Below are 55,305 nucleotides of genomic sequence, written 5' to 3'. Positions count from 1 at the left end.
GAAGCGAGGACTTCGGCGCTCATCCCGGAGAAGTGATGGCCTGGCCCTGGCTTAACCGGAACGGCTTTCCGGCGGGTGGTGTTTTTGGCGGCGCTTCGGTCCGCGCTTCTCCGAGGACGGAAGCGGCGTACAAGGAAGGATCCCGTCGATGGACAAGACAGTCGCTGGCCTGATCGGGGCCGTCACCCTGCTCTCCGCCGCCGACCCGGCGCAGGCCGCCATGCCCGCTCCGACAGGGCTGACCGCCGCCATGCAGGCCGAGAGCTACGCCGACCTGCTCAAGCCAATCCCCGATGCGGTGGCGCTCCTCAGGGAGGCCGACGAGGCCGAAGCGAAGGCCGAACCGCTACCGGCCGCCTCCGAGGGCGAGGCGACGGTCCAGCAGGCGCAGTATTACTACTACCATCACCACCACCACCATCATCACGGTTTCTACGAGCCGTACTATCATCATCACCATCATCACCACCGGTACTACCGGCGGTACCATCATCATCACCACCATCACCATCACGGCTACTTCGTGCCCTACGGGTATTGAGCCCGACGCGGCGGGGCGAACGTCCCCGCCCCGTCCGACCTCACCGTTGGCTCTTGGCGGCGCCCAGTATGCGCCGATAGGTGCCGTCGAAGACGGTGTTTGTTGCCGACGTCCATTGGGAATCGGCCGCCAACGTCTCGCGGCTGGCGTAGATGCGGCGCGATTGGAGTTCGCGCTCGGCGGCCTCCTCCTCGGACATGGCCACCAGTTCGAAGTCGTCGTCGGCCGGGACGACGGTGACCTGCATGAAGGGCTCGTCCTTCCGGAACACGTGGGTGCGGCCCTCGTCCGGGGACTTGAAGACCATGAAGTACATCATCGGCCACCAGTGCCGGATGAGGGCCGGCACGGCGACCGGTACGGTCCCGGTCCGGTCGGTGTAGAAGCGCGGGTGGGTCTCGGTCTTGATCGCCCAGCCTTCCTCCACCTTCAGGTCGATGAGGATCTGATAGGTGTAGTAGGCGTCGCCGAAGCTCCGGAACGGCGGCCGTTGCGGCCCCGGGCCGCCGGGCTCGGCGAAATCGCCTTCGAAGACCAGCTTTCCGTCCCGGGTACTCACGCGCAACTCGGCGTCGTAGGGGTAGAACAGCTCGATCCCGCCTTTGGCCGCCTCCGAGAAGGGGATGCAATGCCAAGCATATTCCTGCGAGCCGTCCGTGCGGGGCTCGGGATCGCCCGCCCAACCGGGGATTTCCAAACGCGTCCGCCGGGGGCGCAGACCCGGCTCCATCAGCCTGACCTTCACCTGTCGCATTCTCGACCGTCCCTTCGATGTCGCGATGAAGATAGGGGAGCGGAAGGACGGTTCGGAGCGAAGCACCACCATGTGATCGCTCGATGGCGTCCCGCGAGGCAGTTGTCCGGTGAAGCCCCGGGTGCGACCGATTTGTGGAAACGGTGCATTCAGCCGCGTCGGCAAAACCCGTCTTGCGTCGCCGGTCTGCTCTTGAAGTCGAAGCGATTATTGTCGTTCACCGCAGCCATTCCGCTCATGAACGGGCACTGGTGGACGGCCGGGACTGCGGCGCGCCGGATCGAACCGCGCCCGGTTGACGTTCCTGGCCGCCTACAATGGCCAAACCGGAGGAACGCCCATGCGTATTCGCTACCTGCTGCCGCTCGTCGGCATGCTCGCGCTCGCGGCCTGCAAGGACGAGAAGAAGGCCGAGAACACCGTGCCTCCGCCTCCCCCGCCCCCTGCCGCCACGGCGCCGGCGAACCCCGCGCCTCCTCCGGCGACGACCAACCCCGCGCCGGCCACCAAGCCGTAGTGATCACGCACTGAAGTCGGCGGGTCGTGTTCGTATCCCGAGCTACCAGGACCCGCCGGCCTCCACCGATGCCGATGCCGTCGCCACGGTCAGGGATCTTATTCCCGGACGGAGCAACGGCGACCGCAGTCATAGGCAGCCAGCGGTTCGTCGCACGGTCAAACCGTCTTGCCATCATCTACGACCCCGCGAAGCCGAGCGAAGCAGCATCGCGCGTGAGGGGCTCATCGAGGAAGTTCCGGGCCCGCCTCAGCCGGCTTTTGCGGACGTCCTTGCGATGGCCGTCACTGCCGGCATCGGGAGGCTGGTCGGCAGTGCCGTCCGATCACCGCTTCGGGTCGTGGCAGTGCATCTTCGGGGGCGCGCTGCCGCAATCGAGCGAGCAGGATTGGTCGGGGCGGCAGAACCATTGCAGGGCGCCGGTCTTCAAGCACGAGCCGGAGCAGTGCCGATGCGCCGCGTCCGTCGGTTCGACGAAGGATGCGGGCGCGTCGGGCGACGTGGCGGGTTGCTGGCCCAGGGCGGCGGAAAGCCCGGCCACGGTGGCGAGCATCGCGAACATGGTACGGATCATGTGCAACCCATCTCCGGGGTTTTCGTCGGTTTGAAGATTAGTCGGCCGGCCGGCCGAACGAGGTTCGGGGATCGGGCGGCAGGCGTCGACCCGTTGCGGCAGGCTGGTCGGACGTTGAGAGACGCGGCGTCCGGCGGTCACGGACGTACGACCGTCGGAAACTTGGTTGAGAGCCCCGCGCATACGGCATCCAGGTTCCGATAGGCGGCCAGCCGGTCGAACTTCGCCGCGCCGGAGTAGATTTCCGTCGCGCCGATGCTGGATCCGACCTCCTCGAAACATTCGCGCGCCTGCTCGACGATGGCGGGATTGAACGCCGAGAACCGGCAGGCCGCCGTCGCTTGCCTGAGGAAGCCGTGCATGCGCAGGAAGTCCGGGCAGGCGAATGTTCGCGACGCCGCGGGCGCGACCATGCCGCAGACCAGGATCAGCCCCGCCACGAATGGAAGTCTTCGGTCACGCATCGACGCTGACCCGACCTGCGGGAAGCGGTGACCGTTCTTCCTTCGCGACCGCCTTGGCGCCCGGCCAACGCAGTTTGGAAACGAAGGGGTAGACCGCAGGCAGCACCACGAGCGTCAGCAGCGTCGCGGTGAGCAGGCCGCCGATCACGACCGTCGCCAGGGGACGTTGCACCTCGGCGCCCGCGCTGGTCGACAGCGCCATCGGCAGGAACCCGAGCGTCGCGACCAGGGCGGTGGTCATGACCGGGCGGAGCCGCATCCTCGCGGCTTGCATCGCAGCCGCCTCCGGCGAGAGGCCCGAGCGTTCCAGGTCGCGGATGTAGCTCGCCAGGACCACGCCGTTCAGCACCGCGATGCCGAAGGTGGCGATGAACCCGACGGCGGCCGAGACCGAGAAGGGCAGTCCGCGGAGGTAGAGCGCGACGATGCCCCCGTCGCCGCCACCGGCACGTTGAGGAAGATCAAGCCCGCGATCCGCAGGTCGCCGAACATGACGACCAGCAGCAGCAGGATCGCCGCCATCGCGGCGGGAACCACCACCGAGAGACGTGAGGTGGCCTCCTGCAGGTTCTGGAATTGCCCGCTCCATCGGAGGGCGTAGCGCGGCGGCAGGGACACCTGGCTCCTGACGGCTTCCCGCGCCTCCGCGACGAAGCCCTGGACGTCGCGGCCCCGGACGTTGGCCTGGACGGAGATGCGGCGCTGGAGGCGCTCGCGGCTGATCTGCGCCGGCCCGGTCCCGGCCTCGACGGTCGCGACCTCGGACAGCGGAACGAGCGGCCGGCCCGCGCGACCGACGGGCAGGGAGCGTATCCGCCCGACGTCGCCGCGGTCGCCGGCGTCGAGCCTCACCACGATGTCGGTGATGGCGTTGTCCTCGCGGTAGACCATCCCGGACGAGCGTCCTCCGACCGCTTCGACCACGTCGAGGATGTCGCTCGCGCTGACGCCGTAGCGAGCCGCCGCGGCGCGGTCGACCTGGATGGTCACGGCCGGCATCCCGGCCTGCGCCTCGGCCTTCACGTCGGCGGCCCCGCGGACGCCGGAGACGGCGCGCACGATGGCGTCGGCCCTGTCCTTGAGGACTTCGAGATCGTCGCCGTAGAGGCTGATGGCCACGTCGCCGCGCACGCCCTCCAACAGGTCGTCCATCCGCATCTGGATCGGCTGCGAGAACGAATACGCCACCCCCGGCACCTTCGCCCGCAGGCGCGCTTCGAAGGCCGCCACGAGCCCCTCCTGCGTCTCCGCCGTGGTCCACGTCGAGGGGTCGGTCAACGCGATGAAGCTATCCGTCGATTCCACGCCCATCGGGTCGGTGGGGATCTCGGCGCTGCCGGTGAGCGACACGACGCGCTTCACTTCCGGAAAGGACTTCAGCACCGACTCGATCCGGTTGACCGCCATGAGGGACGCGTCGAGGTTGATGCCCGGCAGCTTCTCCGAGGTGACGACGATGGAGCCCTCGGAGAGCTTAGGCAGGAACTCCCCGCCTAGCCGGGTCGCCAGCAGGCAGCTTCCTGCGAAGAGGAAAAGGGTTACGAGCACCGTGACGCCCGACCGCCGCTCGGCGACCCGGAGTACCGGCTCGTAGGTCGCGCGCATCGCTCGGACCAACCGGGTCTCCCGCTCGCCGACGCCGCTGCCCGAGAGCATGATCGCCGCAAGCGCGGGCATCAGCGTCATGGTGAGGACGAGCGAGCCGGCGAGCGCCAGGATCACGGTCACCGCCATCGGGCGGAACATCTTCCCGGCCACACCTTCGAGGACGAGCACCGGCACGTACACGAGCATGATGATGGCCACAGCGAAGAGGATGGGCTTCGCCACCTCGGCGGCGGCGTCGCGGATCACCTCGAAGGGCGGCCGGTCCGGATGCTCGCCGCGGGCGCGCAACACGTTCTCGACCATCACCACGGCGCCGTCGACGATCAGGCCGAAGTCGATGGCGCCGAGGCTCATCAGGTTACCCGACAGTCCGAGGAAACGCATGCCCGCGAACGCCATCAGCATGGAGAGCGGTATGGCGGCCGCGACGACCAGCCCTGCTCGCAGGTTGCCGAGCAGGAGGAGCAGGACCGCAACGACGAGCGCGGCGCCCTCGACGAGGTTGTGCTCGACCGTGCGGATCGTCCGCTCCACGAGGGTCGACCGGTCGTAATAGGGCTTGATCTCGACGCCCGGCGGAAGTTGGGGCCGCAGTTCCTCAACGGTGGCCTTCACCCTCTCCACCACGGCGCTGGCGTTCTCTCCCTGCTGCATCATGGCGATGCCGACCACCGTCTCGCCGCCGGCGTCGTGGCTGACCGCCCCCAGGCGGACCTTGGGCGCCTCGACGACCTCGCCCAGATCCGCGACGGTGACCGGCAGGCCGCCCGCGTTGGTGGCCACCACGATGCCGGCGATGTCCGAGGGGCCCTTGGCGAGGCCGAGGCCGCGGATCGTCTGCTGCTGGTCGTTGTGCTCGATGTAGGCACCGCCGCGCGCCAGGTTGTTCTCGGACAACGCGGCGTAGACCTGCCCCAGCGTGATGCCGTAGCGGCGGAGCGCGTCGGAGGAGACGCGCGCCTCGTAGGTCGGCAACTGTCCGCCGTAGATGTTCACGTCGGCGATGCCGGGCGTCAGCTTCAACCGGGGCGCGACGGTCCATTGCAGGATGCGCTTAAGCTCCATCGGCGAGTATGCGGGACCGCGCAGCTCGAACTGGTAGATCTCCCCAAGCCCCGTCGCCATCGGACCCATCTGCGGGTCGCCGACGCCTGCCGGCATCATGGCCTTGGCCGCGGGCAGCCGCTGGAACACCTGCGCGCGAGCTTCCGTGACGGGAACGCCGTCGTCGAAGGTGACGTAGACGGCGGAGACGCCGGCCCTCGACGTCGAGCGGATGCCGGTGAGCCCCGGCGCGCCCGCCATCGCGTTTTCCACGGGGAAGCTGACCAGGCGCTCGACCTCAAGCGGCCCGAGGCCCGGCGACAGCGTGAGGATCATCACCTGCTTGGGCGAGATGTCGGGCACCGCGTCGACGGACAGGCCCCGCAGGTTGGCGAGGCCGCCGGCCGCGCCGGCCAACGCGACCGCGAGGACGAGCCAGCGGCGGCGGATCAGGAGGGAAAACCAAGCCGACATTGGATCAATCCGTCGAGCCCAGGAGGCTGCGCATGAGGATGGCCTTGAGGCCGAAGCTGCCGTCGGTCACCACGGTCTCGCCCTCGGTGACGCCATCGACCACCTCGACCCAGTCGGGCCTCTGCAGGCCGAGGGTCAGCGTCCGCCTCTCGAAACGCTCCTCCCTCGTGCGCACGAAGGCGATGGGACCGTCCTGCGTCTGCTGGACGGCGGAGGCCGGTATGGTTACCCCCTCCCGATTGAGGTCGGCGGCGATCTCGACCGAGACGAACATGTTGGCGCGCAGCAGGCCCGCCGAGTTGTCGATCTCGATCCGCGCGGGTGCCGTGTTGCTGGCGGGGTCGACCGCGGCGTTCACGGATCGGACCCGGCCGTCGAGGCGGGGACGGCCGGGAGCCGCCCTCACGGACGCGGCGTCGCCGGCTTTCACCGCGGTCATGTCGCTGCCGTAGAGGCTCGCCAGCACCTGCACCCGTGACGGATCCGCCACCGTGAAGGCATCCCGGCCGGTATCGACCACCTCGCCCAGGGTGATGCCCGCGGTCGTCACGACGCCGTCGAGGGGCGCGACGATGGCGCTGGTGCCCGGGGCGGCCCCGGCTTCCGGGGCGAGGCGCTCGTACTGGGCGGTGAACAACTCGACCTTCGACTGGGCCGAAAGCGTCGCCGCATGGGCCTTGGCGAGATCGACCCTGCGGCGGTCCGCCTCCGACTGCGCGACGCCGCCGACCTTCAGGAGATCGAGCCCGCGCTTCAGGTTCGTCTCGGCGACCGCCTCGGTCGCCTGCGCCTCGGCGAGGCTCGCCTTCGCCTCGGAAAGGCCGTTGCGCGCGTCGAGGACGCCCGCCGCGTCGAGGGTCGCAAGCGTCTGTCCGGCCCGGACGGCGTCGCCGGGTTGAACCGCGAGGCTCGTCACCCGGCCCGGCGTGCGCGGCTTCACGTGCGCGACGCGACGCTCGTCGAAGGCGACCGTCCCCGGCGCCCGCACCGGCTGAAGGAGCCGGCGGGTCGTCGCCTGCCCCGAAGCGAGCCGGAGACTTGCCTGGCCGGCGGCATCGAGGATCACCACGTTCGGATCGACCTGGGTCGCGCCTTCGGCCTGGTCGCTCGACCGCGTCGACGCCTCAGGGGCGGCCTCCGCCGCGAACCCCATCCGAACGAGGTAGTGGCGAATGACCACTTCCGTCGAGGGGAGCAGCGTGTCGCGCATCGACCAGACGCCCCCGCCCATCAAGCAGACGACGCCCAAGACAACCGCCGGCAGTCGTATTGCGCGCGATATGGATGTCCGGTAGCGGACGTCGGCCGTCGCGCTTTTGGGAGCGACACCACCGTGATCGCGGGAGCCCCGGTCGCCGTCTGCGGCCGCGGACCGCGGTTCCATCGTTAAAAGCAAGGCCGCCCCCGGCAACTCAGTCTAGAATTATTCTAGAGTAGGGTGTCGCGGGCATCGACGTCCACTAAATTTGCGTTCACTGCCCCGACCGCCCGGACTGGCGGCCATGCCGGACCCTCGTGGGTAATAATTCGACGTTGAGCCTCGATGGCGGTTCGTACCCGGGAGACGAGGGGTCCTGCCGGTCGGCCGATGCGCAAGTGGTTGCTGCGGCGTCACGGTCTGGGGCTTCAGCCGAGATGTCCGCACACTCGCGTGAACGCACCGCGGCGAGGCATGTCGGTGCTTGACTGCGCGAGGGTCCGGTGCCAACGCGTCAGGGCCCGGCAAAGCCCTGATCGGCTCCGCGCATCTCACATTCAGGAATCCTGAACCCCCATGCCAAGCGACAGTCACAGTCGATTGTCCGCGCCGTTCGCGCCGACCGTTTCCCGCTTGGACGCCTGACCCGGCGCACCTCCGGGAACCGGCCGCTCGGACGGCCGGACTACAAGAGGTGCACCATGAACATGATCGTTTCGATCCGCGCTCTCGCCCGTGCGCGCGCCGTCGCCGCGGACCTGCGGAACGGCTTCGTCGCCCCGCGATCCATCACCCCGTCCACGCTGGCTCCGGCCCGGCGCGGCACCCTGGGCGCCCGGTGGTCCATCGACCCGGTGAGCGGCCGCCTGGAATGCCGGTGGACGTCCGACGATGACGTGCCGGACAGTTGCCGCACCGCCCACGGTGAGACGGCCGGCAAGCTTCGCGGCACCTTCGTCGAGCGCTTGGCAGCCTGAGGCCATAGCCTGGACACGGCCCGACGCTGCTGCCGCCCGGCCTTGCCGCACAGGCGACGACGCACGCACCGACCCGGTGACGCGCGTCGTCGCCTGCGTTACCGGGATCAAACCCTTCGAGCCGCCGGCGACGTCGACCCTTCGCGGTCGCCGTTCAGGCCTGTTGTCCCTGTTCCCCCATGCCGAGCTGCTCGACGAGCAGTGCCCGGGCACGGCTCACGCGGCTTTTGACGGTGCCGACCTGGCAGCCCAGCAGGGTCGCGGCCTCCTCGTAGGTTCGGCCCTCCGCCCCGACGAGCAGCAGGGCTTGCCGCTGCCCCTCCGGCAGTCTGCCGATCTTCTCCCAGACGACCTTGAGGGTGCTGGCGTCCTCCTGGTCGGCCCTGGTTTCCAGCTTGCCGGCCAGCGTGCCCTCGGCATCCTCGACCTCGCGCTTCCTCTTCCTCGTCTCCGAGTAGAATTGGTTGCGCAGGATCGTGAAAAGCCAGGCGGTGAAGTTCGTGCCGGGCGTGAAGTAGTGCCACTTCGCCCAGGCGCGGGCGAAGGTCTCCTGCACGAGGTCGTCGGCCCGGGTCACGTCTCCGGCCAGCGACAATGCGAAGGTGCGCAGCGCCGGCAAGGCCCTGATCAGGTCGTCGCGGAACTCGTTGGCGACGGTCCGCCCCTGTCGCGCGAATGATGCCTCGAACCGCGCGACGAGTTCGGCCAGCGCGAAGGGCAATGGTTCGCGCTCGATATGACCGAAATAGTCGCGCAGCGGAGCAGCGAGGTGACCTGCCAGGTCACTCCTAAGTAATTCTCCCCCTGGCGCACTGCCATCCATGTCGACGGCCCCTTGCAATTGGTCGCTCATGCTGAAACGTACCGAAACCGATCAAGCTGCGCCGTTTGTAACTCTTCCAATTTCGATAGCAATCGAAACACGAACCCATGCTAAACGACAAGGCGGCCTTAACCGTACTGCTCGCCCTCGCTCAGGACACCCGGCTGCGTGCCATGCGCGCGTTGCTCCGTAGCCATCCCGAGGGACTCGCCGCGGGGCTCATCGCCAAGGAGGTCGGCGGCACGCCCTCCACGATGTCGTTCCACCTGGCACAGTTGGAGCAGGCGGGTTTGGCCAGGTCGCGGCGGCAGTCGAATTGCGTGATCTATACGGCGGTACCGGAAGCCCTCGGCGGCTTGGTGAGATACCTTCTGGAAGACTGCTGCGGGGGCCGGCCCGATTTGTGCGCGGACGTAGTCGGGGCGGCGGCGCCGGGCGAGCTGGTCGCCGACGCTCGCTGCGTGCCCGCGCGATCCGCCCGGTAGGGCGCCCGCGCCCCCTTTTCGCGACGTCGGCGGACTTCCTCACACGTCTCGCTTTCGCGACACACGTGGTCCTACGCACGACGCTTGAGGCCGAGGACCGGGCGGGCATGCCTTGGGCGTGCTGGGGGACGGCGACGGCAGCTACCTTAGAGGTTGAAGTCGCGAAGCGGACATTCCACCAAATTCTGCCGGTCAACTCGCATGATTGAGACGACGTGGTAGATGCCGGCCACGCGCAGGGCGTCGTTGGCTGCCGGGCCGATGAGGCCGCGCTTGCCGGTGACGAGGGCTGCGGCGATGGCGCCGGGCTGGCCGCCATAACCGTCTGCGATCCGCCGGGTCAGGACATTGCGGGCATCGTCCAGGGTTGCGGCGAGGCGCAGGGACAGGGAGAGGTCCTGCACCGGCCGCACGGTGATCGTTCCCACCAGGGATCCCACTGCGCCGATCCCCTGGAAGTAGGCATCCCGCGCGAAGTCGTAGCCGCCCGGCCGGGCCGCTTCCGGCGGCGGCATCAGCCGGGCGGTCGCGCTCAAGGCCAGGCCGGGCTTGAGCGGCGGCGCCTTTCGGAACGAGACCCGGACGCGGCGGGGCATCGCCTCGGATGACAGCGCGCCGAAACTCTCGACGCGCAGGATCAGGCGTGCGCCCTCCTCTCGCTCGTCCAGCGCCTCGATGATCCCGGTGAGCGGCGCGACCATAGTGCGCGCGAGGATGGGGGCCGCCACGCTTTGCACCCGCCACGCGGCGGCGAAGAAGCCGAGGCTCGTGAAACCTAGGCCGAGCGCCAGAGCCATCAGAGCCGGTCGGCCGCCGAGGCGGGTGGCCAGCCCGAGACAGAGCGCGGCGCCGATGAGCGGTGCGGGGAGCCAAGGGGCGCCATCCGCTGCCGCGAAGAAGAGGAGGATGCCCGCTCCGAAGGCGACTGCGAGCCAGGGGAAAAGCCGCCTCTGCCCGGCCTCGATCGCCAGGGCCTCGCGGACGTGTCCGCTTAAGGAAGGCAGTGCCCGGCCGGGGACGCGGAGGCGGGCGAGCGCGCCCCCTACCGTCCCCGCGCCGATTCCCCGCATCTCACGCCGTCCACGATCCCGGCCCACGATGCCGCAGGCCCCTCCGATCCTTAGCGCGCGTATGCGGCGGGGCGACAGTCCGGGGCGCGGTATGAGACTTACTCGCCCCCAGGCACTTGACCCGGGGGGCCGAGCAATGCCCTGTCGCCGATAGCGAACCGCGCCGGAGCGACGACGCGCGGGATCGATCTCGTGCCGCCGCGCTTTCCACCGCAATCCGGGTCCCGGCCTCAGTCGGCCCCTCCTCCGCCAGTCCGAAATCAAGAGATGTCGTCAGCCGTCGTCACGCGCTTTGCCCCCTCGCCCACCGGCTTCCTGCATATCGGCGGGGCCCGTACCGCCTTGTTCAATTGGCTGTACGCGCGCCACCATGGCGGGCGGATGCTGCTACGCATCGAGGATACCGACCGTGAGCGGTCGACCAAGGGCGCCATCGACGCGATCCTCGAAGGTCTGACCTGGCTCGGCCTCGATTGGGACGGCGACGTGGTGTTCCAGTTCGCCCGCGCCGAGCGCCACCGCCAGGTGGTGGAGGAGTTGCTGGCCGCGGGCCGCGCCTATCGTTGCTACGCCAGCCAGGATGAGCTGACGCAGATGCGCGAGCTGGCCCGCGCCGAGGGGCGGCCCCTGCGCTACGACGGGCGCTGGCGCGACCGCGATCCGTCCGAGGCTCCGGCGGGCGTGAAGCCGGTGATCCGCCTACGGGCGCCGACCGAGGGCGAGACGGTGGTGGACGACGCGGTGCAGGGCCGCGTTACCTGGGCGAATCGCGATCTGGACGATCTCGTCCTGCTCCGCTCGGACGGTACGCCGACCTACATGCTCGCGGTCGTGGTGGACGACCACGACATGGGCGTCACGCAGATCATCCGCGGCGATGACCACCTCACCAACGCTGCCCGCCAGAGCCAGATCTTCTCGGCCCTGGGCTGGGAGGTGCCGAAGATGGCGCATATTCCGCTCATCCACGGCGCGGACGGAGCCAAGCTGTCGAAGCGCCACGGAGCACTCGGGGTCGAGGCCTATCGCGACCTCGGCTACCTGCCGTCGGCTTTGCGCAACTACCTCGTGCGGCTCGGCTGGAGCCACGGCGATCAGGAGGTGTTCTCGACGCAGGAGATGATCGACGCCTTCGACCTCGGCTCGGTCGGGCGCTCGGCCGCGCGGTTCGACTTCGTGAAGCTCGCCAATCTCAACGGCCTCTACATCCGCAACAGCGGCGATGCCGAACTGGTGGCCGATATCGAGGCGATTCTTCCACAGGTCGGCCCTGAGCGCGGCATCCCCGTGCCGCTCCCCGACGATCTCCGGGACAAGCTGACTCTCGCCATGCCCGGCCTGAAGGAGCGGGCCAAGACGCTGATCGAACTGCTCGACAGCGCCTATTATCTCTACGCCGCCCGGCCGCTCGCCCCCGACGACAAGGCCCGCGCCCTGCTCTCCGACGAGGGCCGCGCGCGAATCGCGGCGGTGCTGCCGGCTCTGGAGGCGCTTCCTGATTGGAGTACGGCGGCGACGGAAGGCGCGGTGCGTCAGTACGCCGAGAGCGCCGGGTGCAAGCTCGGGCAGGTGGCGCAACCGCTGCGCGCGGCACTGACCGGCCGCACCACCTCCCCGCCCCTTTTCGACGTGATGGCGGTGCTGGGCCGGACCGAGTGCCTCGCGCGACTCGCCGATCAGGTGTCGTAGGCGGTTTCACGCGAACCGGCTCCCTTCAGCCGCGTTCCCGATGAAGGGCTCGTGATCGCATTCACCGGTCACCGGCCCGTTTTTCGCATTGCGGCTGACGGGCTTTGTCACCCGCCCCGTTGCCGCTGCACTGCCGTTCGGCTAACCGGAGGTTCTGTGAGCAACCGCAAAAATATTGCGGTGCGCTCGCGAGACCGGGGTTGCCTCCGGGGAGCAGGTCCGGCCTCGTCACGTCCCATCAGAAGGGTCCACGTCCCATGAGCGGCACCAGCACCATCACCGTGGACGGGAAGCAGATCGACTTGCCGGTCAAATCCGGCACGATCGGCCCGGACGTCGTCGATATCGGCAAGCTTTACGCGCAGACCGGCGCGTTCACCTTCGATCCAGGCTTTACCTCGACCGCGTCCTGCGAGTCGAAGATCACCTATATCGACGGTGACGAAGGCGTGCTGCTCTACCGCGGCTACCCGATCGAGCAGCTCGCCGAGCAGGGCGACTTCCTCGAGACCTGCTACCTCATGCTGTTCGGCACTTTGCCGACCGAGGCCCAGAAGGCCGATTTCGATTACCGCGTCACGCGCCACACGATGGTGCATGATCAGATGAACCGGTTCTTCACCGGCTTCCGCCGCGACGCGCACCCGATGGCGGTGATGGTTGCGTCGGTGGGCGCCCTCTCGGCCTTCTACCACGACTCGACCGATATCACCGACGAGAACCAGCGGTTGATCGCGTCGATCCGCATGATCGCGAAGATGCCGACGCTGGCGGCGATGGCCTACAAGTACTCGATCGGTCAGCCCTTCGTCTATCCGAAGAACGATCTCGATTACACTTCGAACTTTCTGCGGATGTGTTACGCGGTTCCGTGCGAGGAGTACGAGGTCAACCCGATCTTCGCCAAGGCGCTGGACAAGATCTTCATCCTCCACGCCGATCACGAGCAGAACGCTTCGACGTCGACGGTGCGTCTGGCCGGCTCCTCGGGCGCTAACCCGTTCGCCTGCATCGCGGCGGGCATCGCCTGCCTGTGGGGACCCGCTCATGGCGGCGCCAACGAGGCCGCGCTGAAGATGCTGATGGAGATCGGCAAGCCCGAGAACGTCGGAAAGTACGTCGCCAAGGCCAAGGATAAGAACGACCCGTTCCGCCTGATGGGCTTCGGCCACCGCGTTTACAAGAACTACGATCCGCGCGCCCGCCTAATGCAGAAGGTGACGCACGAGGTGCTGAAGGAGCTCGGCCACCAGGACGATCCGCTGCTCGAAGTCGCCGTGCAGCTGGAGCAGATCGCCCTCAAGGACGAGTACTTCATCGAGAAGAAGCTCTACCCGAACATCGATTTCTACTCGGGCATCACCCTGAAGGCGATGGGCTTCCCGACCGACATGTTCACGGTGCTCTTCGCCGTGGCCCGCACCGTCGGCTGGATCGCCCAGTGGGCCGAGATGATCGAGGACCCGATGCAGAAGATCGGCCGTCCGCGTCAGCTCTATGTCGGCCCGGCCCAGCGCGACTACGTGCCGATCAACTCCCGCGGCTGAGCGGGACGGAAGGCGAGACAGTCGAGAGGGCGGCCTTCGGGCCGCCCTTTCTCATTCCTGCGCAATAATCCGTCCGAATAATCTTTCCAGTCTTCACAAGCGGATTTTGAAACGGGCCTGCTTCCCTTCGGGGATGCCCAAATTTCGTGTGAAGCGCCTGCTTTCTCAGACTTTCGGCCCACTTGGAGGCTCTTCGCAACGCAGCTATAGCCAGAACCAGAAGAACCGCGGCAGTTCATAAGACCGCGTGTCAGTGAGGAGATGGGACATGGCGGCGAGCGCTGCGCTCCAATCGGCCGGGACCGAGGTCAAGGACCTCTACGAAATGGGGGAAATTCCCCCTCTCGGTCATGTGCCGGCGAAGATGTATGCCTGGGCGATCCGGCGCGAGCGCCATGGTCCGCCGGAGGAGTCTCACCAGCTCGAAGTGCTGCCGGTTTGGGATATCGGCGACGACGAGGTGCTGGTCTACGTCATGGCCGCGGGCGTCAACTACAACGGTGTCTGGGCCGGTCTCGGCGAGCCGATCTCACCCTTCGACGTGCATAAGGGCGAGTACCACATTGCCGGTTCCGACGCGTCCGGCATCGTCTGGAAGGTCGGCCCCAAGGTGAAGCGGTGGAAGGTCGGTGACGAGGTCATCGTCCACTGCAACCGCGACGACGGCGACGACGAGGAGTGCAACGGCGGCGACCCGATGTTCTCGCCCTCCCAGCGGATCTGGGGTTACGAGACCGGTGATGGCTCCTTCGCCCAGTTCTGCCGGGTGCAGTCGCGCCAGCTGATGAAGCGTCCGCAGCACCTCACCTGGGAAGAGGCTGCCTGCTACACGCTGACCCTCGCCACCGCCTACCGGATGCTGTTCGGCCACGCCCCGCATACGGTGAAGCCTGGCCAGAACGTGTTGATCTGGGGTGCCTCCGGCGGCCTCGGCGTGTTCGGCGTGCAGCTCTGCGCGGCTTCCGGTGCCAACGCCATCGCCGTGATCTCGGACGAGTCGAAGCGCGACTACGTGATGAGCCTCGGCGCCAAGGGCGTCATCAACCGCAAGGACTTCGATTGCTGGGGCCAGCTGCCGAAGGTGAACTCGCCTGAGTTCCATGCCTGGACCAAGGAAGCCCGCAAGTTCGGCAAGGCGATCTGGGACATCACCGGCAAGGGCAACGATGTCGACATCGTGTTCGAGCACCCCGGCGAGGCGACCTTCCCGGTCTCGGCCCTGGTGGTGAAGCGCGGCGGCATGGTCGTGTTCTGCGCCGGCACGACCGGCTTCAACATCACCTTCGACGCCCGCTACGTTTGGATGCGCCAGAAGCGCATCCAGGGCTCGCACTTCGCCCACCTCAAGCAGGCCTCGGCCGCGAACCAGTTCGTGCTGGACCGCCGGATCGACCCGTGCATGAGCGAGGTCTTCCCCTGGGACAAGATCCCCCAGGCGCACACCAAGATGTGGAAGAACCAGCACCCGCCGGGCAACATGGCCTGCCTCGTGAACTCCCCCCGCGCCGGTCTGCGGACCGTCGAGGACGTGATCGAGGCGGGTCCGCTCAAGCGGTAAGCCACAGGCAAGGCAGCGCCGCCGGAAGCGGTGCTGCCCTGCACGTCTCACCCTTGCCCACACCCGAGTGGGGCGCGACAACGGCGACGCTTGACAGGCCCTCCTGCTCCTTGGGGTGGCCACGGCGGGAGCCCTGAGACGTGAACGGCGACGACGAATCCTACGTGTACGATGAGGCCACCGGCGAGTGGCTTCCGCCCGGCGCGGCCGCCGCGGCCCCCGCAGCGATCGTGGTCCGCGATGCGGCCGGCAACGCCCTGACGGACGGCGATTCGGTGACGCTGATCAAGGACCTGAAGGTCAAGGGCACGAGCACGACCCTGAAGCAGGGCACCGTGATCCGCTCGATCCGCCTGACCGAGGATCCCGAAGAGATCGATTGCCGCCACGACACGATCAAGGGTCTGGTCCTGCGCACCGAGTTCGTGCGCAAGCGGTAAGGCCGCCTCTCGTCATTGCGAGCGCAGCGAAGCAATCCAGGGAGACGGGCCGCCCTAACACGTGGTGCTACCCTGGGTTGCTTCGCTGCGCTCGCAATGACGGCGGTGACATTCAAAAACTCGGCGGCGTGCAGGCGCTTACCACCTCGCAGGGCTGCGGGCCGACACAGCGGAAGCGGTGCGGGCGGCGGCTGTCGAAGCTGTAGGCGTCACCGGGACCGAGGATGCGGCGCTCTTCGCCGACCGTGACCTCCAATCGCCCGGTGAGCACGATCCCGCCCTCCTCCCCGTCATGGCTGAGGAGCACCCGGCCGGTATCGGCACCGGGCTCGTAGCGCTCCTTCAGCAATTGCAGCTTCCGGCCGAACAGGTTGTCGCCGACTTGGCCGTAGGAGATGCCGCCCTTGGCCGAGCGTCGGCCGATCTCGGTCAATTCCTCTGCGGCGAAGAACGCCTTGCGTTCCGGTTCGGGTTCGAGGGCGAAGAACTCGGCCATGCCGATCGGGATGCCGTCGAGGATGCGCTTCAGCGCGCCGACGGAGGGGTTCACCCGGTTAGCCTCGATCAGCGAAATGGCGGAGTTGGTGACCCCCGCCCGCTTGGCCAGGGTGCGTTGCGACAGGCCGTGACGCACCCGCACGAAGCGTAGGCGCTGTCCGACATCGACGCTCATGGGCGGGCTCCGTTGTGGGTGTTGCGAATCCCGCAACATTGGCGCCTGCGCCTCAGTCTCGGCAAGGGCTTGGCGTCAGACAGAAAAGGACTTGTTGCACCGCGCGATTGGGTATCCCTTGCAGGCGACAGAGCCGGAGCCCGCCCATGACCGATCATCCGTTGCGCAACACGCCCTCGCTCGATGCCTTCTGGATGCCGTTCACCGCGAACCGGCAGTTCAAGGCGGCGCCGCGCCTCCTCGTGTCCGCGCAGGGCATGCACTACACGGCCGATGACGGGCGGACGGTCCTCGACGGAACCGCCGGGCTCTGGTGTGTGAATGCCGGTCACGGACGTCGGCAGATTGCGTCGGCTGTGGAGCGCCAGCTCTCCACCCTCGATTTCGCGCCAACCTTCCAGATGGGCCACCCCATCGCCTTCGAATTCGCCGAGCGCCTCGCCGAGGTCGCGCCCGGTGGGCTCGACCGGGTTTTCTTTACCAATTCCGGGTCGGAATCGGTCGATACCGCCCTCAAGATCGCGCTGGCCTATCAGCGCGCCATCGGCCAGGGCACCCGCACCCGTCTGATCGGGCGCGAACGCGGCTATCATGGCGTCGGCTTCGGCGGCATCTCGGTCGGCGGCATCGTCTCGAACCGCCGGGTTTTCCCGCAGCTGGCGGGCGCCGACCACCTGCGCCACACCCATGATCCGGCGCGCAACGCCTTCGTGAAGGGTCAGCCCGAGCACGGGGCGGACCTTGCCGACGATCTGGAGCGCCTCGTTGCCCTGCACGGGGCCGAGACCATCGCCGCCTGCATCGTGGAGCCGCTCTCGGGCTCGACCGGCGTGCTGGTGCCGCCGAAGGGCTATCTGGAGCGCCTGCGCGAGATCTGCACGAAGCATGGCATCCTGCTGATCTTCGATGAGGTCATCACCGGCTTCGGCCGCCTCGGCGCCCCATTCGCCACCGACTTCTTCGGCGTGACGCCCGACCTCGTGACCGCCGCCAAGGGGTTGACCAACGGCACCGTGCCGATGGGCGTGGTCTTCGCGAGCCGTCAGGTCCACGACGCCCTGATGCAGGGGCCGGACGGGATCGAGCTGTTCCACGGCTACACCTATTCGGGTCACCCCGTGGCCTGCGCCGCCGGCCTCGCGACCCTCGACATCTACCGCGAGGAAGGGCTCCTCACCCGCGCCGCAGACCTGTCGGAAGATTGGGCCTCCGCCATCCACGATCTGCTCGGGCGCCGGAACGTCATCGACATCCGCTCCCTTGGCCTCGTGGCGGGCATCGAACTCGAAGCGCGCCCCGATGCGCCGGGCAAGCGCGCCTACGACGTGTTCGTGGATTGCTTCCAGCGCGGGCTGCTGATCCGCGTCACCGGCGACATCATCGCCCTGTCGCCGCCGCTCATCGTCGAGCGGGAGCAGATCGGCGAGATGGTCGAGGTGCTGGGCGCTGCGATCGATCGGGTCGCATAAGGCCGACGCTCGCAAAGACGAGGGCGGCGAGGACACATCGTTGTTGCAGTGCGTTGAAGGCAGATAGTGTTCTGCGGCAGCACAAGGCACACGAATGACCAACACCGTCCTGATCGTCGGCGCGAGCGGCATCGTCGGCAGCGCGACGGCTGAGCGTTTTGCCGCCGAGGGCTGGCGCGTGGCGGGCCTTGCCCGGCGGCCAGTGGAGCAGCAAGGCGTCATCCCCGTCGCTGCCGACCTGCAGGACCGCGGCTCGCTGGAGGCCGCGCTGAAGGATCTCGCCCCGACCCATCTGGTTCTGGCGACGTGGCAGCGCCGGAACACGGAAGCGGAGATGATCCGCATCAACGGCGGCATGGTCGAGACCCTGCTCGATGTGTTGCGCCCGCAGGCCAGCCTGCGCCATGCCGCCCTCGTCACCGGGCTGAAGCACTATCTCGGGCCGTTCGAGGCCTACGGGAAGGGAACCCTTCCGCAGACCCCGTTCCGCGAGGACCAGGGGCGCCTGCCGGTCGAGAATTTCTACTACGCTCAGGAAGATGCACTGTTCGCCGCCGCTGAGCGGGACGGCTTCTCGTGGAGCGTCCACCGCCCGCACACCATCATCGGCAAGGCGGTGGGCAATGCCATGAACATGGGCACCACGCTCGCCTGCTACGCGACGCTCTGCCGGGAGAAGGGCGAGCCCTTCGTGTTCCCCGGCTCGGCCATGCAGTGGAACGGGCTCACGGACATGACCGATGCCGCCCTTCTCGCACGGCAACTGCTCTGGGCCTGCACCGAACAGAGCGCGCAGAACCTCGCCTTCAACGTCGTGAACGGCGATGTCTTCCGCTGGAGTTGGATGTGGGGCCGAATCGCGGACTGGTTCGGCATCGAGGCCGCGCCCTTCGACGGCACCCATCGCCCCCTCGAACCGCGCATGGCCGGGGATGGCCCTCTCTGGGCCGAGATCGCCGCACGGCATGGCCTTGCGGAGCCGGACCTGACCAAGCTCGCCTCGCCCTGGCACACGGATGCCGATCTGGGTCGGCCCATCGAGGTGGTGACGGATATGAGCCGCAGCCGCCGTCTCGGCTTCACCGCCTACCAGCCCACGGACGACGCCTTCTTCACCCTGTTCGAGCGCCTTCGCGCCGACAGGCTCATCCCTTGAGCGCGCTCTTCCGCTCCACCCCGCACCATTCGGCCACGAACAGGGCCATGGCCGTGGTTGAGCGTTTCACGGAGGCGAGGCTCACCCGCTCATCGAAGCCGTGGATGTTCTCGGCACGGGGGCCGTAGCACAGGGCCGGGATGCCCTCGTAAAGGGCGTGGACGCGGGTATCGAGGTAGCTCGGCGACATGAAGCTGGTGAGCGCGCGCCCGGTCGCCCGCTCGTGGGCGCGGCCGAGCACGGCTTCGGCTTCCGAGCCCTCTTCGAGGACATATCCCTCAGCCATGAAGCCGTTGAAGGTTACGACGGGGGGCTTTGCGCCAGGAACGGATCGCCCGCCGCGAAATCCGCGACCGCGCGCTCGATCTCGGCGGCGGCATCTGCCGCCCGCGTGCCGGGGTAAAGGGCGATGCGGCACTCGACCCGCGCCCAGGCGGGCACGGAGGACGCCCAGTCCCCTCCGCTGATCCGTCCGATATTGAGGTTGATCGGGTGCGCCTCGGTCTCGAAATGGCGGTGGTGGGTGCGCTCGGCGTTCCAGCGCGCCTCGACCTCGCGGAGCGCCCCGACGACCCGCCAGATCGCATCAATGGCGTTTGCCCCCGCCCCCATCTCGCGGACATGGACCGGCTTGCCGCGTACCTCGACGGTGAACCAGACGACGCCGGTATTGGCCCTCACCAGGGCCTCGTCCTCCGGCTCGGGGATCAGCACGGCATCCGCCCGGTAGCCCCGCAGATGCGCCGCCATCGCGCCGTTGCCCGTGGATTCCTCCTCGACCACCGACTGGATCGTGACGCTCGAGGCCGGTTGCAGGCCGAGCCGGGACAAGGCGTCGAGGGCGAAGAGGTTGGCGGCGTGGCCCGCCTTCATGTCGCCCGCGCCCCGTCCGTAGAGCCAGTCCCCCTCGATCACCGGATCGAAGGGCGGGTGACGCCAGAGGTCAAGCGGACCTGTCGGCACCACGTCGACATGGGCCTGGAGGATCAGTGTACGCCCCGTCTGACCCGTAGGACGGTGATGTCCGACGACGATCGGTGCCTCGGAATGGCGCTCGTCGATCCGCCCACTGCCGGGATGGGCGGCGAGCGCCGCCCGGTCCATGGCGAAGCGCTCGGTGGCATAGCCCCGCGCGCGGAACGCCTCGAACACGTAATCCTGGCAGCCATGCTCGGCGCCCCGGAGCGTCGCGAACCGCACGAGGTTCTGCGTGTGCGCGACCTGCTCCGCGAAGCCCTCCGCGACGGCGGATTCGATCTCGGTGGCGAGGGTCGGGTCGAGGGGCATGGCGGCTCCGGCAATCAGGGCGATGGGACGCGCGCCAGACGCGGCTGTCAACGGTGCGGGCCATCATCCCCGATTGTCGCAGTGCCATCCCCTTGCCGAATCACGCCTTTGCTGCGTTGGCTTCGGGCCTCGCAGGCCGGGGGCCGCTTCCCTCGCCTGATCCGGAAGAGGGCATCGCATGAGCGAGACGGGGGATACCTTCAAGAAGGCGCCGAAGCGCAAGCCGAGCAAGGGCAAGAGCATCGCCGTCTCGCCGGAGATGCGTGAGGCCTATGCCGCGTTGATCCGCGAGCGGGCGGAGAAGGAGGAGGCCTATGGCCGCCACCTGCCCCAGGACGAGACCCGGCGGCGCTAGAAACCGTAGAGCCGCTTCGGGTTGTCCACGAACAGCATCCGGCGGCGTTCCTCGTCCGGCACCCAGTCGGCCATCAGGTCGAGGAGCCCCGTGATCTTCGGCGGCCCGTCCCAGGCGGCGACATGCGGCCAGTCCGAGCCCCAGAGGCAGCGTTCCGGCGCGGCCTCGTTGAGGGCGCGGGCGAAGGGGATCGTGTCCGTGTAGGGTGGCCCCTCGGTCGAGACGCGGAAGGCGCCCGAGAGCTTCACGTAGGCGCCATCCCTCACCAGCCCGAGCAAGGTCTGGAAGCCTCGATGCGCCACGCTGGCCGAGGCCGGCATGTGGCCCATATGGTCGAAGACCAGGGGCACCGGCAGCCGCGCCATCGCGCCCGCCATCTCCGGCAGGTGGCGGGCATCGAGCAGGAATTGCAGGTGCCAGCCCATCTCGCGGGCGAGCGCGCCGTAATTCTCCAACTGGTCGAGCCCGACACCGCCGCCGAACAGCACGTTGAGCCTCAGCCCCATGACGCCCGCTTCCTTCAGGGCGATGAGGTCGCGCTCGGGCAAGCCCAGCGGGATGACCGCGATGCCGCGCAGGCGCTGCCGGTTCGCCCGCAGCGTCTCGACCATCAGGCGGTTGTCGGTGCCATGGACGCTCACCTGCACGAGGACGCCGTGGGCCATGCCCGTGGCGTCGAGCATGGCGAGATAGCGCTCGGCGGGGGCCTCGGGCGGGGTGTAGCTCCGCTCCGAGACGATGGGATAGGCGGGTGGAAGGCCGATGACGTGGGCGTGGGTATCGACCGCGCCCGGCGGCACCGCGTAGCGCGTCGGGCCGCCGGGATGCGGATCGGGAGCGGGGCAGTCGCGGATCTGGCTCATGCTCAGGTATCCGCGTGCAGGACGCGGCCCCGCGTCTCGGGCAGGGCGAAGGCCGCGATGAAGAACAGCCCGTAGGCGATGACCGCGAACAGGGCGATGGCGCTGGCGAGCCCGACCCGCTCGGACAGGTAGCCGACGAGGGCGGGGAACAGGGCGCCGATGCCGCGTCCGAAATTGTAGCAGAAGCCCTGCCCCGAGCCGCGCAGACGGGTGGGGTAGAGTTCGGTGAGGAAGGCGCCCATGCCTGAGAAATAGCCCGAGGCGAAGAAGCCGAGGGGGAAGCCGAGCACCCAGAGCACGCCGTTCGAAAGCGGCAATTGCGTGTAGGCGATGATGACCGCGATGGCGCCGACGGAAAAGATCAAGAAGAGCGGACGCCGCCCGAGCTTGTCGGCCAGCCACGCGCCGACGAGGTAGCCCGTGAACGAGCCGATGATCAGCGCGGCAAGGTAACCCGTCGAGGAGACGATGGAGAGGTGACGCTCGGTGGTCAGGAAGCGCGGCACCCAGGTCGTGATGGCGTAGTAGCCGCCCTGGCAACCCGCCGCCGCCAGCGAGGCGAGGATGGTTGTGCCGAGGATCGGGCCAGAAAAGATCTCCCACAGCTTCGGCCGGTCGCCGGTCGCGGCGGCGGCAGCGCGGGTGCGGGCGGCGACCTCGGGCTCCTTCACGTGGCGGCGCAGATAGAAGACGAGGAGCGCGGGCAGCGCGCCCACGGCGAACATCCATCGCCACGCAGTCTCGGGGGGCAGCGCTGAGAACAGGATCGCCTGCGACAGCACGGCGAGCCCCCAGCCGATGGCCCAGCCGGATTGCACCGAGCCCACCGCCCGGCCCCGGTACTCGGCGCGGATCGTCTCGCCGATCAGCACGGCGCCCGCCGCCCATTCGCCGCCGAAGCCGAGGCCGAGCAGCGCGCGGGCCACGAGCAATTGCTCGAAGTTCTGCACGAAGGCGCAGACGAGAGAGAAGAACGAGAACCACAGGATGGTGATTTGCAGGGTCAGAACCCGGCCGATGCGGTCGGCCATGAAGCCCGCGATCCAGCCGCCCAGCGCCGAGGCCAGCAGGGTCACGGTGGCAGCGAGGCCCGCCGTGCCGGGGTCGACCTTCCACAGCGCGATGATCGTGCCGATCACCAGCGGGTAGATCATGAAGTCCATGCCATCGAGGCACCAGCCCGCCGCGCAGGCCCAGAAGGTGTGCCGCTCCGGCGTCGTCATGGACCGGTAGAAGGCCGTCAGACTCGCATCGCGAATCTCGACCGCATCGGGCGTCGCTGCACCCCGTCCGCCGGTTGTATCCATGATTCACTCCCCTTTTTGGGGAGTATCGGCCCGGTCGTGCGCCCTGTGCAACGCTTGCTTGCGCACTTCCGCAACAAAAGGGCCGCCCTCGCGGGCAGCCCCTTGTCGTCGCGACCGGAAACCCGGCCTCAGTAGCAGCGCTCGACCAGTACGCGGCGATAGCCGTAGGGGGTCCAACGCACGCGCGGAACGGTCACGCACTCGCCGCCGTAGCCGTAGCCACCGCCGTAATAGCCGACCGGGGCGTAGCCGTAGCCGCCATAGCCGCCGTAGCCGTAACCGGGATAGCCATAGCCGTAGCCGCCATAGAGGCTGCCCGCCGCGAGGCCGACGCCGAAGCCGGCGAGACCCAGGCCGATGCCGCGGCCATAGCCGCCGCGATAGCCGTAGCCGCCGCCGCGCCAACCGCCGTAACCGCCGCGCCAGCCGCCACCGAAGCCTGCGCCCCGGAAGCCCGCGCCGCGGAAGCCGCCACCGTGGAATCCGCCGAAGCCACCACCGTGGAAGCCGCCGCCATGAAACCCGCCGAAGCCGCGGGCCTCGGCGCTGACTGGCGCGAGCGCCAGGGCGCCAGCCGCAAGAAGCGCAGAACCGAGCACTGCACCCTTCATCTCACGTCTCCAAACTGAACGATGCCCCATCACAGGCGAAACGTATGAGCCGGGAAAGGGTTCGTGCTGGCTGCGCGTCAGGCGGTCACGGTCTCGTGCAGCGTGAGACCAAGCTGGGAGCATCTTGCGCCATTCCCGCCATTTTTCGAAAGCACAGGGCGCGACCAGAACGGCAGAAAGACGATGGTGCCGAGGTGATGATGCGTTCGATCCTCTCCCGCTGGGCCGGTGCGGCCGCCTTCGTCATCGCCATCTCTCCGGCGGCCCGGGCCGCCCCGGATTCCGCCGAGCCCTGCAGGGCCGTCGAGGCGCAGGGGGAAAGCTTCACGGTCTGCACCATCGATCTGCGGCGGCGCAGCCTGAAGCTGTTCTGGCGCCGCCCGGACGGGCAGGCCTACGCGTCCCTTTCGGCTCTCGCCGAGGCGCAGGGGCCGAAACTCTCCTTCGCCATGAATGGCGGCATGTACGACAAGGATCAGGCGCCGGTCGGGCTCTATGTCGAGGACGGGCGCGAGTTGCATTCGCTCTCGACAGCGGATGGGCCGGGTAACTTCCACCTGAAGCCGAACGGCGTCTTCTATGTGAAGGGGGATCGCGCCGGGGTGCTCGATACCGGGCATTACGCCAAGGCCCGGCTCAAGCCGGATTTCGCGACGCAATCGGGGCCGATGCTGGTGATCGACGGGCACATCCACCCGAAGATTTCCGCCGATGGGCCGTCGCAGAAGATCCGCAACGGCGTCGGCACCCGCGATGGCGGGCATGTGGCGGTCTTCGCCATTTCCGAGCGACCGGTGAGCTTCGGCGCCTTCGCCCGCCTGTTCCGGGACGATCTGGGCTGCCGCAACGCCCTGTTCCTCGATGGCTCGGTGTCGAGCCTCTACGCGCCGAACCTCAACCGCTCCGATATCGGACGCCCCCTCGGGCCGCTGATCGGAGCGGTGGCGAAGTAGGCTACCGCTGGCCGAAGGACGTGTCCTTGAACAGGTCCTTCAGGTGGTGCGGCTGCGAGCGCCAGTATTGCTTGGGGGCATGCACCCGCGCGCCGAGTTCCGCCGCCGCGTGCCAGGGCCAGCGTGGGTTGTAGAGCATGGCGCGGGCGAGCGAGATCGCATCCGCCTTGCCCTCGGCAAGGATGTCCTCCGCTTGGCGCGGCTCGGTGATCAGCCCGACGGCGATGGTAACAAGGCCGGTCTCGGCCTTGATCCGCTCGGCATAGGGCACCTGATAGCCCGGCCCGAGCTTGATCGATTGCTTGGGCGAGACGCCGCCCGTGGAGACGTGGATCGCTGGCGAGCCCGCCTGCTTGAGCATCCGCGCGAGTTCGACCGTCTCCTCGATGTCCCAGCCCTCCTCGACCCAGTCCGTGGCCGAGACGCGCAGCCAGACCGGCGAGCCGGACGGGACGACCTGCCGGACCGCGTCGTAGACTTCCATGGGGAAGCGCATGCGGTTGGCGAGGCTGCCGCCGTAGGAATCGGTACGCTTATTGGCGATGGGTGAGAGGAACTGATGGAGCAGGTAGCCGTGCGCGGCATGCAACTCCACCGCCTCGATGCCGAGGCGCACCGCGCGCTTGGCCGTGGTGACGAACTCCTCGCGCACCCGCTTCAGATCGGCGTCGCCGAGGGCGTGTGGCGGCACCTCTCCCTCGCCATGGGCCACGGCCGACGGCGCTTCCGTGCGCCAGCCATAGGGGTGCTCCGGCGGGATCTGTTTGCCGCCCGCCCAGGGGGCATCGCTCGACGCCTTGCGCCCGGCATGGGCGATCTGGATGCAGACCGGGATCGGCGCGTATTCCCGCACCGCGCCGAGCACGCGGGCCAGGGCTCGCTCGCAACCGTCATTGTAGAGGCCGAGATCCCAGGCGGTGATGCGGGCCTCCGGTGAGATGGCGGTGGCCTCCAGCGTCAGCAGGCCCGCGCCCGACATGGCGAGCTGCCCGAGATGCATCATGTGCCAGTCGGTCGCTTCCCCATCGCGCGCCGAGTATTGGCACATCGGCGCAATGAGGATCCGGTTCTCCAGCGTGAGGGAATCCAGGGTCAGTGTCTCGAACAGGCGTGCGGTCATCGGGGCCTCCGGTACGGGGACAATCTGGGGCGGGTATGGGGTGCGGCCAAGCGGAACCCGCCCCATCCGGTGGGGAACCCCACCCCACGACCTTCCGTTTTGCCCTCGTCGCCGCAATGCGGCGGCCGAAGCGAGCCGCCTGAGGGGGCGAGATCGCCCGAGGTCCCGACCATGATTCTCACCAGACTTGCCGCCCCGATCATCTTCGTCGCCGGTTGCGCCGCCTTCGCCGGTGCGTCCCAGGCGCAGCCCGCCGCCTTCGGTGGCCCGAAGATGCTGATCCACGGAAACTATTGCGGGCCGGGCAACAACGCTCCGCTGCCGCCGATCGACGCCCTCGACGCGGCCTGCGCCCGGCACGATGCCTGCACCCCCCAGGGCGGGTTGCCGTCGCGCGCATGCAATCTGCGCCTGCAACGCGAGGCCGAGATGATCTCTCGCGATCCGCGCATTCCTGAAAAGGAGCGCGCCATGGCCGGGATGATCGCCATCGGCGCGGGCGCCATCCCGACGAGCCCCGACGTCGCCCCGGTGTCGACAGGCTCGATCGGACGCGCGGCCACGCCCGACGTCACCATCACCCTGCCGGGCGACGACGACGGCGACGAGTAGGGCTCAGGCCCCTCCGATCCCGCGGTCCTTGAGGCTGCTGCCGATCTCATCGAGGACGCTCGCGTCATCGATGGTCGCCGGCATCGTCCAGGGCTCATCATCGGCGATGCGCTTCATCGTGGCGCGCAGGATCTTGCCCGAGCGGGTCTTGGGCAGGCGCGGCACGGTGAGCGCCAGCTTGAATGCCGCCACCGGTCCGATCTCCTCACGGACCTTGGCGACGAGTTCGCGCTCGATCTCCGCAGGATCGCGGGACACACGGGCCTTGAGTACGACGAAACCGCAGGGCACCTCGCCCTTCAGGGTGTCGCGGATGCCGATCACCGCGCATTCCGCGACGTCCGGATGGGCAGACAACACCGCCTCCATCCCGCCCGTCGAGAGCCGATGCCCGGCGACGTTGATGATGTCGTCGGTGCGTCCGAGCACGGTGATGTAGCCGTCATCATCAATGATGCCCGCATCCGACGTGTCGTAATAGCCGGGGAAGGTGGAGAGGTAGCTCTCCCGCATCCGCTGGTCCGAGCCCCACAGCGTCGGCAGGCAGGCGGGCGGCAGGGGCAGCCGGATGGCGATGGTGCCCATCGTGCCGCGCGGCACCTCCTTGCCTCCCTCGTCGAGGATGCGCACGTCGTAGCCCGGCATCGGCACGCAGGTGCTGCCATGCTTCACCGGCAGGAGACCGAGCCCGATCGGGTTGCCCGCGATCGGCCAGCCCGTTTCCGTCTGCCACCAATGGTCGATGACCGGCCGGTCCAGAACCCGCTCGGCCCAGGCCACGGAATCGGGGTCCGCCCGCTCGCCTGCCAGGAACAGGGAGCGGAAGGACGAAAGATCGTAATCGCCGACCAGCTCGCCCTGCGGATCCTCCTTCTTGATCGCGCGCAGAGCGGTCGGGGCCGTGAACAGGCACACCACTTTGTGCTCGGCCAGCACGCGCCAGAAGGCGCCCGCATCCGGCGTGCCCACCGGCTTGCCCTCGTAGAGAACCGAGGTGCAGCCGTGCAGGAGCGGCGCGTAGACGATGTAGCAGTGGCCGACGACCCAGCCGATGTCGGAGGCGCAGAAATAGGTCTCGCCCGGCGCGACGCCGTAGAGATTCGGCATCGACCATGCGAGCGCCACGAGATAGCCGCCCGTGTCGCGCACGACGCCCTTCGGCTTGCCCGTCGTGCCCGAAGTGTACAGGACGTAGAGCGGATCGGTGGCGTCGACGCTCACGCATTCCGCCGTGGCGCCCTTCGCCTTCGCGGCGGCGATGGTCTCGGCCCAGTCCCGGTCCCGCTCCGGCGTCAGCGCCGCCGCACATTGCGGGCGCTGGAGGATCAGGCAGGCACCGGGCTTGTGCGCCGAGGCGGCGATGGCCGCGTCGAGCAGTGGCTTATAGGCCACCACGCGGTTCGGCTCGATGCCGCAGGAGGCGGCGAGGACGACCTTCGGCTGCGCGTCTTCGATGCGTTTGGCGAGTTCGTTGGCCGCGAAGCCTCCGAACACCACCGAGTGCACCGCCCCGAGCCGGGCGCAGGCAAGCATCCCGAACAGCGCCTCGGGCACCATCGGCATGTAGAGCACCACGCGGTCGCCCTTGCCGACGCCGAGATCCCTCAGCACGGCGGCGAGCGTCGCGACCTCGTCGCGCAAGTCGCCATAGGTGATGGCGCGCTTCGTGCCGCTGACGGGCGAATCGTAGACGATGGCGTTCTGGTCGCGGCGGTCGCTGTCGGCGTGCCGGTCCACGGCGTTGTAGCAGGCGTTGAGCCGTCCATCCGGAAACCAGCGGCCGTAGGGACCCTGGCCCGGGTCGAAGGCACGCTTTGGCGCACGGTCCCAGTGGAGTGCCCCGGCCGCACCGAGCCAGAACGTCTCGGGATCGCGCATGGAGGCCGCATGGGTCTCAGCGTAGCGGCTGGCTGTCGTCATCGATTCGGCGCTTCCTCGCGGCCCGCTCTCCGGCGGTGGCGTGAAGGTAGCTGATTCGGCCGCTCGGGGGAGTCAAGCGAGGCTCGTCCCTTTGGGCAGTCAGGCTGTCGCCGCCGTCATTGGCTTGCCGGTCGCCCGAAACGAAAAACCGCGCCGCCCGTGAGGACGACGCGGCCTTTCGCGATGTCTGGGAAATGTCAGTGCAGGGTGCCGTTGGCCTGCAGCCGGTTCATCTCGTCCTTGAGATGAAGTTTTCGGCGTTTGAGTTCGGCAATATGCTGGTCGCTAGACGAGGGCTTGTGGATGGCCTCCTGAATCTCACGCTCGAGGGCTTCGTGCTTCCGGGCGAGTTGGCTCAGATGCGTCTGCAGCGACATGAGGCGAATCTCCTGTCATCGTTCTGACACCGTCAGACTGGCACAGGTTCGCGCACCTGTCGAAGCGTTTTCGCTGGGCATCCTTTCACAAGGGTTGTACCCATCGCTTGCTCCCCGCTGAGGCGTGACGCATGCTTCTGACCTTCGAAGGGTGTACGGTTTCCCAGGGCGTGATGGCGGCTGAGTCGGGTGACAACGGACAGGCTGACCTCGAGTCCGAGCTGGCCCGCCTCCGCGAGGAACATCGCGATCTCGACAGCGCCATCGACGCGCTGGAGCGGAGCGTGGCCGGAGACCAACTCCAGATCCAGCGCCTGAAGAAGCGCAAGCTCACCCTGCGCGACCGCATTTCCTACATCGAGGACATGCTGACGCCGGATATCATCGCCTGAAGGCGGTGGGTTCGCGTATCCCACGCCTTGCGATCCGCGATCCGCGCGGTTAAGCGCCCTCTTTTGCTGGAACCACGCATGTCGGCGCCTCCCGTCGCGATCATCATGGGCAGCCAGTCGGACTGGGCGACCATGATCCATGCCGCGCAGACCCTCGATGCGCTGGCCGTGCCCTACGATGCCCGCATCGTCTCGGCGCACCGCACGCCGGACCGGCTCGTAGCCTTCGCCAAGGGCGCCCGTGACGCGGGCTTCAAGGTGGTGATTGCGGGCGCGGGCGGGGCGGCGCACCTGCCGGGCATGGCCGCGTCCATGACGAGCCTGCCGGTTTTCGGCGTGCCGGTGGAATCGAAGGCCCTTTCGGGTCAGGACAGCCTTCTTTCCATCGTGCAGATGCCTGCGGGCGTGCCGGTGGGCACCCTGGCCATCGGCCGGGCGGGTGCGGTCAATGCGGCGTTGCTGGCCGCGGCGGTGCTCGCTCTTTCGGACGAGGCCCTGGCGGGCCGCCTCGACGCGTGGCGCGCCGCGCAAACTTCCTCGGTGGCCGAACGGCCGGAGACTCAAGGACCGTGACGACACGTGCGATCGCCCCCGGCTCGGTGCTCGGGATCGTCGGTGGAGGCCAACTCGGCCGGATGATCGCCCTGGCGGCGGCGAACCACGGGCTCAAGGTCCATGTGTACGCGCCCGACGCGGACAGCCCGGCCTTCGACGTCGCCGCGCGCACGACCTGCGCCGCCTATGACGACGAAGCGGCGCTCGCCGCCTTCGCGGCTTCCGTCGATGTCGTGACCTACGAGTTCGAGAACATCCCCCGCGCGACCGCGGAGGTGCTGGCGCGCCACGCGCCGCTGCACCCCAACGCCGACGCCCTGGCCACCACGCAGGACCGGCTGTCGGAGAAGGAATTCATCAACCGCCTCGGCATCCCGACGGCGCCGTTCCAGGCGGTCGACACCCCCGACGACCTCGCGCGCGCGCTGGACGTCATCGGTCTGCCCGCCGTGCTCAAGACGCGGCGCTTCGGCTACGACGGCAAGGGCCAGCGGATGATCCGCGAACCCTTCGAGGGCGACCGGAACGCGATCTTCGCCGAGTTCGGCGGTGCGCCGCTGATTCTCGAGGGCTTCGTGCCGTTCGAGCGTGAGGTCTCCGTCGTGGCCGCGCGGGCGGCGGACGGGAGCTTCGCCGCCTTCGACCTTTGCGAGAACGAGCACCGCAACCACACCCTCGCCTTCACCCGCGTGCCCGCCCAGGGCGTTTCGCCGGAGACGGCCGAGGAGGCAATCCGCATCGCCCGCAGCATCGCGGACGCGCTCGATTATGTCGGCGTGCTGGCAGTGGAGATGTTCCTCGTGCGCGAGGGCGGGGAGCGCCTCGTGGTCAACGAGATCGCCCCGCGCGTCCACAATTCCGGCCACTGGACGATTGAGGGCGCCCTCTCCTCGCAGTTCGAGCAGCATGTGCGCGCCGTCTGCGGCTGGCCGCTTGGCAGCGCGGCCCGCACCGGCGGCCTACCGTGCGAGATGGAGAACCTGATCGGCGATCAGGTCGATGCATGGCGCGACCTGCTGGCCGAGCCCGGCGCGCATCTGCACCTTTACGGAAAGGGCGAGTCGCGCCCCGGCCGCAAGATGGGCCACGTGACCCGCCTCAAGGTCTGAATCGCGACCGGCCGCTGAGGCCGGTGTGCCACACCGGTCAACCCTCGAGGTCGCCGGAGCGGCGGATTTCGCGGGGCGGTGGCGCGGGCCATACCTTCGCCACATCCCGCCGCTTCCAACGATTGCAAGGTTCGCCCGGTCGTGATCGCGGCCCGGCTTAAGGGGGCATTCACCGCCTTGCGCGAATTTGCGCGCGGATTGCCGGAACCGGTCGCTGAGCGCCGGGGCGGACAGGGTTTTGGTCGGGGCACCGCGGGACAGGGTGGCTCCCGGGAGAATGGGGCGATGACGCAACGCAACGGGCTCGTTTCGAAGGCCGCGCTGGTCGGCGCGGCGGCGATCGCGGCTGCGGGGCTGGCGGGCTGCGAAACCGTGGGCTCCGCCGCGGGTGCGCGCCAGTACGCCGTCCTCGAGACGGATACGACGGGGGCTACGTCGAGCAACATCGCCTCCCTGTCGGAGGTCGTGCAGCGCAACCCCAATGACGCTGCCGCCTACACGACGCGCGGCGCCGCCTATGCCCGCGCAGGCCAGTTCAACGAAGCCATCGCCGACTTCACGAAGGCGATTCAGCTCGATCCGAATTCGGCTTCGGCCTACAACAACCGCGCGCTGGCGAGCCGCCAGATCGGCCGGGACTCGGCGTCCCTTCAGGACTTCTCGAAGGCCATCGCCATCGATCCGAATTATGGCCCGGCCTATATCGGCCGCGCCAATGTCGAGCGTGCGCAGGGCAACCTCGACGGTGCGCTCAGCGACCTTAACGTCGCGATCCGCCTGAGCCCGGAATCGGCCGAGGCGTATCACGCCCGCGGCCTCGTCAAGCAGAAGCAGGGGCTCGACACCCAGGCGATCGCCGATTTCGACGCCGCGATCGACCGCAACCCCTTCGTCTCGGCGCCCTACGCCGCGCGCGGCCAGAGCCTGATCGCCACGAACCAGTATCCGAAGGCGATCGAGGACTACAACGCGGCGCTCAACGTGAACAACAAGGACGCCACGTCCTGGGCCTATCGCGGCCTGGCTTACGAGAAGTCCGGCCAGCGCAAGGAGGCGTTGGAGAACTACCAGCGCGCTGCCGGCATCGATGCGAGCAACGCGGTCGCCAAGTCCGGCCTGTCGCGCCTCCAGGGCGGCCTCGGCTCCGTCTTCAACTGAAGCACCCGCCCTCGGCGGCGAGCCTCGCCAGGAGCGGGGCGGGCTTCAGGGTGTCGTCGCCGGTTGCGGCGGCGAACTGAAAGAGATCGGTGGCGATCCGGTCGAGGCCGATTTGGTCGGCCCAGTACATCGGGCCGCCCCGCCACGCCGGCCAATTGTAGCCATTGATCCAGATCGTATCGATGTCGCCGGGTCGCGCCGCGATGCCCTCCTCAAGGATGCGCGCGCCCTCGTTGACCATCGGGTACATCAGCCGCGCTACGATCTCGTCGGCGGTGAAGCTGCGCCGGGCGATGCCGTGTTCGGTGGCGATCCGCCCGATCAGCGCCTCGACCTCCGGGTCTCGCGTGCCGGTGCGAGCGCTGTCGGGATAGAGGTAGAACCCTCGCCCGGTCTTCTGGCCGTAGCGGCCCATCTCGGCGAGGGAATCCGCCACGGGTGCACGGCCTCCGAAATCTTTGCGCGACCGCCAGCCGATATCGAGCCCGGCGAGGTCACTCATGGCGAAGGGCCCCATACGGAAGCCGAACTCCGTCACCGCCGCGTCGATCTCATGCGGCAGGGCGCCTTCAAGGAGCAGGCGCTCGCCCGCCTGACTGCGCTTCTCCAGAATCCGGTTGCCGACGAAGCCGAAGCACACGCCCACCGCCACCGGAAGCTTGTTGAGCCGCCTGACGAGGTCGAGGGCGCTCGCCAGCGCATCAGGGGAGGTCTTCTCCGCGCGAACCACCTCCACGAGGCGCATCACATTGGCCGGGCTGAAGAAATGCATCCCGAGCACGTCCTGCGGCCGATCGGTGACGGCGGCGATGGCGTCCACGTCGAGATAGGAGGTGTTGGTGGCCAGGATCGCGCCGGGCTTCGCCACACGGCTTAGGTCGGAGAAGATCGTGCGCTTCACGCCCATCTCCTCGAACGCCGCCTCGATCACGATGTCGGCCTCCGCCGCATGGGCCAGACCGACCGCTCCGGTGATCCGGCTGATCCGCGCATCCCGCTCGGCCTCGGTGATCGAGCCGCGCTTGGCCGAGCCGGCATAAAGTCCCCGTACCCGGTTGAGCCCCTGTGCCAGGGCGCCCTGCTCGGTCTCAATGACCGTCACCGGGATGCCCGCATTGGCGAAGCACATCGCGATGCCGCCGCCCATCGTCCCGGCGCCGATGATCGCGGCGCGGCTGATATCCCGGCGGGGCGTGTCATTGGGCAGGCCCGGAACATCGGCGGCCTCGCGCTCGGCGGAGGTGGCGTGGCGCAACGCCTTCGAGCGCGGATCATCGCCCGCCTCCCGGTCGGCGGCGACACCGTGGTCGTCTCGCTCGCTCACGACATCCTCCCGTTCCGCTCAGCGGAATGTTGTTCTGCTTCAGCGCTATTGTGACCGCCAGACGGACCTTCGAACCGAGGGCTGAAGCAAGGGCGTAGAGGCCTATTGCAACGATGTCCTGCCCTGCGGAACATCGCAATGGCCTCGTTTGACAGGTCCGGCGGGGGCATGCGAACCAGCGTGCCGCCGCGAGACGGGACTCAACCCGCTGCGGAGCGAAGCGGTTGCGGGAAGCTCCCCGCAAGACCGAGGGAGAACGCCGCGTGACGTGCCGGATGAGAGTTTCGTGCCGCCCGATGCCGGGAGCCCGCTCGTGAGCGCCGCCGCCGAGAGCCGCCTTCCCCCGGTGCTGCGCGGGCGGCTTACCCTTCCGGTCATCGCCTCGCCGATGTTCATCGTCTCGGGGCCGGACCTCGTGATCGCGCAATGCCTTGCGGGTGTGGTCGGCTCGTTCCCGGCGCTCAATGCTCGGCCACAGGCGATGCTGGACGAGTGGCTGACGCGGATCAAAACCACGCTCGCCGACGCCCAGGCCGCCGACCCTGCGCGAAAGATCGCCCCCTTCGCGGTGAACCAGATCGTCCACGCCTCGAACGACCGGCTGGCACAGGATGTCGAGACCTGCGTCCGCCACGAGGTGCCGATCATCATCACCAGCTTGCGGGCGCCGGATGCGGTGATCAAGCCGGTCCATGCCTATGGCGGCGTGGTCTTCCATGACGTGGTCTCGGTACGCCATGCCGAGAAGGCGTTGGAAGCGGGCGTCGACGGGCTGATCCTCGTCTGTGCTGGGGCCGGTGGCCATGCCGGCACCCTTTCACCCTTCGCTCTCGTCTCCGAGGTTCGCCGCTTCTATGACGGGCCAATCATCCTGTCGGGTGCCATCGCAACGGGGTCTGCGATCCTCGCCGCCCAGGCCATGGGCGCCGACCTCGCCTATATGGGCACGCGCTTCATCGCCACGCAGGAGGCGAACGCGGCGCCGGGCTATCGCGAGATGATCGCGGGCTCCTCGGCCAACGACATCCTCTACACGCCCTGCTTCACCGGCGTGCCGGGCAATTACCTGATCCCGAGCATCGTCAAGGCTGGGCTCGATCCGAACGCGCTGCCCGAGCGCGACAAGACCGCGATGAATTTCGGGGGCGACAAGGTGAAGGCGTGGCGCGACGTCTGGGGCGCGGGCCAGGGCGTCGGCAGCATCACCGATGCCCCGCCGACGGCCGAACTCGTCGCGCGGCTGGCGCAGGAATACGCTCAGGCGAAAGGACGCCTCGCGGGCTGAACCCGCGAGGCTCCGGCTCTCTCGGAAAGGGTGTTGGGCTTAGCCCCGCGTCCCCCACCGCGATCCCATGCGGCTGCTGCCCGCATCGGCGCCGATAGCCGGGCCGGCGGCGCGCTCGGGGCGGTGCGTGGAAGGCGCGGCCCCCGGCGTCGGAGCCAGGAGATCGGGCACGCCGGCGAGAGATTCGTTGCCCCGCCCTTCGGCGAACTGGCCCGCCTTGCGGAAGGTCCAGAGGTAGCCCGGCACGACGGCCTCGGCGGCGGTGGGGACGATGCCCAGGCCCTCAATCGTCCGTCCCTCGGCCTTGGCCGAGTCCGACACCACGTTGTCGGTCTGAAGCAGGGTGACCTGATCGGTGGTGAGCTTCAGTTCGTCCGGTAGCATGCCGAGCGTCAGGGTGTTCACGACCTCCAGCACGCGCGCCTGGATCTTGGCGATGGGCAGCGGCAGATCCACCACGACACGGCTGCGCTGCGTCACCTTGAGCATGTAGCGCACGAGCCGGTCGAGGGTCGCGACCTCGGGGCCGCCGAGTTCGTAGACCTTGCCCGGGGCGGCCTGCCCATCCACGGCGCGGGCGATGGCCTCGGCCACGTCACCCACGAAGACCGGCTGGAACCGGGTTTGCGCCCCGGCGAGGGGCAGCACCGGCAGGGCGCGGGCGAGCCCGGCGAAACGGTTGAAGAAGCTGTCCCCCGGCCCGAAGATCAGCGAGGGGCGCATGATGATCGCGTCCGGGCAGGCGGCGAGAACCCGGGCCTCGCCATCGGCCTTGGTGCGGGCATAGGCCGAAGATGAGTTCGCGTCGGCACCGATGGCCGAGACCTGGATCATCCGGGCGCCGTTTGCGGCGGCGGCGCGGGCAATGGCTCCCGCCCCCTCGGCCTGGAGCTTGGCAAAGCGCTGCGGCCCGCTCTCCTGGAGGATGCCGACGAGGTTGATGACCACGTCGGACCGCTCGCAGGCGCGGGTGATTGAGTCCGGATAGCGAAGGTTGGCCTGCACGGCCACGATCTGCCCGACCTTGCCGAGGGGCTGTAGGAACAGGGCCAGATCCGGCCGCCGCACGGCGACGCGGATGCGGTAGCCGCGCTTGGCGAGGGCCCGGACGACATGGCGGCCGAGGAAGCCCGAACCGCCGAAGATCGTCACGAGCTGCGAGTCGGGGCGCCGCGCCGGACCGGCGGGGGTTCCCTGCTGGGATTCAGCTGTCGTCTCCTGGCCGGTCATCACCGTCGTCTCGGGCTCCTTGCAGTGCGGGAAGCCACTGCCGGGGCTTCCTTAGCCCAACCGGAGCCCGCAGGGGAGAGGCCCACGGCACGCGCGACGTTGTGAAGACGCGATCCGTCTCACATGGGAACAGGCGGACGGCCGAATCATTCCCCGGACAGTCCGGTTCGACAGTCCAACGACGGGGGACGCTTATGATACTCGGAATGTTCGCTTCGGCGCTCGTCGCCGTGTTCGGCCTGCTTGTGGCCCTCGGCCGGATCGGCCATCCCATCGACGCGCAGGCGGTTTCGCCCTTCGGGTGGAGCGTGCTGATCGTGGGAGCGGCCCTGTTCGGGCTCTGCGCCTTCCGGTGCTACACCAATCCGCCGGGCAATCACCCGGCCTAACGGAAGATCGTGGGGTCAGGCGACCCGGATCCGGCGAACGACGCCGGATGCCGGGCCGAGTGCGTCCGGCAGGTCGACCTGCTCGGCGCCCACCACCACCGATTGATGCTCGCGGGCGATGAACGCACTCGGCATCGCAGCCTTGAGATCGGCCTCCATAGCGTGGAGCATCGTATCGGAATGGGCCGGATGAAGATGGATGATCGCCAGCGCCTTCACGCCGGCAGCCTCCGCAAGCTCGACGCCCTTCTGCCACGTGGAATGGCCCCAGCCGCGGCAGGTCGGATATTCGCAATCCGTGAACATGCCGTCATAGACCATCAGGTCGGCGCCGGAGACGAACTCGGCGAGCGCCGGATCCGGCCACGGATCACGATGCTCGATGTCGCTGATGATGCACAGGCGTCGGCCATTGTGATCGAAGCGATAGCCCACCGAGCCCTGCGGATGATTCAGCAGGATCGTGTCGACGCGGGTTCCGTCCTCGAAAACCAGGGGCTCGCCCGCCTCGAACCCGTGATGGGTGAAGGTGCAGCGCAGATCGTTCAAGGTAACCGGGAAGAGCGGCGGGGCGAACAGGCGGTCGAGGGCCGCACCGGCCGACTCGCCGCCGAGATTGCCGCAATAGGTATGGATGGTCCTGTCGCAGTCGAGCACCGCCGGCTTGAAGAAGGGCAGGCCCGCTGTGTGATCGAGATGAAGGTGGCTGAACAGAAGATCGACTTCACGCGGCAAGTCGGCGCGATGATTCTGTCCAAAATTGTACAGTCCCGAACCGGCATCGATAACGAACAGACGTTCGCCGCAGCGGACTTCAAGGCACGGGGTGCTGCCGCCGAACTCGGCGTATTGGGGCCCGCTGACCGGCGTCGACCCGCGCACGCCCCAGAACCTGAGGACGAGGTCGTCTTTCGCGATGCCCGGAAGGGGCACGGGATCGTGGGACATGGTGATCACTTCGGACGAACCTATCCGATCGATCAAGATCGGATCCCCGTCGTCGTTCCAGAGAAAGTGGGCGAAGTCCGGTAGAAGCGCATTACAGGACTACCGTTTCGTCCCTGATGGACAATGAATTGGGGAATGAGACCGCGTCGCGATGTGCGAAGCCGCACATGGATGCGGGTCCGCCGCCCGGCTTCCCACAAAGCAGCCATGTCCGGAATGCCTGCGGCTAACGCTTTGCCGGAACAGGTTTTCGGGGCGTCCGGCACTCCTTAGAGCGGAGCCGCAAGAGCGAGAAGACCGGCACGATGGGCCGGTGGACCGTTCTCGCGATCAAGAGTGTCGCGCAGAAGCCTCGGCAGGCTGTCTGCATAGCGGACCGGGAACGGGTCCGACAGCCGGGCGAGGGAGTCACGCGGCTTCGCGTAAGGGGGCACGAACGGAGTCTGACCGGGCAGGGTCGAGGTGGCGATCCAGCCGGTCCAGACCGATTCGGGCACCGGGACCACCCGCCGCCGGGCGGGCATCACGACGACTTCCTGCGCGGCGAAGGCCAGGGCTTCGGGGCGGCTGATATCGCCCACCGCGCCGCCGCGCGAGACGTAGGCTGCCCAGAATGCGTTCTGCCCCCCATCCGAATAGGTGGTGCGGAGGGCGGGCATCGTCTCCGTGGCGGCGGCGATGCGCGCCTCTTCCATGGCATGACGCGTGACATAGGCCGCCTCGCGGCGCGGATCCTTCGACGGGGCGAAGGCGTAGCGCCCGCCGACGACCGAAACCTGCGGCTCCTCGCCGGTCGCCTCGAACCGATCCGAGCCTTCCTTCAGGTTCTGCCAGAAGGCGTAGTTCGGGTCGGCCCGGTGCTTGGCCATGTTCTCCACGGTCATGTGGAACGGAAAGGCCTGGAACTGAAAGGCCGCCTGCCCGCCCGCCAGGGCCTCGCGGGCGATGGCGTAGATCTCTTCCACCGTCCCGTTGGTCATGGCGAAGCAACCCATGGACGAGCAGATGCCGTGAACCATGATCGCCGAGCCGGTGCGGCCGTGCGCCCGGTCGTACTCGTTCGGGTAACCGACGTCGAAGGACAGGTGATAGCTGGAATTCGGGTTCATCTGGCGGCGTGCCACCGAATAGAACCCCTCCGGCACCTGCCGGTCGCCATTGCGCTGCTTCGGGCCGAGTTGGCCGGACCAGCGGCAGATCGGGAAAGACTTGATGAAGACGTAGCCCTTGGCGGCCTTCTTCCAGACTTCCAATTCCGATTCACGCTTGTAGGCGCGGAACACCACAGGGGCCGAGGCGCTGGTGCCCTTGGCCGCCATCAGCGCCAGCGTACCCGCCGGGATCGGGGCCGTCGCCTTGTCCTGCGCCGCCACGGCGGAGCCGAGGGCGAGGAGAACGAGGGCGGCGGCGAGGCATCTCCGGAGAGGCATGAACCGGGGCGGGATCCTGGGGCACGATGCGGGCCGACAGAAGCAGCATCATGCTTAACCGACTGTTAAGGCAGGCATCTTCGCCTCGCTTTGCGGCGCGCGTGAGGCCGGATCAGGCGGGTTCCGGCACGGCCTCCTCGTCACGCACGTCCTCCCGTGTCACGACGGTGTTGTTCTCCACCGGGATCACCGCGTCGAAGGGTTCGATCCCTTCGGGCACGTCCGCGCCGTGCAGGCAGACGATCAGCCCGCGCCCGGCGCGCAGGCGCCGCAGCCCCGCGATCCGCGTCGCGAAATCATCCGGCTGCCGGGCTTCCAGCACGCCCACCACCAGGATGTCGGGCTCGCGAGCGAGGCAGCGGATGAGTTCGATCGCGATGCGGTCGCGGGTGCCGATCGCCCCATCCGACAGGGCACCGCCGCCCGCCGGATCGACCGGGCTGTCGAGGCCACGGCGATAGACGGCGGCCTCCAGCCCCTCATCGGCGAGGAAGCGGCGGAGCAACGCCCTCACCCGCGGCTCGGCATTGGCCTCGCCGAGGCTAACCCGTCCGAAGAGCAGGTTCTCTTCGAGGCTCGCAGCGGGGTTGATCCGGGCCGGATCGTGGAACTCCACCGCCCCGGCGAGATGGGCGGGCAGCATCCGCGCGAAGGAGCGTCGGGCCTGGAGCAGGCGCTCCTCGAAGGCGGGATCGATCAGGCCGAAGCGGTGGCGGGTCTCGCTGTAGCGGAGCGCGAGGCCGATGAGCCGCTTCCGGTCGCGCTGGCCCGCCGGTCCCCGTCGCAGGGCGCTGGCGGAGGGCAGGCGCACCACGAGATCTTCGAAATAGCCTCGCTCGGCGGCTGGGAAGAGCGAGTAGGCGTCGAAGAGCGGATGGTCGTTGGGCAGTTCGGAAAAGATCTCGACCGTCATGGCGGCGACGGCGAGGCCGATCTCGGTGAGCGGCCGGACCAGATCCTCCGCTTCCAGCACGGCGCGCATGTAGGGATGGCGGGCGAGCCGACCGGGCGCGAAGGCCCCGCCGACCGGCGTGCCGAATAGGATGTTCTCGCCGACGCTCGCCTGATGATTGTAACGATCCGGGTCGAACGGCTCGATCAGACGGCCCGCGCCCTCTGCGGCCAGCGCCGCCTGCATGCCCCGCCGGGCGGCGACGATGGCGGCGCCGAGGTCGGTCTCGGCCTCCGAATCGAGGCGGCTTTCGAGGCCCCGGCTGTAGACGAACCCATCGAGCCCGGTGAGGCGGCACAGGCCGACCAGCGCGATGTCGTCCGGAGCCTTCGCCGGATGGGCGCCGTAGAGAAGGTTCTGCCGCAAAGTCCCTTCGACGAGGATCGCCTCGCCCCCCGCGAAGGCGATGCGCCTCGCGCGCTGGACGGGGTCGAGGGTCGCAAGGTCGAGACCCGCATAGGTCACGGTTCCGGCGGTCGGCTCGATCTGCCCGGCGAGCACCGCCGCCAGCACCCGGGCGCCGCTGCCCCGCCCGCCGGTGATCGCCACATGGCCCGGCATCGTCACCGCGACGTCGGCCCGCGCCAGACGCTCGCCGGTCGCCGAGTCGAAGGCGCCGACACCCTGCGCGGCGAGGAGCCCGCCTTCCGGCAGCCGCCGGGTGGTGTGGGGAGCGGCGCGCGAGCCCGTGCGCCCGTCGAGGGCCGCCAGGATGCGCGAGAGTTCGAGCAGGCGCGGCCTCACGCTCTGTCGGGTCAGCCACAGGCGCACGCAGGCACCCACGAGCCAGGCCGCCACGCCAAAAGCCCCTGCCGCCGCCGCGAGGTCGGCCGTGTCGACCGGAAGCGAAGCCGGTTGGCCGGGGGCGTTCGAGCGCCAAAGGGCGGTGCCGATGGCGAGCGCTGGCAGGATGGCCGCCAGCGCCACGGCCGGGCCGCGCGCATAGGCGAGGCGTGCTTCCGAGCGGGCGATCTTGGCGCGGTTCACCGCGACACGGGCGGTGATCCGCGCCATTTCGAGGGCGCCCGCCCCGTGGTTGCGCACGGCGGGCAGGCGCCGCACGAGGTCGCCGATCCCGGCCTCGATCCGGGCGGCGGTGCGCAGGCGCAGTTCCTGCCGCTCCCGCCCGCGACGGAGCATCAGCGCATCCGCGAGGCCCGCCGCCGCGAGGCCCACCGCTGCAGCCGGGACGAGACGGGGCGCGGCCAGGGTGGCGAATCCGAGCGCCAGCAGCACCGCGACGAGAGTCATGGCCGGTACGACGATGCCCGCCGCGAGCAGGCGTTCGGTGCGGCCCAGAACCTCGCCGATCAAGCGGGCAACGCCGCGAATGTCGTCGCGCCCGCCCGCCGGAGCGGTGATCACCGCCCGGATCACCCGCTCGCGCAAAGCATCCTGCGCGCGGTTCTGGGCGCGGAAGCACAGGGCGGCGACCAGCCAGCCCACCCCCGCCAGCGCCAGGGAGCAGACGGCGACGCCCAGGAACCCTGCGAGTTCGAGATGCTCGGGCGTCATCGGCCAGCCCGGCGCGAGCACCCATTCCCCCTTCGGAAGCGCTACCGTCATTCGCAGGAACGGCACGCTCGGCGCCTCGTCGCGAGGCATCACGCCGATCAGGTCACGCATGCAAAGGAGCGCGAGGGTGCAGAGCGGCGCGCCGATGCCCACTGCGACGGCGACGGCCGTGGCGTGCAGGCGCCGGGCGCTCCGCCATGTGATGCGCAGGGGATCGGTATCCATCGGGCCTTTCGCGGCGTGGGACGGCAGGGCGTCTTACACCCTTTCCGCACTCCTTTCGCGCCGGATCTGCTGACGGGCTGCCCCCCGCCCCCGTCATGACGAGCCGATGATTCCCGCAACAGTTGCACGTTTGGCCGCATTCCCGGGGCTGGCGGGGGTCCGGCGAGACGCTACCTTCGCACGTGCACAGGCGCCGAGGGTCGGCGCGTGGCGGAGGATGGTGGGTGAACGAGAACGCCGACGACCGGCCATCGGGCCCCGGGACGGCGCAGGCTCTTCTCTCCTGGCGCCGACGCGATCTATCGCCTCGTCCTCATGACCCTGGCCGCCTGTCTGGTGGCCGTGCCGGTGCTGGGGGCGGGGATCGTCCGCTCCAGCTACGTCACAGGGGTGGGGATCGCCCCGAGCCAGCCCGTGCCCTTCAGCCACAAGCACCATTCGGGTGAACTCGGCATCGATTGCCGCTACTGCCACACCGGGGTCGAGAAGGTGGCGAGCGCCGGGATCCCGCCGACCGAGACCTGCATGACCTGCCATTCGCAGATCTGGACCGGCTCGGACATGCTCAAGCCGGTGCGCGAGAGCTATGCGCAGGACAAACCCCTGGTCTGGCTGCGGCTGAACAAGCTGCCCGGCTACGTCTACTTCAACCACTCGGTCCATGTGACCAAGGGGGTCGGCTGTTCGAGCTGCCACGGCGACGTGACGGCGATGCAGATGACCTACCGGGCCAACGCCTTCGAGATGCAATTCTGCCTCGAATGCCACCAGGCGCCCGAGAAGAACCTTCGCACCCCGGCGGAGGTTTGGAACATGAACTGGAAGCCCCCCGCCGATCAGGCGAGCCTCGGGCCGAAGCTCGCCGAGCGCTACCACGTCCGCGGCGGCGAGCGGCTCACCGAATGCGGGATCTGCCACCGATGACCGGCGTGCCCGATCTTCCCGCCCTGCGCGCCCGCCTTCAGGGCGGCGACGGCCCGCGCTTCTGGCGCAGCCTCGACGCCGTGGCGGATTCGGAGGAGTTCCGCTCCTATCTCGCGGTGGAGTTCCCCGCGGCGTCGCGCCTTGCGATGCAGCCGGGACGGCGGGGCTTCCTGAAGCTGATGGCCGCCTCCTTCGCCTTCGGCGGTCTCGCAGCCTGCAGCCCGAACGGGCGCGACTATGAGGTACCCTATGTGAAGGAGCCGGAGCGGATCGTGCCCGGCACCTCCCTCTCCTACGCGTCGAGCGCCCTGTTCGACGGATTCGGTAACGGCATCCTCGTCACGACGCGCAACGGGCGTCCGCTGAAGATCGAGGGCAACCCGGACCATCCCTGGAGCCTTGGCGGCACCGATGTGCTCGCCCAGGCTTCCGTACTCGGCCTCTACGATCCGTTCCGCAGCCAAGCGGTGCAGCATCTCGGCCGCCCGACCTCCTGGGCCGACTTCGAGGCGGCAATGCTCGGGCGCACGGAAGGGTGGCGCGCATCCCGTGGCAAGGGCCTCGCCCTGCTCACAGGCCCGGTCACCTCGCCGACCCTCGCGGCCGGTCTGGCCAAGCTGCGCGAAGCCTACCCGGAGATGCGCTGGTACGCCGCTTCGTCCCGCGACGGCTTGCACGAAGGGGCGCGCCGGGCCTTCGGCCGCCCGGTCGAGACCATCCCCGATTTCGCCAAGGCCCGCGCCATCGTCTCCCTCGACGGCGATTTCCTCGATCTCGGCCCCGGGCAGGTCGGCCTGTCGCGGCGTTGGATCGAGGCTCGCCGGGCCGCTCTGGCGCAGGGCCGCCTGCTCCCGCTCTTTTCCGCCGCGCCGACGCCGGGCCTGACCAGCGCCAAGGCCGACGACGCCCTCCCCGCCTCTTCTGAGCAGGTCGAGGCGATCGCGCGGGCGATGCTCGCCGCCGCATCGGGCGGGGCGCAACCCTCCGGCGACGACCTCGCCGCCCGCTGGACGCGGCGGGCTTGGGACGCGCTCTCGGCCGCGCGGGGGGCGGGGATCGTCACGGCGGGGCTCGCGGCGAGCCCGGCCCTGCACGACCTCGTGCATCGCCTGAACGGCGCCCTCGGCAATACCGGCGCGACGCTGCGCCATGTCCTGCCCGCCGCCGAGATCGGGGCGGGATCGCTCGGCGAACTCGCTACCGCCATGGACGGGGGCGAGGTGGAGGCCCTGATCGTGCTGGGTGCGAACCCGGTCTACGACGCGCCGGGCGCCCTCGATTTCGCCAAACGGATGGAGCGGGTCCCGCTCAAGATCCATGCCGGGCTCTATTACGACGAGACCGGCGCGCATGCCGATTGGCATCTGCCGCTGGCCCACCCCCTCGAATCCTGGGGCGACGTGCGCTCGCTCGACGGGACCGTGGGGCTGATCCAGCCGACCGTGTCGCCGCTCTACAACGGTCACACGCCGGAGGAGATTGTCGCCTCCCTGGCGCGCACGGGCGAGGCCACCGAGCCGCTCGATCTCCTGAAGGCCCGCTGGCGCAACGAGGGCGAGGACGAGGCCGCCTTCTCGGCGCGTTTCGGCGAGGCCCTGCGCCGGGGCTTCTGGCCCGACAGCCAAGCGCCCGTCGAGGCCGTCACCCTCACGGGCGCCACCCCCGCGCCTGCCCCATCCGCCCCGGCGGGTGGGATCGACGTGGTCTTCCGGCCCGACGGCACCCTCTACGACGGTACCCATGCCGACCTCGCGTGGCTTCAGGAATTGCCGAAGCCGCTGACCAAGGTGGTGTGGGAGAACGTGATCGCCGTGAGCCCCGCACTGGCCGCCCGCGAGGGTATCGCCGATGGCGATCTCGTGCGGATCGAGGCGGGCTCTCGGAGCGTCACCGGTCCGGCCTGGATCCAGCCTGGTCAGGCGGCGGACACCGTGACCCTCAGTCTCGGCTATGGCCGGGACGTGCCCGATCATCTGTCGCGCGGTCTCGGCTACGATGCCGGGGCGCTCCGGCCCCTCGAGACGCCCTGGCGGCTCGCCGGAGCGAAGCTCGTCCGCACGGGCGAGCGGAAGATGCCCGCCACGACGCAGCATCTCGGCGCCCTGCCCGATGACGAGGAAGGCCGCGCCATCATTCGTACTCAGGTGCCGGGCGGCCCGCCCGCAGGCGACGCGAAGGGCTCTCCCGCGCCGTCCTTCTACCCGCCGCCCGATTCCCAGGATCGCTGGACAGTGGCGCAATGGGGCATGGCGATCGACCTCGACGCCTGCATCGGCTGCAACGCCTGCGTCACGGCCTGCCAAGCGGAAAACAACATCCCCGTTGTCGGTCAGGAGGAGGTGGCGCGCGGGCGCTGGCTCGGCTGGCTGCGGATCGACCGCTATTACGAGGGCGGTCCGGAAGCGCCCGCCACCCATTTTCAGCCGGTGCCCTGCATGCATTGCGAGGCGGCGCCCTGCGAACTCGGCTGCCCGGTGGAGGCGACGCTCCACGACAGCGAGGGACTGAACCTCCAGGTCTACAACCGCTGCGTCGGCACGCGGACCTGCCAGAGCTACTGCCCTTACAAGGTCCGGCGCTTCAACTACCTCGACTATTCGGGCGGGATGCCCCCGGTGGCGCAGCAGCAGCGCAACCCGGATGTGACGGTGCGTTCGCGCGGCGTCATGGAGAAGTGCACCTATTGCATCCAGCGCATCGCGGCGGCGCGGATCGACTCCGCAAAGGACGCCCACGCCCCGATCCCCGACGGCGCCGTGGAGACCGCCTGCCAGGGCGCCTGCCCGACCCGCGCGATCATCTTCGGCAACATCGCCGATCCCGAAAGCAAGGTCGCCGCCGCCAAGCGCGACCCGCGCAACTATGCGCTTCTCGGCCATCTGAACACGAAGCCGCGCACCACCTACCTGGCCGGGCTCGTTCCCGAAGGCCGGGAGGGCTGAGCATGTCCTCAGCCCAGAACCCCGCACCCGCGATCCGCCCCGGCGAGGACATGCGCTCCGTCGGCGAGGCGGTGACGGCGATCGCCCTGCACCATCCGGCAGGCCGTGGCTGGTGGATCGCCTTCGCCGGTGCGGCGGCCCTCGTCGGGATGTTCGTCTTCACCCTCGGATATCTCGTCTACGAGGGCGTCGGAATCTGGGACAACAACAACGCCGTCGTCTGGGCCCTCGACATCGCGAGCTACGATTGGTGGATCGGCGTGGCCTGCGGCAGCCTGCTCGTTTCGGGCATCCTGCTCCTCCTCGGCGTCGAGTGGCGCGGGCCGGTGAGCCGCGTGGCGGAGACGGTCGCCCTGCTCGCGACTGCCGCAGCGGGGCTCTACCCGATCATCCATCTCGGGCGGCCCTGGTACTTCTACTGGAACCTGCCCTACCCGAACACCTTCGGCCTGTGGCCGCAATTCCGCTCGCCGCTCCTGTGGGACGCCATCGACATCGTGTCGTTCCTCGTGGTGTCCGTAAGCCTCTGGTATATCGGCCTCCTGCCCGACATCGCCTGCCTGCGCGATCGCGCCTATGCCGAGGCGACCCGGCAGATCGAGGCCGTGGCACCGACCCGTAAGATCGCCCTGTTCCGCGCGCGGGCCTACGGCATCCTCGCCTCGGGCTGGCGTGGCTCGGCCGCCCATTGGCAGATCCGGGGGCAGGCCTACCGGATCGTGGCCCTGCTCGGGATCCTCCTCGTCGTCGCCGTGCAGACCGGCGCCTCGGTGATGCTGGCGGGCTCGGTCATGCCGGGCTGGCACGGCACGCTTCTGCCTATCACCTTCCTGATCCATGCCGTGCTCTCGGGGGTCGGCGTCACCGCCGCGCTGATCGTGCTGGTCCGCGGCGTCTACGGCCTGACCACCCTCGTCACCGACCGGCATCTCGACGTGCTCGCCCGGCTGATGCTCTGCCTCGGCTGCGCCAGCGCCTATTGCTACGCCACGGAGATCTTCGGCACCTTCCTCCACGGCGACGCCGCGGGGCGGGCGGTGCTGATCCGCCGGATGGAGGGCGGCCACGCCCTTACCTTCTGGATCGCCGTGCTCGGTCTCGTCCTGCCGCCGCAGCTGTTCTGGTCGGCCCGCGCCCGCCGCTCGCCGCTGGCGCTCGCCGTGGCGGGCATCCTCGTGGCGGCGGGGGCCTATGCCGACCACGTCATGGTCCTCGTCGTGACCCTGACGCAGGATTTCCTGCCCTCGTCCCGCCTGCCCTACCAGAGCGATCCCTGGGGCGTGGCCACCTTCGTCGGTTCGCTGGGCCTGTTCCTGGCCCTCATCCTGCTCTTCGTCCGCTACCTGCCCTCGCTCTCCATCACCGAGATCCGGCGCCTCGTCCCGGCGCCCGGCCAGGACGGGGCGGGCCGCCCTCGGCGGGAGGGTGACTCCGTGCAGGGCGCCCCCCTCTGGGGTGTGGCCGCCTCGTTCCAGAGCGAGGCCGATCTCGCCGCCGCATTGCAGGCCCTGTCGGCGCTCGGCGACAAGGTCCGGCTCGATGGCTACGGCCCGGTGCCGATGCCCCGCACTCTGCGTCCGCTCGGGCTCGAGGGCCGCTCGATCCTGCCCTATGCGCTCGCCGGGGCGCTCGGCGGCGGCGCGGCCTTCTACGGAATGTGCGTCTACGCCACCGCCTACGATTACGTGTTCCTGATCGGCGGGCGACCGCGCTTTTCCTGGCCCTCCTTCGTGGTGCCGAGCGTGTCCTTCGCCATGCTATGCGGGTGCCTCGCCGTCCACGCGGCCCTGCTCTGGCTGAACCGCCTGCCGCGCCTGAACCACCCGGCCTTCAACATCCCGGATTTCCTGCGCGCCTCGCAGGATCGCTTCTTCCTTGCCGCCGAGTTGCGCGGCGACGGCACCGAAGCCGCGCGCATCGAGCGCCGCCTGTCGAACCTGCCCGTCGGCGGCGGACGCCCCTCGCCCTGGCGAGGATCCCGCGATGAGCGTGCGCCCGTTCCTCGCCTTGTTCACGTTGCTCCCGCTGGCCGCCTGCAGCGAAGCCAACATGGACGATCAGGCCAAGGCTCGCACCTGGGACAAGAACGCCTTTTTTCCCAAGCAGATGACCATGCGCCATCCGGTGGCGGGCACGGTGCCGCGCACCGACCCGGCCCGGGAGGCGCCGCAACCGGCCGCCATCACCGCCACCCTGGTGGAACGCGGACGCGACCGTTACGCCATCTACTGCACCCCCTGCCACGGACAGGATGGGCGCGGAGCCGGGATGATCGTGGCGCGCGGCCTCACCCCAGCGGGTGATTTGACATCCGGCCGATGGCGCGCGGCGCCAGCCTCCGAGGTCTACGGCGCGATCGCCAACGGCTATCGCAGCATGCTGCCCATGGCGTCGATGATCCCCTCGGCGGATCGCTGGGCTATCGTCGCGTATGTGCGCGCCCTTCAACTGAGCCGCGACGCCTCCGTCGCCGCCCTGCCCCCGGCAGACCGGGCGGCCCTGGAGGCTGTGCGATGAGGATGCCTCTCCTCGCCATCCTCGGCGCCGGGGCATTGGCCCTGGCGCTGTCCACCGGCAACCTGAAGGGCGTGGCGGCCTCATGCCTCGCGGCATGGCTGGTGCTCCTGGCCCTTCCCGTCGGCGCCCTGCCGGTGACGGTGGTGGCCGAGAGGTTCGGCAAGAAGGTGCGCGAGCGCGGCGGCGTCGAGATGCTCGCCGCTCTCCGGCGCCTGATGACGCTGATGCCCGCCGCCGCGCTGATCGGCCTGCCGGTGCTGGCGGCGAGCCTCCTCCTCTATCCGTGGATGCATGAGCCGCCGCGCACGGCCCTGGCCTCCTACTGGTTCACCCGGCCGTTCTTCCTGGTGCGGTGCGTCGCCTATCTCGCCGCCTGGACATGGCTGTGTTGGCGCTTCGCCCGGCCCTTCGACGCGCCGGGCGAGGGCCGCACCGTGCCTGCGGTCGCCCTGCACGCGGTGGTGGGCACGCTGTTCGCCCTCGACGTTGTGGCGGCCCTCGATCCCAGGCTCGATTCGGCGCTGCTCGGCCTCCTGCTCATGACGGCCTGGAGCGGCCTTGCCTTCGCCGCTGCGGTGATGCTCGCCTGGGAGGAGCCGGAGCCGATCGGACGGGGCCGGGCCGTGCCGGGACGGGGTCGGCTCATCCCCCTCGTCGTCCTGCTCGGCTTATGGGCCTACATGCATTTCCTGCAGGCGCTGATCGTCTGGTCCGCGAACCTGCCCGAAGAAGTCGCGTGGTATTCCGCCCGGGGCGGCTGGATGGGGCGAAGCCTCGCCGTCGCCTCCGGGGTCGTGGCGAGCCTCGCCGGGCTTGCGACCCTGCGGCCGGGCCGGGTCATCACCCGCGCGCTCGCCGCCGCAGCCCTCATCGTGCATGCGCTGGAGATGTTCTGGCTGGTCACGCCTGCGCTCCGGGACCGGTTCGTCCTGCGGCTGTCCGACGGTCTCGCTGCCCTGGCCGTGGCCTGCCTTGCGGCGGCGCTCTATCCGCTTCTGTCAGGCCGCCCCGCCCCCGTCCGCCGGAGGAAGTCCCGATGAGCGGCGGCGGACGCAATCCGATCAGCCTCGTGCCCGCCATGCTGGCCGCCCTGGCCCTGCGGGCGAGTGGGCTCGTGTCCCCGGCCGGGCGGGAGAAGGAGAACCGGCGAGACGCGGACGGCCCGCCCTACGAGACGCGCGACGTGAACGTGCGCAACACGGTGCTGGTCATGGGCGGTCTCGCCCTATCCGCCGCCGCCGTGATCGGCGGCATGGTGCTCTTCCTGCGCATCACCACCGAGCGCCAGCGGGCCGCGCTGCCGTCCCTGACCCCGCAGCAGACGACCCGGCTCGTGCCGCCGCCACCGAACCTGCAGCCGAACCCCTATGTCGACCTCGACCGTGAGCGGGCGCAGGCCCGCGCGGCGCTCGACGGCTACGGCTATCTCGATCCCGCCCGGACCCGCGCCCGCATCCCCCTCGACCGGGCGATGCAGGTCGTCGTCGGCCGTTCCCTCGACGGGGGAGCGCCGCGCCATGACCCCCGATCACGCCGCGCTGCAACTCTGGCCCGTCGCCGCCTCGGTCAAGGCCGTCGAGACGGATGAGCTGATCCTCGCCTTCACCGTGCTGACGCTGGCGCTGACCGTGCCGGTCTTCGTCGCGATCACGTGGTTCGCTCTACGCTACCGGGAGGGTTCGGAGGCCGACCGGTCGCCCTCGGGCATCCGCTCGAACCTGATCGAGATCAGCTGGATGCTGATCCCGTTCCTGCTCACCCTGGTGTTCTTCGTGTGGGGCGCGCGGGTCTTCGTGGAATCGAAGAACCCGCCCCCGATGCCATGGTGGTCGAGGTGATCGGCCGCCAGTGGATGTGGAAGTTCCAGCATCCGACCGGCCAGTCCGAGATCAACGACCTGCACCTGCCCATCGGCCAGCCGATCAAACTGCGGATCATCAGCCAGGACGTGATCCACGCCCTCTACCTGCCCGCCGTCCGGATGCAGGTCGCCGCTCTGCCCGACCGCTTCACCGAGATGTGGTTCAAGGCCGACAAGGTCGGCACCTTCCACCTCTACTGCTCGGAATATTGCGGCACCGACCATTCGGTGATGGGCGGCACGGTGACATTCATGAACCCCGGCGACTATCAGGATTGGCTGGTCCATGCGGGCGCCTACCAGGGCAAGGTGGCGGCGGGCCGCGCCCTGTACGAGGCCTATGGCTGTGCCGCCTGCCACGAGCCGGGCTCTCCGGTGAAGGCGCCGGGCCTCGCCGGTCTCTTCGGCAGCAAGGTCGCCCTCGCGGATGGACGCACCGTCGTCGCCGACGAGGAATGGCTGCGCCAGAAGATCCTGAACCCCAACGGCGACAAGCTCGCCGGCGGGGGCAAGCAGGTGATGCCGAGCTTTGCCGGGCGGATCCCGGAAGACGAGCTTGGCCGCCTCATCGACTTCATCAAGGCCTATCCGGGTTCGGGCAAATCGGCGGAGGCGGCGCGATGAGCGTATCGGGCACCATCGAAGGCGCGGCCCACCGCGAGCCGCATGCCCCGGAGGCCACGATCGGGCGCAAGCCCGATTACCTCCACGCGGAATCGACCTTGCGTTCGTGGTTCCTCGGCACGGACCACAAGCGCATCGCGATCCTCTACCTCGTGTCCATCACCGGCTTCTTCGTCATCGGTGCCCTGGCGGCCGGCGTCGTGCGGCTGGCGCTGATCGTGCCCAACGGCGCGATCATGACCAACGACACCTACAACAAGGCCTTCACCATCCACGGGGTGGTGATGGTGTGGTTCTTCCTCATCCCCTCCATCCCCGCGACCTTCGGTAATTTCCTGATCCCGCTGATGATCGGCGCCAAGGATCTGGCCTTCCCGAAACTCAATCTCACGAGCTGGTACGTGTTCATGGCGGGGGCGCTGTTCACCCTCGTCTCGGTGGTGCTCGGCGGCGTCGATACCGGCTGGACCTTTTACGCCCCCTCTCCACCGCCTTCTCGAACACCTGGGTCCTGCCCGCGCTGATCGGCGTGACGATCGTTGGATTCTCATCGATCCTGACGGGGCTCAACTTCGTCGTCACGATCCACACCATGCGCGCGCCCGGCATGACGTGGTTCAAGCTGCCGATCTTCGTCTGGGCGCATTACGCCACCAGCCTGATCTTCCTGCTGGCGACCCCCGTCATCACCACGGCGCTCGTTCTGCTCATTGCCGAGCGCGCCTTCCATGTCGGCGTGTTCGATCCGGCCTATGGCGGCGATCCGGTGCTGTTCCAGCACCTGTTCTGGTTCTACTCGCACCCGGCCGTGTACATCATGGTCCTACCGGGAATGGGGGTGATCTCGGAGATCGTCCCCGCCTTCTCGCGCAAGAAGCTGTTCGGCTACCGCTTCGTCGCCTACGCCTCGATCGGGCTCGCCTCCGTGACGTTCTTCGTCTGGGGCCACCACATGTTCGTCAACGGTCAGAGCGACTTGGCGAGCCTCGTCTTCTCGGGCCTGTCCTTCGCCGTGGCGGTGCCCTCTGCGGTGAAGGTCTACAACTGGACCGCGACGATCCATAAGGGAGCTTTGCGCCTCGACACGCCGATGCTCTACGCGATGGGCTATATCGGCCTGTTCGTGCTCGGCGGCCTGACGGGGCTGTATCTTGCGACGCTCGCCATCAACCAGCATGTCCACGCGACCTACTTCGTGGTCGCGCATTTCCACTACATCATGGTCGGCGGCACGGTGCTGGCCTTCCTCGGCGGCCTGCACTTCTGGTGGCCGAAATTCACCGGGCGGATGTACAGCGAGCCGTGGGGGCGGGTTTCGGCCCTGCTGATCTTCCTCGGCTTCAACGTCACCTTCTTCCCGCAATTCATCCTCGGGTATCTCGGGATGCCCCGGCGCTACGCGACCTACCCGCCGGAATTCCAGCTGCTCAACGTGCTCTCTTCGGCGGGCGCGACGATCCTGGCGGCGGGCTACCTCTTCCCGATGCTGTACCTCGTCTATTCCCTGTGGTTCGGCCGCAAGGCACCCGCGAACCCATGGGATGCGAAGGGTCTGGAATGGGAGACGTCCTCCCCGCCTCCGACCCTGAATTTCACCAGTCCGCCGGAGGTGCCGCGCATCCCCTACGATTACCCGATCCAGGCCACCGAATCCAAAGACCAGCACCGATGAGCGAGGGGCTCGCCGAGGGCGTCGGCGTCGCCCGCGCCCATCATTTCGAGACGGTGGCGCAGCAGCGCCGGGCGACGACGCTCGGCATCTGGGCGTGGCTCATCACCGAATTGCTGCTCTTCGCGGCCCTGTTTCTCGTGGCGCTGATCCTGCGCATCCAGCACCCCGAGGCGACGGTGGCGGCGGCGCGTCACCTGAAGTTCTGGATCGGCGCGACGAACACCGTGGTGCTGCTCGTCTCGAGCCTCACCATGTCCATGGCGATCGAGTTCTCGCGGATGGGCTGGCAGCGGGCGATGGTGCGGGCCATGCTGGTTACCGCCGCGCTCGGAAGTCTGTTCCTCGTCCTGAAGGGCTACGAATATTACGCCGATTGGGACGAGCACATGATGCCGTTCCTGTCGTCGCGCCCCTTCGCGCTGGCCGACACACCGCCTGCGCGGCTCTTCGTGAACCTCTACTACGTCGCGACCCTGCTGCACGGGTTCCACCTGTTCACCGGCATCGCCCTCTTGCTCGGCATGACATGGATGGCCGCCAAGGCGGACTTCCTCGCCCGGCACCAGAACTGGATCGAGATCTACGGCCTGTACTGGCACTTCATCGACCTCGTGTGGATCCTCGCCTTTCCGATCCTCTACGTCGTCAACCGGGGACCGTGATCCATGCGCTCGCCCCTGCCCTCGCTTTCGCCTGAGGATCGCGCCCTCGTCCGGCGGCGGCTGCGCAAGCCGGCCCTGACCTTCCTGGCCCTCCTCGGCCTGCTCGCGGTCAATGTCGGGCTTGGCGCAACCCAGCCCTTCGCGCATGTCTGGGCGCTCGAACTCGGCATCGCCGGGATGATGGCCGGGATCATCCTGCTCGTCTCGATGGAGGTGCTGAAGGAGCCGCCGTTGATCCGGCTGTTCTCCGGCCTCGGCTTCTTCTGGGTCCTCATCCTCGTCGGCATGACCCTGACCGACTACCTCGCCCGCTGATTTCCGGTTGTTCGAGCGAGCCGGGGCGCTTAAACGGCTTGCCTCCTCCCCCTTCACCTCTGCCCCGTCCGATGTGCGAACTGCTCGGCATGAGCGCCAACGTGCCGACCGACATCCGCTTCTCTTTCGCCGGCCTCGCCCGGCGCGGAGGCGAGACCGGTCCGCATGCGGACGGCTGGGGTTTGAGCTTCTACGAGGGGCGCACCACCCGCAGCTTCCACGAGCCGGAGCCGAGCTCGCGCTCGCAGCTGGCCCGGCTGCTGCGCGACATGCCGATCAAGAGTTGCATCGTCGTCGGCCATGTCCGACGGGCCAATCGCGGGCGCGTCAGCCTAGAAAACACCCACCCGTTCTCGCGGGAATTGTGGGGCCGCCGCTGGACCTTCGCCCATAACGGACAATTGAAGGGTGTGAAGCGCCTCAAGCTCGGGGCGTTCACACCCATCGGCACCACCGATAGCGAGCACGCCTTCTGCTGGATGCTCGGGCGGCTTCAGGGCCGCTTCAAGACCCTGCCCCGGCCCGCGACCCTCGACCGCGTGGTGGCCGACCTCTGCGCTGAATTGCACGAGCTCGGCGTGTTCAACATGCTGATGTCCGACAGCCGGACCCTCTACGCCCATTGCGGCAAGCGGCTCTGCTACCTCACCCGACGCTCGCCCTTCGGCAAGGCGACCCTGATCGATGAGGATTGGACCATCGATTTCGCCCGGGAAACCACCGCCAACGACGTCGTGACGGTCGTCGCGACACAGGCGCTGACCCGCGACGAATGCTGGACCGTGGTGGAACGCGGCGACATGCTGACCCTGCGCGAAGGCGAGGTTCAGGTGTTGAGCGGGCGCAACGGTTCCGCTCCTGCGACCTGAGCGAGGGTGCAACCGGCCGCCCAATGCGCTACACATATCATAATCAGGCGCGCACAGGCTGGATGTTCACGCAGTCATCGGCCTTAAACCGCGCCCCTCGGCCGCATTGGACCGGCGGTTGGGTCACGACAAGCTGACGAGTGCGACGAGCATGATCCGCGAAGACACCGCCGTCCTGCCCGTGCAGGACAGCTCCTCGGACGACCGCCCGAATCTGTCCTCCTCGATCCGGACCCATCTCGGCGAACACCTGCGCACCGCCTACGACCGGCTGAGCGAGGAATCGCTGCCCGCCCGGTTTGCGGAACTCATCGACAAGCTGGAAGCGGCCCTGCGGGCGCGCGGCGAGGCGATCGAGCCGGAATTCCGCGACGGACTGCTGGCGGCGGTGCCGTCCTTGCGCGCCTTCGCCCTGTCGCTGACCTCGAACCCGGCGCGCTCGGACGACCTCGTTCAGGACACACTGCTCAAGGGTTGGCAGCACCGCGCCCGCTTTCAGCCGGGCACGAACCTCAATGCGTGGCTGTTCACGATCCTGCGCAACATCTTCTACTCGGATCACCGCAAGCGCGTGCGCGAAGTCGAGGATCAGGACGGTTCCTACGCCGCCCGCCTCGCGACCGCCCCGCATCAGGGTGACCGGCTCGATGTCGAGGATTTGCAATCGGCCTTGGCCAAGCTGCCGCCGGATCAGCGTGAGGCGCTGGTGCTCGTCGGCGCCGAGGGCGTCTCCTACGAAGAGGCCGCCACGATCATGGGGTGCAAGGTTGGAACGGTGAAGAGCCGTGTCAGCCGGGCGCGCGGTCGCCTCGCCGAGCTTCTCGGTTATGACGAGGAAGATCTGGGCTCCGACCGGTTCATTCAGTCCGCGATGCCCGACGCCTGAACGGGATCAGCAGGGCGCTTCCCTGCACCCGCCGAAGGTCTCAGTCCTTTGGAAACCATGACGGCGCGGCTCGGGTCATCGGTCGCGAAAATCAATGCATCCTATTCCCAGGATCGGGCGTTGTTGGCCCGAGCTTCGCTGCGTCCATGCGGCGGAACGACACGGAAACGGAGCATCCGTATGAACGTCAAGACCCTTCTCGCCGCTTCGGCCCTCGCCCTCTCGCTGCCGCTGGCCGCCCAGGCCCAGGGCCTCGTTCCCGGCGCCGAGCGCGGCGCTGCGGCTGGTGCTGATGCGGCTGGCCCGGTTGGCGCCATCGTCGGCGGCGCGGTTGGCGCGGCCACCGGTACCGTTGGCGGCATCCTCGGCGTCGACATGGCCCCGCGCTTCCGCAGCTACGTCCGTGAGCGCAACGTTCGCTCGTACGATTACGACGGTCGCGTCGCCGTCGGCACCACGCTGCCGACCTCCGGCGTGACCTATTACGACGTGCCGACCGAGTACCGCGTGCAGCCGGGCTACCGCTACACCGTGGTGAACGACCGTCCGGTGCTGGTCGACCGTGGTCACCGCATCGTCGAGGTCATCGACTAAGCGTTCGGGGTTTTACCCGGGTCTTTCCCGCCGGAACGATCACCGCTCCGGCGGGAGGAGAACGACCCAGGGCCCCGGAGCGCCACGCTTCGGGGCCCTCTTTTTGCGTGACCCGTGAATGTTGCAAGCACGAAGGAGGGAGCGATCATGAACGACGACCCGACCGAAGGCGGGCCGGTCCTGCCCGAGCCGGTGCGGGACCATCTCGGCCAGCAATTGCGTGGCGCCCTGCCCGTGGCCGACAAGCCGCGGTTCCTCGGTGACGAGCCACCGATCCCCGGTGAGTTCGAACCGACCCTCCGCCGCCTGGAAACGCGCCTCAAGACGCATGAGGAGGGCACCGAGGCCGTGGAACACGCCCTCGACCGCATCCTCGATGCCTTCGGCGTGAAGCCGGACGCGCCGAAGGAGCCGTAGCCGGTTCTAAACGGTCGGCTTGGACGCGAGGATGTCGCGGATCT

The 55,305-nt window shown here is 68.6% G+C and carries 51 protein-coding genes and 4 pseudogenes (1 of these 55 only partly in view); 34 read left to right on the top strand and 21 right to left on the bottom strand.

The window, feature by feature from the left end; all coding sequences use genetic code 11:
* The first annotated feature begins 148 nt into the window (after positions 1 to 148).
* Entirely contained in the window at positions 149 to 541 is a 393-nt protein-coding gene (locus ACFQE0_RS17440; RefSeq protein WP_378971890.1) for a hypothetical protein, read from the top strand.
* A 40-nt stretch (positions 542 to 581) separates the two neighbouring features.
* Here ACFQE0_RS17440 and ACFQE0_RS17435 read toward each other — a convergent pair whose 3' ends face one another.
* A complete protein-coding gene (locus tag ACFQE0_RS17435; protein ID WP_059408759.1) occupies positions 582 to 1,295 on the bottom strand; it encodes a DUF6065 family protein in 714 nt (237 codons plus the stop codon).
* Positions 1,296 to 1,635: 340 nt separating this feature from the next.
* On the opposite strand from ACFQE0_RS17435, the gene ACFQE0_RS17430 reads away from it, so the two are divergent.
* The gene (locus ACFQE0_RS17430) at positions 1,636 to 1,812 is read left to right on the top strand and encodes a hypothetical protein (RefSeq protein WP_179239986.1); all 177 of its coding nucleotides are present in this window, start codon (positions 1,636 to 1,638) and stop codon (positions 1,810 to 1,812) included.
* 325 nt (positions 1,813 to 2,137) lie between these two features.
* Here the strand turns inward: ACFQE0_RS17430 and ACFQE0_RS17425 are convergent, their stop codons facing one another.
* The 4 genes and pseudogenes from ACFQE0_RS17425 to ACFQE0_RS17410 all read right to left on the bottom strand — a co-directional run bounded on the left by ACFQE0_RS17425 (position 2,138) and on the right by ACFQE0_RS17410 (position 7,225).
* Entirely contained in the window at positions 2,138 to 2,386 is a 249-nt protein-coding gene (locus ACFQE0_RS17425) for a hypothetical protein (RefSeq protein WP_378971887.1), read from the bottom strand.
* Between the two features lie 137 nt (positions 2,387 to 2,523).
* The gene (locus ACFQE0_RS17420) at positions 2,524 to 2,826 is read right to left on the bottom strand and encodes a hypothetical protein (RefSeq protein WP_378971885.1); all 303 of its coding nucleotides are present in this window, start codon (positions 2,824 to 2,826) and stop codon (positions 2,524 to 2,526) included.
* Positions 2,827 to 2,842: 16 nt separating this feature from the next.
* A pseudogene (locus ACFQE0_RS17415) lies at positions 2,843 to 5,976 on the bottom strand (efflux RND transporter permease subunit).
* Positions 5,977 to 5,980: 4 nt separating this feature from the next.
* Entirely contained in the window at positions 5,981 to 7,225 is a 1,245-nt protein-coding gene (locus ACFQE0_RS17410; RefSeq protein WP_378971883.1) for an efflux RND transporter periplasmic adaptor subunit, read from the bottom strand.
* Positions 7,226 to 7,875: 650 nt separating this feature from the next.
* On the opposite strand from ACFQE0_RS17410, the gene ACFQE0_RS17405 reads away from it, so the two are divergent.
* Positions 7,876 to 8,151, top strand: a complete 276-nt coding sequence (locus tag ACFQE0_RS17405; RefSeq protein WP_378971881.1) for a hypothetical protein — start codon at positions 7,876 to 7,878, stop codon at positions 8,149 to 8,151.
* Positions 8,152 to 8,305: 154 nt separating this feature from the next.
* Here ACFQE0_RS17405 and ACFQE0_RS17400 read toward each other — a convergent pair whose 3' ends face one another.
* On the bottom strand, positions 8,306 to 8,974 hold the full coding sequence (locus ACFQE0_RS17400) for a sigma-70 family RNA polymerase sigma factor (protein WP_378975544.1): 669 nt from the start codon (positions 8,972 to 8,974) through the stop codon (positions 8,306 to 8,308).
* A 107-nt stretch (positions 8,975 to 9,081) separates the two neighbouring features.
* Between ACFQE0_RS17400 and ACFQE0_RS17395 the strand changes: the two genes are divergently transcribed.
* A complete protein-coding gene (locus ACFQE0_RS17395) occupies positions 9,082 to 9,459 on the top strand; it encodes an ArsR/SmtB family transcription factor (protein WP_059408766.1) in 378 nt (125 codons plus the stop codon).
* A gap of 203 nt (positions 9,460 to 9,662) precedes the next feature.
* On the opposite strand, the pseudogene ACFQE0_RS17390 reads toward ACFQE0_RS17395, so the two are convergent.
* Positions 9,663 to 10,529 (bottom strand): annotated as a pseudogene (locus ACFQE0_RS17390) (ComEC/Rec2 family competence protein); the annotation flags it as partial.
* 267 nt (positions 10,530 to 10,796) lie between these two features.
* Here ACFQE0_RS17390 and gltX point away from each other — a divergent pair.
* The 4 genes from gltX (at position 10,797) to ACFQE0_RS17370 (ending at position 15,763) form a co-directional block, all read left to right on the top strand.
* Positions 10,797 to 12,218 carry a glutamate--tRNA ligase gene (gene gltX, locus ACFQE0_RS17385; protein ID WP_378971878.1) on the top strand — a complete coding sequence of 474 codons (1,422 nt, stop codon included), beginning with the start codon at positions 10,797 to 10,799 and terminating at the stop codon, positions 12,216 to 12,218.
* Between the two features lie 257 nt (positions 12,219 to 12,475).
* A complete protein-coding gene (gltA, locus tag ACFQE0_RS17380; protein WP_378971876.1) occupies positions 12,476 to 13,765 on the top strand; it encodes a citrate synthase in 1,290 nt (429 codons plus the stop codon).
* Between the two features lie 268 nt (positions 13,766 to 14,033).
* Positions 14,034 to 15,323, top strand: coding sequence for a crotonyl-CoA carboxylase/reductase (gene ccrA / locus ACFQE0_RS17375; protein WP_378971874.1), 1,290 nt, complete (start codon positions 14,034 to 14,036; stop codon positions 15,321 to 15,323).
* 140 nt (positions 15,324 to 15,463) lie between these two features.
* The gene (locus tag ACFQE0_RS17370) at positions 15,464 to 15,763 is read left to right on the top strand and encodes an alkylphosphonate utilization protein (protein ID WP_378971872.1); all 300 of its coding nucleotides are present in this window, start codon (positions 15,464 to 15,466) and stop codon (positions 15,761 to 15,763) included.
* A 112-nt stretch (positions 15,764 to 15,875) separates the two neighbouring features.
* Here ACFQE0_RS17370 and ACFQE0_RS17365 read toward each other — a convergent pair whose 3' ends face one another.
* Entirely contained in the window at positions 15,876 to 16,436 is a 561-nt protein-coding gene (locus ACFQE0_RS17365) for a cupin domain-containing protein (protein ID WP_378971870.1), read from the bottom strand.
* Between the two features lie 146 nt (positions 16,437 to 16,582).
* Here ACFQE0_RS17365 and aptA point away from each other — a divergent pair, with 146 nt between their 5' ends.
* Entirely contained in the window at positions 16,583 to 17,905 is a 1,323-nt protein-coding gene (aptA, locus tag ACFQE0_RS17360; RefSeq protein WP_378971868.1) for an omega-aminotransferase AptA, read from the top strand.
* 94 nt (positions 17,906 to 17,999) lie between these two features.
* On the top strand, positions 18,000 to 19,061 hold the full coding sequence (locus tag ACFQE0_RS17355; RefSeq protein ID WP_378971866.1) for an SDR family oxidoreductase: 1,062 nt from the start codon (positions 18,000 to 18,002) through the stop codon (positions 19,059 to 19,061).
* Here the strand turns inward: ACFQE0_RS17355 and ACFQE0_RS17350 are convergent.
* Positions 19,051 to 20,348, bottom strand: a pseudogene (locus tag ACFQE0_RS17350) (ArgE/DapE family deacylase). The gene ACFQE0_RS17355 and the pseudogene ACFQE0_RS17350 sit on opposite strands and share 11 nt — an antisense overlap.
* 178 nt (positions 20,349 to 20,526) lie before the next feature.
* Between ACFQE0_RS17350 and ACFQE0_RS17345 the strand changes: the two are divergent.
* Positions 20,527 to 20,703 (top strand): hypothetical protein, encoded by a 177-nt coding sequence (locus tag ACFQE0_RS17345; protein WP_378971864.1) that lies wholly within the window; start codon positions 20,527 to 20,529, stop codon positions 20,701 to 20,703.
* Here the strand turns inward: ACFQE0_RS17345 and ACFQE0_RS17340 are convergent.
* The 3 genes from ACFQE0_RS17340 to ACFQE0_RS17330 form a co-directional block, all read right to left on the bottom strand.
* On the bottom strand, positions 20,700 to 21,566 hold the full coding sequence (locus tag ACFQE0_RS17340; protein WP_378971862.1) for an amidohydrolase family protein: 867 nt from the start codon (positions 21,564 to 21,566) through the stop codon (positions 20,700 to 20,702). The genes ACFQE0_RS17345 and ACFQE0_RS17340 overlap by 4 nt on opposite strands.
* 2 nt (positions 21,567 to 21,568) lie before the next feature.
* Positions 21,569 to 22,873 carry an MFS transporter gene (locus tag ACFQE0_RS17335; protein ID WP_378971860.1) on the bottom strand — a complete coding sequence of 435 codons (1,305 nt, stop codon included), beginning with the start codon at positions 22,871 to 22,873 and terminating at the stop codon, positions 21,569 to 21,571.
* A gap of 128 nt (positions 22,874 to 23,001) precedes the next feature.
* Entirely contained in the window at positions 23,002 to 23,484 is a 483-nt protein-coding gene (locus tag ACFQE0_RS17330) for a hypothetical protein (protein ID WP_378971858.1), read from the bottom strand.
* A 197-nt stretch (positions 23,485 to 23,681) separates the two neighbouring features.
* On the opposite strand from ACFQE0_RS17330, the gene ACFQE0_RS17325 reads away from it, so the two are divergent.
* A complete protein-coding gene (locus ACFQE0_RS17325; protein WP_378971856.1) occupies positions 23,682 to 24,437 on the top strand; it encodes a phosphodiester glycosidase family protein in 756 nt (251 codons plus the stop codon).
* 1 nt (position 24,438) lies between these two features.
* Here ACFQE0_RS17325 and ACFQE0_RS17320 read toward each other — a convergent pair whose 3' ends face one another.
* On the bottom strand, positions 24,439 to 25,557 hold the full coding sequence (locus tag ACFQE0_RS17320) for an NADH:flavin oxidoreductase/NADH oxidase (protein ID WP_378971854.1): 1,119 nt from the start codon (positions 25,555 to 25,557) through the stop codon (positions 24,439 to 24,441).
* 171 nt (positions 25,558 to 25,728) lie between these two features.
* Here ACFQE0_RS17320 and ACFQE0_RS17315 point away from each other — a divergent pair, with 171 nt between their 5' ends.
* Positions 25,729 to 26,169 (top strand): hypothetical protein, encoded by a 441-nt coding sequence (locus ACFQE0_RS17315; protein ID WP_378971852.1) that lies wholly within the window; start codon positions 25,729 to 25,731, stop codon positions 26,167 to 26,169.
* Between the two features lie 3 nt (positions 26,170 to 26,172).
* Here the strand turns inward: ACFQE0_RS17315 and ACFQE0_RS17310 are convergent, their stop codons facing one another.
* Both ACFQE0_RS17310 and ACFQE0_RS17305 read right to left on the bottom strand, forming a co-directional pair.
* Positions 26,173 to 28,089 carry a propionyl-CoA synthetase gene (locus ACFQE0_RS17310; RefSeq protein ID WP_378971850.1) on the bottom strand — a complete coding sequence of 639 codons (1,917 nt, stop codon included), beginning with the start codon at positions 28,087 to 28,089 and terminating at the stop codon, positions 26,173 to 26,175.
* A gap of 197 nt (positions 28,090 to 28,286) precedes the next feature.
* Positions 28,287 to 28,466: a YdcH family protein gene (locus ACFQE0_RS17305; protein ID WP_378971848.1), complete on the bottom strand. Its 180-nt coding sequence runs from the start codon at positions 28,464 to 28,466 to the stop codon at positions 28,287 to 28,289.
* 173 nt (positions 28,467 to 28,639) lie between these two features.
* On the opposite strand from ACFQE0_RS17305, the gene ACFQE0_RS17300 reads away from it, so the two are divergent.
* The 4 genes from ACFQE0_RS17300 to ACFQE0_RS17285 all read left to right on the top strand — a co-directional run bounded on the left by ACFQE0_RS17300 (position 28,640) and on the right by ACFQE0_RS17285 (position 31,680).
* Positions 28,640 to 28,858 carry a YdcH family protein gene (locus tag ACFQE0_RS17300; RefSeq protein ID WP_378975542.1) on the top strand — a complete coding sequence of 73 codons (219 nt, stop codon included), beginning with the start codon at positions 28,640 to 28,642 and terminating at the stop codon, positions 28,856 to 28,858.
* Between the two features lie 78 nt (positions 28,859 to 28,936).
* On the top strand, positions 28,937 to 29,431 hold the full coding sequence (gene purE, locus ACFQE0_RS17295) for a 5-(carboxyamino)imidazole ribonucleotide mutase (protein ID WP_378971846.1): 495 nt from the start codon (positions 28,937 to 28,939) through the stop codon (positions 29,429 to 29,431).
* On the top strand, positions 29,428 to 30,522 hold the full coding sequence (locus ACFQE0_RS17290; RefSeq protein ID WP_378971844.1) for a 5-(carboxyamino)imidazole ribonucleotide synthase: 1,095 nt from the start codon (positions 29,428 to 29,430) through the stop codon (positions 30,520 to 30,522). The genes purE and ACFQE0_RS17290 overlap by 4 nt, the downstream gene beginning before the upstream one ends.
* Before the next feature lie 285 nt (positions 30,523 to 30,807).
* Positions 30,808 to 31,680, top strand: a complete 873-nt coding sequence (locus tag ACFQE0_RS17285) for a tetratricopeptide repeat protein (protein WP_378971842.1) — start codon at positions 30,808 to 30,810, stop codon at positions 31,678 to 31,680.
* On the opposite strand, the gene ACFQE0_RS17280 is transcribed toward ACFQE0_RS17285, so the two are convergent.
* Entirely contained in the window at positions 31,673 to 33,004 is a 1,332-nt protein-coding gene (locus ACFQE0_RS17280) for a 3-hydroxyacyl-CoA dehydrogenase (protein ID WP_378971840.1), read from the bottom strand. The genes ACFQE0_RS17285 and ACFQE0_RS17280 overlap by 8 nt on opposite strands.
* A gap of 388 nt (positions 33,005 to 33,392) precedes the next feature.
* Here ACFQE0_RS17280 and ACFQE0_RS17275 point away from each other — a divergent pair, with 388 nt between their 5' ends.
* Entirely contained in the window at positions 33,393 to 34,289 is an 897-nt protein-coding gene (locus ACFQE0_RS17275) for an NAD(P)H-dependent flavin oxidoreductase (protein ID WP_378975540.1), read from the top strand.
* A gap of 39 nt (positions 34,290 to 34,328) precedes the next feature.
* Here ACFQE0_RS17275 and ACFQE0_RS17270 read toward each other — a convergent pair whose 3' ends face one another.
* On the bottom strand, positions 34,329 to 35,519 hold the full coding sequence (locus ACFQE0_RS17270) for a complex I NDUFA9 subunit family protein (protein WP_378975538.1): 1,191 nt from the start codon (positions 35,517 to 35,519) through the stop codon (positions 34,329 to 34,331).
* Positions 35,520 to 35,725: 206 nt separating this feature from the next.
* Here ACFQE0_RS17270 and ACFQE0_RS17265 point away from each other — a divergent pair, with 206 nt between their 5' ends.
* A complete protein-coding gene (locus tag ACFQE0_RS17265; protein WP_378971838.1) occupies positions 35,726 to 35,908 on the top strand; it encodes a hypothetical protein in 183 nt (60 codons plus the stop codon).
* A 15-nt stretch (positions 35,909 to 35,923) separates the two neighbouring features.
* Here ACFQE0_RS17265 and ACFQE0_RS17260 read toward each other — a convergent pair whose 3' ends face one another.
* The 3 genes from ACFQE0_RS17260 to ACFQE0_RS17250 form a co-directional block, all read right to left on the bottom strand.
* Positions 35,924 to 36,856 (bottom strand): MBL fold metallo-hydrolase, encoded by a 933-nt coding sequence (locus ACFQE0_RS17260; RefSeq protein ID WP_378975536.1) that lies wholly within the window; start codon positions 36,854 to 36,856, stop codon positions 35,924 to 35,926.
* A 269-nt stretch (positions 36,857 to 37,125) separates the two neighbouring features.
* A complete protein-coding gene (locus ACFQE0_RS17255) occupies positions 37,126 to 38,286 on the bottom strand; it encodes a L,D-transpeptidase family protein (RefSeq protein WP_378971836.1) in 1,161 nt (386 codons plus the stop codon).
* 112 nt (positions 38,287 to 38,398) lie between these two features.
* The gene (locus ACFQE0_RS17250; RefSeq protein ID WP_378971834.1) at positions 38,399 to 40,978 is read right to left on the bottom strand and encodes an ABC transporter ATP-binding protein; all 2,580 of its coding nucleotides are present in this window, start codon (positions 40,976 to 40,978) and stop codon (positions 38,399 to 38,401) included.
* A gap of 315 nt (positions 40,979 to 41,293) precedes the next feature.
* Between ACFQE0_RS17250 and ACFQE0_RS17245 the strand changes: the two genes are divergently transcribed.
* The 15 genes and pseudogenes from ACFQE0_RS17245 (at position 41,294) to ACFQE0_RS17175 (ending at position 55,261) form a co-directional block, all read left to right on the top strand.
* On the top strand, positions 41,294 to 41,902 hold the full coding sequence (locus tag ACFQE0_RS17245) for a cytochrome c3 family protein (RefSeq protein ID WP_378971832.1): 609 nt from the start codon (positions 41,294 to 41,296) through the stop codon (positions 41,900 to 41,902).
* Positions 41,899 to 44,844 carry a TAT-variant-translocated molybdopterin oxidoreductase gene (locus tag ACFQE0_RS17240; protein WP_378971830.1) on the top strand — a complete coding sequence of 982 codons (2,946 nt, stop codon included), beginning with the start codon at positions 41,899 to 41,901 and terminating at the stop codon, positions 44,842 to 44,844. Before ACFQE0_RS17245 ends, ACFQE0_RS17240 begins: the two co-directional genes overlap by 4 nt.
* 2 nt (positions 44,845 to 44,846) lie before the next feature.
* On the top strand, positions 44,847 to 47,147 hold the full coding sequence (locus ACFQE0_RS17235; protein ID WP_378971828.1) for a quinol:electron acceptor oxidoreductase subunit ActD: 2,301 nt from the start codon (positions 44,847 to 44,849) through the stop codon (positions 47,145 to 47,147).
* Positions 47,041 to 47,361: a c-type cytochrome gene (locus ACFQE0_RS17230; protein ID WP_378971826.1), complete on the top strand. Its 321-nt coding sequence runs from the start codon at positions 47,041 to 47,043 to the stop codon at positions 47,359 to 47,361. Before ACFQE0_RS17235 ends, ACFQE0_RS17230 begins: the two co-directional genes overlap by 107 nt.
* Positions 47,358 to 48,401, top strand: coding sequence for a hypothetical protein (locus ACFQE0_RS17225; protein ID WP_378971823.1), 1,044 nt, complete (start codon positions 47,358 to 47,360; stop codon positions 48,399 to 48,401). The genes ACFQE0_RS17230 and ACFQE0_RS17225 overlap by 4 nt, the downstream gene beginning before the upstream one ends.
* Positions 48,398 to 48,949 (top strand): hypothetical protein, encoded by a 552-nt coding sequence (locus tag ACFQE0_RS17220; RefSeq protein WP_378971821.1) that lies wholly within the window; start codon positions 48,398 to 48,400, stop codon positions 48,947 to 48,949. The genes ACFQE0_RS17225 and ACFQE0_RS17220 overlap by 4 nt, the downstream gene beginning before the upstream one ends.
* Positions 48,879 to 49,199, top strand: coding sequence for a cytochrome c oxidase subunit II (locus ACFQE0_RS17215; RefSeq protein WP_378971819.1), 321 nt, complete (start codon positions 48,879 to 48,881; stop codon positions 49,197 to 49,199). Before ACFQE0_RS17220 ends, ACFQE0_RS17215 begins: the two co-directional genes overlap by 71 nt.
* The gene (locus ACFQE0_RS17210) at positions 49,184 to 49,846 is read left to right on the top strand and encodes a c-type cytochrome (protein ID WP_378971816.1); all 663 of its coding nucleotides are present in this window, start codon (positions 49,184 to 49,186) and stop codon (positions 49,844 to 49,846) included. Before ACFQE0_RS17215 ends, ACFQE0_RS17210 begins: the two co-directional genes overlap by 16 nt.
* Positions 49,843 to 51,518, top strand: a pseudogene (locus tag ACFQE0_RS17205) (cytochrome c oxidase subunit I). Before ACFQE0_RS17210 ends, ACFQE0_RS17205 begins: the two are co-directional and overlap by 4 nt.
* Positions 51,515 to 52,180 (top strand): cytochrome c oxidase subunit 3, encoded by a 666-nt coding sequence (locus tag ACFQE0_RS17200; RefSeq protein WP_378971814.1) that lies wholly within the window; start codon positions 51,515 to 51,517, stop codon positions 52,178 to 52,180. The pseudogene ACFQE0_RS17205 and the gene ACFQE0_RS17200 overlap by 4 nt, the downstream one beginning before the upstream one ends.
* A gap of 3 nt (positions 52,181 to 52,183) precedes the next feature.
* A complete protein-coding gene (locus tag ACFQE0_RS17195; protein WP_378971812.1) occupies positions 52,184 to 52,495 on the top strand; it encodes a cytochrome C oxidase subunit IV family protein in 312 nt (103 codons plus the stop codon).
* Positions 52,496 to 52,566: 71 nt separating this feature from the next.
* Positions 52,567 to 53,364 (top strand): class II glutamine amidotransferase, encoded by a 798-nt coding sequence (locus ACFQE0_RS17190; protein ID WP_378971809.1) that lies wholly within the window; start codon positions 52,567 to 52,569, stop codon positions 53,362 to 53,364.
* A 151-nt stretch (positions 53,365 to 53,515) separates the two neighbouring features.
* Complete coding sequence (locus ACFQE0_RS17185) at positions 53,516 to 54,250, top strand: NepR family anti-sigma factor (RefSeq protein WP_378971806.1); 735 nt, start codon at positions 53,516 to 53,518, stop codon at positions 54,248 to 54,250.
* Positions 54,251 to 54,430: 180 nt separating this feature from the next.
* Positions 54,431 to 54,844: a DUF1236 domain-containing protein gene (locus tag ACFQE0_RS17180; RefSeq protein WP_378971804.1), complete on the top strand. Its 414-nt coding sequence runs from the start codon at positions 54,431 to 54,433 to the stop codon at positions 54,842 to 54,844.
* Positions 54,845 to 54,991: 147 nt separating this feature from the next.
* On the top strand, positions 54,992 to 55,261 hold the full coding sequence (locus ACFQE0_RS17175) for a hypothetical protein (protein WP_378971802.1): 270 nt from the start codon (positions 54,992 to 54,994) through the stop codon (positions 55,259 to 55,261).
* 6 nt (positions 55,262 to 55,267) lie between these two features.
* Here the strand turns inward: ACFQE0_RS17175 and mscL are convergent, their stop codons facing one another.
* Positions 55,268 to 55,305 carry the 3' portion of a large conductance mechanosensitive channel protein MscL gene (mscL, locus tag ACFQE0_RS17170; protein ID WP_378971799.1) on the bottom strand. It continues 391 nt past the right edge of the window, so 38 of the gene's 429 nt are visible here — the last part of the coding sequence; its start codon lies beyond the right edge, outside the window; its stop codon occupies positions 55,268 to 55,270.

It is taken from the genome of Methylobacterium komagatae (assembly GCF_042661665.1).
Lineage (GTDB): Bacteria > Pseudomonadota > Alphaproteobacteria > Rhizobiales > Beijerinckiaceae > Methylobacterium > Methylobacterium komagatae.
The sequence above is the reverse complement of the archived record's forward strand: the minus strand, read 5'-3'. Positions and strand labels throughout refer to the sequence as shown.

Coding starts and splice junctions, on each gene's coding strand:
- ACFQE0_RS17440 (WP_378971890.1), top strand. CDS start 149: ATGGACAAGACAGTCGCTGGCCTGATCGGGGCCGTCACCCTGCTCTCC.
- ACFQE0_RS17435 (WP_059408759.1), bottom strand. CDS start 1,295: ATGCGACAGGTGAAGGTCAGGCTGATGGAGCCGGGTCTGCGCCCCCGG.
- ACFQE0_RS17430 (WP_179239986.1), top strand. CDS start 1,636: ATGCGTATTCGCTACCTGCTGCCGCTCGTCGGCATGCTCGCGCTCGCG.
- ACFQE0_RS17425 (WP_378971887.1), bottom strand. CDS start 2,386: ATGATCCGTACCATGTTCGCGATGCTCGCCACCGTGGCCGGGCTTTCC.
- ACFQE0_RS17405 (WP_378971881.1), top strand. CDS start 7,876: ATGAACATGATCGTTTCGATCCGCGCTCTCGCCCGTGCGCGCGCCGTC.
- ACFQE0_RS17400 (WP_378975544.1), bottom strand. CDS start 8,974: ATGGATGGCAGTGCGCCAGGGGGAGAATTACTTAGGAGTGACCTGGCA.
- ACFQE0_RS17395 (WP_059408766.1), top strand. CDS start 9,082: ATGCTAAACGACAAGGCGGCCTTAACCGTACTGCTCGCCCTCGCTCAG.
- gltX (WP_378971878.1), top strand. CDS start 10,797: ATGTCGTCAGCCGTCGTCACGCGCTTTGCCCCCTCGCCCACCGGCTTC.
- gltA (WP_378971876.1), top strand. CDS start 12,476: ATGAGCGGCACCAGCACCATCACCGTGGACGGGAAGCAGATCGACTTG.
- ccrA (WP_378971874.1), top strand. CDS start 14,034: ATGGCGGCGAGCGCTGCGCTCCAATCGGCCGGGACCGAGGTCAAGGAC.
- ACFQE0_RS17365 (WP_378971870.1), bottom strand. CDS start 16,436: ATGAGCGTCGATGTCGGACAGCGCCTACGCTTCGTGCGGGTGCGTCAC.
- aptA (WP_378971868.1), top strand. CDS start 16,583: ATGACCGATCATCCGTTGCGCAACACGCCCTCGCTCGATGCCTTCTGG.
- ACFQE0_RS17355 (WP_378971866.1), top strand. CDS start 18,000: ATGACCAACACCGTCCTGATCGTCGGCGCGAGCGGCATCGTCGGCAGC.
- ACFQE0_RS17345 (WP_378971864.1), top strand. CDS start 20,527: ATGAGCGAGACGGGGGATACCTTCAAGAAGGCGCCGAAGCGCAAGCCG.
- ACFQE0_RS17340 (WP_378971862.1), bottom strand. CDS start 21,566: ATGAGCCAGATCCGCGACTGCCCCGCTCCCGATCCGCATCCCGGCGGC.
- ACFQE0_RS17335 (WP_378971860.1), bottom strand. CDS start 22,873: ATGGATACAACCGGCGGACGGGGTGCAGCGACGCCCGATGCGGTCGAG.
- ACFQE0_RS17330 (WP_378971858.1), bottom strand. CDS start 23,484: ATGAAGGGTGCAGTGCTCGGTTCTGCGCTTCTTGCGGCTGGCGCCCTG.
- ACFQE0_RS17325 (WP_378971856.1), top strand. CDS start 23,682: ATGATGCGTTCGATCCTCTCCCGCTGGGCCGGTGCGGCCGCCTTCGTC.
- ACFQE0_RS17320 (WP_378971854.1), bottom strand. CDS start 25,557: ATGACCGCACGCCTGTTCGAGACACTGACCCTGGATTCCCTCACGCTG.
- ACFQE0_RS17315 (WP_378971852.1), top strand. CDS start 25,729: ATGATTCTCACCAGACTTGCCGCCCCGATCATCTTCGTCGCCGGTTGC.
- ACFQE0_RS17310 (WP_378971850.1), bottom strand. CDS start 28,089: ATGACGACAGCCAGCCGCTACGCTGAGACCCATGCGGCCTCCATGCGC.
- ACFQE0_RS17305 (WP_378971848.1), bottom strand. CDS start 28,466: ATGTCGCTGCAGACGCATCTGAGCCAACTCGCCCGGAAGCACGAAGCC.
- ACFQE0_RS17300 (WP_378975542.1), top strand. CDS start 28,640: ATGGCGGCTGAGTCGGGTGACAACGGACAGGCTGACCTCGAGTCCGAG.
- purE (WP_378971846.1), top strand. CDS start 28,937: ATGTCGGCGCCTCCCGTCGCGATCATCATGGGCAGCCAGTCGGACTGG.
- ACFQE0_RS17285 (WP_378971842.1), top strand. CDS start 30,808: ATGACGCAACGCAACGGGCTCGTTTCGAAGGCCGCGCTGGTCGGCGCG.
- ACFQE0_RS17275 (WP_378975540.1), top strand. CDS start 33,393: ATGTTCATCGTCTCGGGGCCGGACCTCGTGATCGCGCAATGCCTTGCG.
- ACFQE0_RS17270 (WP_378975538.1), bottom strand. CDS start 35,519: ATGACCGGCCAGGAGACGACAGCTGAATCCCAGCAGGGAACCCCCGCC.
- ACFQE0_RS17265 (WP_378971838.1), top strand. CDS start 35,726: ATGTTCGCTTCGGCGCTCGTCGCCGTGTTCGGCCTGCTTGTGGCCCTC.
- ACFQE0_RS17260 (WP_378975536.1), bottom strand. CDS start 36,856: ATGTCCCACGATCCCGTGCCCCTTCCGGGCATCGCGAAAGACGACCTC.
- ACFQE0_RS17255 (WP_378971836.1), bottom strand. CDS start 38,286: ATGCCTCTCCGGAGATGCCTCGCCGCCGCCCTCGTTCTCCTCGCCCTC.
- ACFQE0_RS17250 (WP_378971834.1), bottom strand. CDS start 40,978: ATGGATACCGATCCCCTGCGCATCACATGGCGGAGCGCCCGGCGCCTG.
- ACFQE0_RS17245 (WP_378971832.1), top strand. CDS start 41,294: ATGACCCTGGCCGCCTGTCTGGTGGCCGTGCCGGTGCTGGGGGCGGGG.
- ACFQE0_RS17240 (WP_378971830.1), top strand. CDS start 41,899: ATGACCGGCGTGCCCGATCTTCCCGCCCTGCGCGCCCGCCTTCAGGGC.
- ACFQE0_RS17235 (WP_378971828.1), top strand. CDS start 44,847: ATGTCCTCAGCCCAGAACCCCGCACCCGCGATCCGCCCCGGCGAGGAC.
- ACFQE0_RS17225 (WP_378971823.1), top strand. CDS start 47,358: ATGAGGATGCCTCTCCTCGCCATCCTCGGCGCCGGGGCATTGGCCCTG.
- ACFQE0_RS17220 (WP_378971821.1), top strand. CDS start 48,398: ATGAGCGGCGGCGGACGCAATCCGATCAGCCTCGTGCCCGCCATGCTG.
- ACFQE0_RS17215 (WP_378971819.1), top strand. CDS start 48,879: ATGACCCCCGATCACGCCGCGCTGCAACTCTGGCCCGTCGCCGCCTCG.
- ACFQE0_RS17210 (WP_378971816.1), top strand. CDS start 49,184: ATGGTGGTCGAGGTGATCGGCCGCCAGTGGATGTGGAAGTTCCAGCAT.
- ACFQE0_RS17200 (WP_378971814.1), top strand. CDS start 51,515: ATGAGCGAGGGGCTCGCCGAGGGCGTCGGCGTCGCCCGCGCCCATCAT.
- ACFQE0_RS17195 (WP_378971812.1), top strand. CDS start 52,184: ATGCGCTCGCCCCTGCCCTCGCTTTCGCCTGAGGATCGCGCCCTCGTC.
- ACFQE0_RS17190 (WP_378971809.1), top strand. CDS start 52,567: ATGTGCGAACTGCTCGGCATGAGCGCCAACGTGCCGACCGACATCCGC.
- ACFQE0_RS17185 (WP_378971806.1), top strand. CDS start 53,516: ATGATCCGCGAAGACACCGCCGTCCTGCCCGTGCAGGACAGCTCCTCG.
- ACFQE0_RS17180 (WP_378971804.1), top strand. CDS start 54,431: ATGAACGTCAAGACCCTTCTCGCCGCTTCGGCCCTCGCCCTCTCGCTG.
- ACFQE0_RS17175 (WP_378971802.1), top strand. CDS start 54,992: ATGAACGACGACCCGACCGAAGGCGGGCCGGTCCTGCCCGAGCCGGTG.